General features: G+C 70.8%; 51 protein-coding genes (2 of these 51 only partly in view). 31 read left to right on the top strand and 20 right to left on the bottom strand.

Translation table 11 applies throughout. The annotated features are described in order from the left end of the window. Positions 1–256, bottom strand: partial view of a M48 family metallopeptidase gene (locus BM424_RS09765; protein ID WP_093415475.1) — the 5' portion only. Its footprint begins 1,703 nt before the window's first position; the window shows 256 of its 1,959 coding nt (coding positions 1–256); it begins with the start codon at positions 254–256; its stop codon lies beyond the left edge, outside the window. Positions 257–355: 99 nt separating this feature from the next. Next, the gene (moeA, locus tag BM424_RS09760) at positions 356–1,597 is read right to left on the bottom strand and encodes a molybdopterin molybdotransferase MoeA (protein WP_093415474.1); all 1,242 of its coding nucleotides are present in this window, start codon (positions 1,595–1,597) and stop codon (positions 356–358) included. 225 nt (positions 1,598–1,822) lie between these two features. On the opposite strand from moeA, the gene BM424_RS09755 reads away from it, so the two are divergent. From BM424_RS09755 to BM424_RS09735, 5 genes are all read left to right on the top strand, one after another. Next, a complete protein-coding gene (locus BM424_RS09755; RefSeq protein WP_093415766.1) occupies positions 1,823–2,506 on the top strand; it encodes a TIGR00266 family protein in 684 nt (227 codons plus the stop codon). 315 nt (positions 2,507–2,821) lie between these two features. After that, positions 2,822–3,025: a cold-shock protein gene (locus tag BM424_RS09750; protein WP_093268692.1), complete on the top strand. Its 204-nt coding sequence runs from the start codon at positions 2,822–2,824 to the stop codon at positions 3,023–3,025. Between the two features lie 112 nt (positions 3,026–3,137). After that, entirely contained in the window at positions 3,138–4,370 is a 1,233-nt protein-coding gene (locus BM424_RS09745; protein ID WP_425441992.1) for a serine/threonine-protein kinase, read from the top strand. 230 nt (positions 4,371–4,600) lie between these two features. Beyond that, positions 4,601–6,235 carry a chaperonin GroEL gene (gene groL, locus BM424_RS09740; protein ID WP_093415472.1) on the top strand — a complete coding sequence of 545 codons (1,635 nt, stop codon included), beginning with the start codon at positions 4,601–4,603 and terminating at the stop codon, positions 6,233–6,235. A 140-nt stretch (positions 6,236–6,375) separates the two neighbouring features. Further along, entirely contained in the window at positions 6,376–8,370 is a 1,995-nt protein-coding gene (locus BM424_RS09735; RefSeq protein WP_175548004.1) for a glycoside hydrolase family 84 protein, read from the top strand. Between the two features lie 67 nt (positions 8,371–8,437). Here the strand turns inward: BM424_RS09735 and BM424_RS09730 are convergent, their stop codons facing one another. Continuing rightward, a complete protein-coding gene (locus tag BM424_RS09730) occupies positions 8,438–9,004 on the bottom strand; it encodes a suppressor of fused domain protein (protein ID WP_093415762.1) in 567 nt (188 codons plus the stop codon). Between the two features lie 87 nt (positions 9,005–9,091). Between BM424_RS09730 and BM424_RS09725 the strand changes: the two genes are divergently transcribed. From BM424_RS09725 to BM424_RS09695, 7 genes are all read left to right on the top strand, one after another. Beyond that, positions 9,092–9,955: an AAA family ATPase gene (locus tag BM424_RS09725; protein WP_093415471.1), complete on the top strand. Its 864-nt coding sequence runs from the start codon at positions 9,092–9,094 to the stop codon at positions 9,953–9,955. Between the two features lie 177 nt (positions 9,956–10,132). Beyond that, complete coding sequence (locus BM424_RS09720) at positions 10,133–11,275, top strand: vWA domain-containing protein (protein WP_093415469.1); 1,143 nt, start codon at positions 10,133–10,135, stop codon at positions 11,273–11,275. Between the two features lie 54 nt (positions 11,276–11,329). Next, positions 11,330–12,448, top strand: a complete 1,119-nt coding sequence (locus BM424_RS09715; RefSeq protein WP_093415468.1) for an XdhC family protein — start codon at positions 11,330–11,332, stop codon at positions 12,446–12,448. Between the two features lie 125 nt (positions 12,449–12,573). Continuing rightward, on the top strand, positions 12,574–13,140 hold the full coding sequence (locus BM424_RS09710; RefSeq protein WP_093415466.1) for a (2Fe-2S)-binding protein: 567 nt from the start codon (positions 12,574–12,576) through the stop codon (positions 13,138–13,140). Beyond that, positions 13,137–15,566, top strand: coding sequence for a xanthine dehydrogenase family protein molybdopterin-binding subunit (locus tag BM424_RS09705; protein WP_093415465.1), 2,430 nt, complete (start codon positions 13,137–13,139; stop codon positions 15,564–15,566). Before BM424_RS09710 ends, BM424_RS09705 begins: the two co-directional genes overlap by 4 nt. Continuing rightward, positions 15,563–16,417, top strand: a complete 855-nt coding sequence (locus BM424_RS09700) for an FAD binding domain-containing protein (RefSeq protein WP_093415463.1) — start codon at positions 15,563–15,565, stop codon at positions 16,415–16,417. Before BM424_RS09705 ends, BM424_RS09700 begins: the two co-directional genes overlap by 4 nt. A gap of 213 nt (positions 16,418–16,630) precedes the next feature. Beyond that, positions 16,631–17,425, top strand: a complete 795-nt coding sequence (locus BM424_RS09695; RefSeq protein ID WP_093415462.1) for an SRPBCC family protein — start codon at positions 16,631–16,633, stop codon at positions 17,423–17,425. A gap of 215 nt (positions 17,426–17,640) precedes the next feature. On the opposite strand, the gene BM424_RS09690 is transcribed toward BM424_RS09695, so the two are convergent. The 3 genes from BM424_RS09690 to BM424_RS09680 form a co-directional block, all read right to left on the bottom strand. Beyond that, positions 17,641–18,621, bottom strand: coding sequence for an o-succinylbenzoate synthase (locus BM424_RS09690; RefSeq protein ID WP_093415460.1), 981 nt, complete (start codon positions 18,619–18,621; stop codon positions 17,641–17,643). Positions 18,622–18,761: 140 nt separating this feature from the next. Further along, positions 18,762–19,358: a suppressor of fused domain protein gene (locus BM424_RS09685; protein WP_093415459.1), complete on the bottom strand. Its 597-nt coding sequence runs from the start codon at positions 19,356–19,358 to the stop codon at positions 18,762–18,764. Between the two features lie 107 nt (positions 19,359–19,465). Then, entirely contained in the window at positions 19,466–21,127 is a 1,662-nt protein-coding gene (locus tag BM424_RS09680) for a DNA repair helicase XPB (protein WP_093415457.1), read from the bottom strand. 993 nt (positions 21,128–22,120) lie between these two features. Between BM424_RS09680 and BM424_RS09675 the strand changes: the two genes are divergently transcribed. Next, positions 22,121–22,765 carry an LppU/SCO3897 family protein gene (locus BM424_RS09675; RefSeq protein ID WP_093415455.1) on the top strand — a complete coding sequence of 215 codons (645 nt, stop codon included), beginning with the start codon at positions 22,121–22,123 and terminating at the stop codon, positions 22,763–22,765. A gap of 61 nt (positions 22,766–22,826) precedes the next feature. Beyond that, positions 22,827–24,422 (top strand): benzoylformate decarboxylase, encoded by a 1,596-nt coding sequence (mdlC, locus tag BM424_RS09670; RefSeq protein WP_093415760.1) that lies wholly within the window; start codon positions 22,827–22,829, stop codon positions 24,420–24,422. Between the two features lie 57 nt (positions 24,423–24,479). Here the strand turns inward: mdlC and BM424_RS09665 are convergent, their stop codons facing one another. The 5 genes from BM424_RS09665 to BM424_RS09645 all read right to left on the bottom strand — a co-directional run bounded on the left by BM424_RS09665 (position 24,480) and on the right by BM424_RS09645 (position 29,574). Then, complete coding sequence (locus BM424_RS09665; protein ID WP_093415454.1) at positions 24,480–25,301, bottom strand: ABC transporter ATP-binding protein; 822 nt, start codon at positions 25,299–25,301, stop codon at positions 24,480–24,482. Positions 25,302–25,304: 3 nt separating this feature from the next. Further along, a complete protein-coding gene (locus tag BM424_RS09660) occupies positions 25,305–26,111 on the bottom strand; it encodes an ABC transporter permease (protein WP_093415452.1) in 807 nt (268 codons plus the stop codon). 88 nt (positions 26,112–26,199) lie between these two features. Continuing rightward, positions 26,200–26,967 carry an ABC transporter permease gene (locus BM424_RS09655; RefSeq protein ID WP_093415451.1) on the bottom strand — a complete coding sequence of 256 codons (768 nt, stop codon included), beginning with the start codon at positions 26,965–26,967 and terminating at the stop codon, positions 26,200–26,202. Positions 26,968–26,974: 7 nt separating this feature from the next. Continuing rightward, positions 26,975–27,988 carry an ABC transporter substrate-binding protein gene (locus tag BM424_RS09650; protein ID WP_245775729.1) on the bottom strand — a complete coding sequence of 338 codons (1,014 nt, stop codon included), beginning with the start codon at positions 27,986–27,988 and terminating at the stop codon, positions 26,975–26,977. A gap of 572 nt (positions 27,989–28,560) precedes the next feature. Continuing rightward, complete coding sequence (locus BM424_RS09645; RefSeq protein ID WP_093415449.1) at positions 28,561–29,574, bottom strand: ABC transporter substrate-binding protein; 1,014 nt, start codon at positions 29,572–29,574, stop codon at positions 28,561–28,563. A gap of 569 nt (positions 29,575–30,143) precedes the next feature. Here BM424_RS09645 and BM424_RS09640 point away from each other — a divergent pair. From BM424_RS09640 to BM424_RS09625, 4 genes are read left to right on the top strand one after another with little or no spacing between them, the layout of a single operon-like run. Next, a complete protein-coding gene (locus BM424_RS09640) occupies positions 30,144–33,503 on the top strand; it encodes a sensor histidine kinase (RefSeq protein ID WP_245775728.1) in 3,360 nt (1,119 codons plus the stop codon). A gap of 20 nt (positions 33,504–33,523) precedes the next feature. Next, positions 33,524–33,931 (top strand): roadblock/LC7 domain-containing protein, encoded by a 408-nt coding sequence (locus BM424_RS09635; protein WP_175548002.1) that lies wholly within the window; start codon positions 33,524–33,526, stop codon positions 33,929–33,931. A gap of 31 nt (positions 33,932–33,962) precedes the next feature. Beyond that, on the top strand, positions 33,963–34,778 hold the full coding sequence (locus BM424_RS09630) for a DUF742 domain-containing protein (RefSeq protein WP_093415446.1): 816 nt from the start codon (positions 33,963–33,965) through the stop codon (positions 34,776–34,778). After that, a complete protein-coding gene (locus BM424_RS09625) occupies positions 34,759–35,358 on the top strand; it encodes a GTP-binding protein (protein ID WP_093415445.1) in 600 nt (199 codons plus the stop codon). Before BM424_RS09630 ends, BM424_RS09625 begins: the two co-directional genes overlap by 20 nt. A gap of 10 nt (positions 35,359–35,368) precedes the next feature. Here the strand turns inward: BM424_RS09625 and BM424_RS09620 are convergent, their stop codons facing one another. Beyond that, complete coding sequence (locus tag BM424_RS09620) at positions 35,369–37,621, bottom strand: helicase-associated domain-containing protein (RefSeq protein WP_093415443.1); 2,253 nt, start codon at positions 37,619–37,621, stop codon at positions 35,369–35,371. Positions 37,622–37,878: 257 nt separating this feature from the next. Between BM424_RS09620 and BM424_RS28780 the strand changes: the two genes are divergently transcribed. The 4 genes from BM424_RS28780 to BM424_RS09605 all read left to right on the top strand — a co-directional run bounded on the left by BM424_RS28780 (position 37,879) and on the right by BM424_RS09605 (position 41,396). Further along, entirely contained in the window at positions 37,879–38,055 is a 177-nt protein-coding gene (locus tag BM424_RS28780) for a hypothetical protein (protein WP_175548001.1), read from the top strand. 256 nt (positions 38,056–38,311) lie between these two features. After that, on the top strand, positions 38,312–39,766 hold the full coding sequence (locus BM424_RS09615) for an NAD-dependent malic enzyme (RefSeq protein WP_093415442.1): 1,455 nt from the start codon (positions 38,312–38,314) through the stop codon (positions 39,764–39,766). Positions 39,767–39,915: 149 nt separating this feature from the next. Further along, positions 39,916–40,398, top strand: a complete 483-nt coding sequence (gene moaC / locus BM424_RS09610) for a cyclic pyranopterin monophosphate synthase MoaC (RefSeq protein WP_093415440.1) — start codon at positions 39,916–39,918, stop codon at positions 40,396–40,398. Positions 40,399–40,469: 71 nt separating this feature from the next. After that, complete coding sequence (locus BM424_RS09605) at positions 40,470–41,396, top strand: molybdenum cofactor biosynthesis protein MoaE (RefSeq protein WP_093415439.1); 927 nt, start codon at positions 40,470–40,472, stop codon at positions 41,394–41,396. 421 nt (positions 41,397–41,817) lie between these two features. On the opposite strand, the gene BM424_RS09600 is transcribed toward BM424_RS09605, so the two are convergent. The 3 genes from BM424_RS09600 to moaA form a co-directional block, all read right to left on the bottom strand. After that, positions 41,818–42,402, bottom strand: a complete 585-nt coding sequence (locus BM424_RS09600) for a transglycosylase family protein (RefSeq protein WP_093415438.1) — start codon at positions 42,400–42,402, stop codon at positions 41,818–41,820. A gap of 725 nt (positions 42,403–43,127) precedes the next feature. Continuing rightward, positions 43,128–43,427: a MoaD/ThiS family protein gene (locus BM424_RS09595; protein WP_093415436.1), complete on the bottom strand. Its 300-nt coding sequence runs from the start codon at positions 43,425–43,427 to the stop codon at positions 43,128–43,130. A gap of 5 nt (positions 43,428–43,432) precedes the next feature. Beyond that, complete coding sequence (gene moaA / locus BM424_RS09590; RefSeq protein WP_175548000.1) at positions 43,433–44,491, bottom strand: GTP 3',8-cyclase MoaA; 1,059 nt, start codon at positions 44,489–44,491, stop codon at positions 43,433–43,435. Positions 44,492–44,652: 161 nt separating this feature from the next. Here moaA and BM424_RS09585 point away from each other — a divergent pair, with 161 nt between their 5' ends. From BM424_RS09585 to BM424_RS09565, 5 genes are read left to right on the top strand one after another with little or no spacing between them, the layout of a single operon-like run. Further along, positions 44,653–45,054 (top strand): TOBE domain-containing protein, encoded by a 402-nt coding sequence (locus BM424_RS09585; protein ID WP_093415756.1) that lies wholly within the window; start codon positions 44,653–44,655, stop codon positions 45,052–45,054. Beyond that, the gene (modA, locus tag BM424_RS09580) at positions 45,055–45,816 is read left to right on the top strand and encodes a molybdate ABC transporter substrate-binding protein (RefSeq protein WP_093415435.1); all 762 of its coding nucleotides are present in this window, start codon (positions 45,055–45,057) and stop codon (positions 45,814–45,816) included. It abuts the gene before it with no gap. Between the two features lie 20 nt (positions 45,817–45,836). Continuing rightward, complete coding sequence (locus BM424_RS09575) at positions 45,837–46,607, top strand: ABC transporter permease (protein ID WP_093415754.1); 771 nt, start codon at positions 45,837–45,839, stop codon at positions 46,605–46,607. After that, on the top strand, positions 46,604–47,683 hold the full coding sequence (locus tag BM424_RS09570) for a sulfate/molybdate ABC transporter ATP-binding protein (protein ID WP_093415433.1): 1,080 nt from the start codon (positions 46,604–46,606) through the stop codon (positions 47,681–47,683). Before BM424_RS09575 ends, BM424_RS09570 begins: the two co-directional genes overlap by 4 nt. 26 nt (positions 47,684–47,709) lie before the next feature. After that, positions 47,710–48,474 carry an HAD-IIA family hydrolase gene (locus BM424_RS09565; protein WP_175548026.1) on the top strand — a complete coding sequence of 255 codons (765 nt, stop codon included), beginning with the start codon at positions 47,710–47,712 and terminating at the stop codon, positions 48,472–48,474. 434 nt (positions 48,475–48,908) lie between these two features. Here the strand turns inward: BM424_RS09565 and BM424_RS09560 are convergent, their stop codons facing one another. Next, complete coding sequence (locus BM424_RS09560) at positions 48,909–49,871, bottom strand: R2-like ligand-binding oxidase (protein ID WP_093415430.1); 963 nt, start codon at positions 49,869–49,871, stop codon at positions 48,909–48,911. 107 nt (positions 49,872–49,978) lie between these two features. Between BM424_RS09560 and BM424_RS09555 the strand changes: the two genes are divergently transcribed. Next, entirely contained in the window at positions 49,979–50,596 is a 618-nt protein-coding gene (locus tag BM424_RS09555; protein ID WP_093415428.1) for an HAD family hydrolase, read from the top strand. Here the strand turns inward: BM424_RS09555 and BM424_RS09550 are convergent. Continuing rightward, positions 50,593–50,799, bottom strand: a complete 207-nt coding sequence (locus BM424_RS09550; RefSeq protein ID WP_139274036.1) for a hypothetical protein — start codon at positions 50,797–50,799, stop codon at positions 50,593–50,595. The two genes, BM424_RS09555 and BM424_RS09550, sit on opposite strands and share 4 nt — an antisense overlap. A 239-nt stretch (positions 50,800–51,038) precedes the next feature. Between BM424_RS09550 and BM424_RS09545 the strand changes: the two genes are divergently transcribed. Beyond that, positions 51,039–51,434 (top strand): cold-shock protein, encoded by a 396-nt coding sequence (locus BM424_RS09545; protein ID WP_093415425.1) that lies wholly within the window; start codon positions 51,039–51,041, stop codon positions 51,432–51,434. A 65-nt stretch (positions 51,435–51,499) separates the two neighbouring features. Here BM424_RS09545 and BM424_RS09540 read toward each other — a convergent pair whose 3' ends face one another. The 3 genes from BM424_RS09540 to BM424_RS09530 form a co-directional block, all read right to left on the bottom strand. Next, positions 51,500–51,976 carry a DUF2771 family protein gene (locus BM424_RS09540; RefSeq protein ID WP_093415424.1) on the bottom strand — a complete coding sequence of 159 codons (477 nt, stop codon included), beginning with the start codon at positions 51,974–51,976 and terminating at the stop codon, positions 51,500–51,502. A 9-nt stretch (positions 51,977–51,985) separates the two neighbouring features. Next, positions 51,986–53,686, bottom strand: coding sequence for an MFS transporter (locus BM424_RS09535; RefSeq protein ID WP_093415753.1), 1,701 nt, complete (start codon positions 53,684–53,686; stop codon positions 51,986–51,988). Positions 53,687–53,850: 164 nt separating this feature from the next. After that, positions 53,851–54,651: a glutaminyl-peptide cyclotransferase gene (locus BM424_RS09530; RefSeq protein WP_245775752.1), complete on the bottom strand. Its 801-nt coding sequence runs from the start codon at positions 54,649–54,651 to the stop codon at positions 53,851–53,853. Positions 54,652–54,831: 180 nt separating this feature from the next. On the opposite strand from BM424_RS09530, the gene BM424_RS09525 reads away from it, so the two are divergent. Both BM424_RS09525 and BM424_RS09520 read left to right on the top strand, forming a co-directional pair. Next, positions 54,832–55,704 (top strand): DUF3027 domain-containing protein, encoded by an 873-nt coding sequence (locus BM424_RS09525; protein ID WP_093415421.1) that lies wholly within the window; start codon positions 54,832–54,834, stop codon positions 55,702–55,704. After that, on the top strand, positions 55,701–57,671 hold the 5' portion of the coding sequence (locus tag BM424_RS09520) for a sacsin N-terminal ATP-binding-like domain-containing protein (protein WP_093415419.1). Its footprint extends 1,008 nt past the window's final position; 1,971 of the gene's 2,979 nt are visible here — the first part of the coding sequence; the start codon lies at positions 55,701–55,703; the stop codon falls past the right edge of the window. Before BM424_RS09525 ends, BM424_RS09520 begins: the two co-directional genes overlap by 4 nt.

Below are 57,671 nucleotides of genomic sequence, written 5' to 3'. Positions count from 1 at the left end.
GCCACAGGTTGGGCTGGTTCACCCGGTCCAGCGGCACGCCGCGCGGCCGGACCTTGTTGCGCAGCACCGCGCGCAGGCAGAACAGCAGGGTCGCGCCGACGACGAGGGCGGCGAAGGCGACCTTGAGCCCTCCGACGGTGTCCCGGCGGAACGTCATGCCCGCCATCATCAGCAGGCCTGCGACCAGGCCGAGGGACACGACGAAGAAACCGATGTGCAACGCCAGCGCCAAGGCGGCGCGCCAGGGGCCACGCACGTGCAAAACTCCGGAGGGGAAGCGGAAGGTCGGGCTCGCAGTCTTGGCGACCGCGCGTCGACCCGTCAACAACGGTGTGACAAGCGATATCGACTTGATCTAGTCCAGCAACACCACGTCCACAGTGGACCCGACGGGCAGGTCCGTCACCTCCTCGGGGATGGACAGCAGGCAGTCCGCCTTCGCCAGACTGCCCAGAAGGTGCGAACCGGACGCGCCCTGCAGGCCGACCTCGCCGGTCGCCGGGTCGAACACCCCGCGCCGGAACTGCCGCTTGCCCGCCGGAGCGGTCAGCGCCTCGGTGAGCACCGCCTGCCGCTCGTGCCGGGACGTCCTGGCGTGCCCGGCGGCGGCCAGCAGCGCCGGGCGCACGAACACCTCGAACGACACCATCGAGCTCACCGGGTTGCCCGGCAGCGTGACCACCGCGAACGCGTCCCGGTAGCGGCCGCAGCCCTGCGGCATCCCCGGCTGCATCGCGACCTTGGTGAACTCCACGCCGTTGCCCGACAGCGCGTCCTTGACCACCTCGTAGGCGCCCGCGCTGACCCCGCCCGAGGTCAGCAGCAGGTCGGCGGAGTCCAGGTGCTCGGCCAGCGCGGCGTGGAAGGCCTCGACGTCGTCGGGCACGAACCGCAGCACCGTCGCCTCGCCCCCGGCCTCGCGCACCGCGGCGGCGAGCATCAGGCCGTTGGACTCGTAGATCTGGCCGGGCTCCAGCTTCCCGCCCGGCGCGACCAGCTCCGAACCGGTCGACAGCACCAGCACCCGCACCGGCCGGTGCACCGGCAGCTCGGCGACGCCGACGGCCGCGGCCACGGCCAGCTGCGCCGCGCCCAGCCGCGTCCCGGCGGTGAGCACGGTGGTGCCCTCGGTGACGTCGTCGCCCGCGCGGCGCACGCTCGCGCCCGGCTGCACCGAGCCGAACAGCGCCACCGTCTTGGTGCCCGCGTCGGTGCGCTCCACCGGGATCACCGAGTCGGCGCCGGGCGGCAGCTGCGCGCCGGTCATGATCCGGTGCGCGGTGCCCGGCTGCAGCGGCGGCACGTCCACCCGGCCCGCCGGGATGTCCTCGGCGACCGGCAGCGTCACCGGCGACTCCGGGGCGGCCTCGGTCAGGTCCACCGAGCGCACCGCGTAGCCGTCCATCGCGGAGTTGCTGAACGGCGGCAACGAGATCGGCGCGACCAGGTCGGAGGCCAGCGCCAAGCCCAGGCAGTTCTCCAGCGGCCGCGTCTCGACCGGCGTGCGGGTCAGCAGCGAGGCGACCTCCGCGCGGTGATCGGCGACCGACCTCAGCTCGGGAGCGGTGTTGTTGGACACGCACGCATCATCTGTCATCGGGCGCGTCCTGTCGCCATCGGCGTGGGGTCCGCCGCGCGCGACGGGATGGCACAATGCGGCCCTTTTCCGTCAGGGGAACCGAATTCTCCTCGACCAGGCGCCCGTTTTCCGCGCTGCCGGGCCCCGTTTCCGCGCCGGCCGCGCGGACTTCCCGCGAGCGGGAGACGGGCTACATAGAATCGCCGTGCCCCGAACCGCGGGGTGCTCGAAAGGGGGTTCGCCGTGCAGGTCCGCACTCGTCACACGCCGTCGTACGGGGTCGCCCGGCTGATGCTGGCCCCGGGGGAGCCGGTGCGGGTGGAGTCCGGCGCGATGCTCGCCACCAGCTACGGCGTGGCCGCCGAATCGCGCGCGCAGGGCGGTTTCTTCAAATCGCTGGCCCGCTCGGCGCTGGGCGGCGAGTCGTTCTACGTCTCGACCTACACCGCGCCGCAGCAGGGCGGCTGGGTCGACGTGGCGCCGACGCTGCCCGGCGACCTCAACGTGCTGGAGCTCGACGGCCGGGTCGGCTGGTGCGTGACCAAGGGCAGCTGGCTGGCCTCGGCGAGCACCGTGCAGGTGGAGACGCAGTGGGGCGGGTTCCAGAACCTCTTCGGCGGCGAGGGCGGGTTCCTCACCCGGCTCAGCGGGCACGGCTCGGCGGTGGTGGCCTGCTACGGCGCGCTGGACGTGGTGACGCTGCAGCCCGGCGAGTACGTCACGATCGACACCGGCCACGTGGTGGCCTACGCCGACACGGTGCAGAGCCAGCTGCGGCAGATGAACCAGGGCGCGGTGCAGTCGCTCAAGAGCGGCGAGGGTCTGGTCTTCGACTTCGCCGGTCCCGGGCAGGTGCTGACCCAGACCCGGAATCCGCGCGGACTGGTCGGCTGGCTCAAGTCGAATGGTCTCGGACCGCGTTCCTGATCGCGTTCTGACGGGCATTCGCGAATGCCCGTCGGCCGGCCGAATGGTCTGACCTATCCGTTCGGCGTTGCTCGCGCGTTTCACCCGGAGAACGTTCGTTACCGTTTTTCGCTCCGAGTGGAAAACCATTGCGACACTCGGGGGAATTGGCTCCGTTCGATAACGCACCGTGGCTGCCGAGGCCACCCGTTCGGCCCAGCGTTTAACGGAAAAGTCGTATTGCTGAACCCGCGACGAGGCAGATTTTCAAGAGTAGTGTGGCCGATGCTCCAGCGACGCTAGCGTCGTGCATCACATTTTCTTGAGGAGGACGCCGTGGCGGTCGGCACGGTCAAATGGTTCAACTCGGAGAAGGGCTACGGATTCATCGCGACGGACGGTGGTTCCGATGTGTTCGTCCATTACTCCGCGATCAACATGTCTGGTTTCCGCACCCTTTCCGAGGGGGATCGGGTCGAATTCGAGGTCAAGGCGGGCCGTGATGGCCGCACTCAAGCCGACGGCGTTCGCAAAGTCTGACAAGAACTGCGCATCAGGTCGTCGTGCGGCCCGGTTCTCCTGAGCGGGGAACCGGGCCGCAGCACGCGGAGTCCGCGAAACCTGCCCACGTCCGGCATCTCCGGCGACTACGCTGCCGGGCGTGTCCTCGGATGATTTGACCGGTCGCAAGCTCGGCCACTACAAGATCGACGGCGTGCTCGGTCGCGGCGGGATGAGCGTGATGTACCGCGCCACCGACGTCCGGCTCGGTCGCAAGGTCGCCCTCAAGGTGATGGGGGAGCACATCACCGGCGACTCCGAGTTCCGCGAGCGCTTCGTCGACGAGGCCCGCAACACCTCGGCCATCGACCACGCCAACATCGTGCCGCTGTACGACTTCGGCGAGGTCGACGGCATGCTCTACATCGCGATGCGGCTGGTCGAGGGCACCGACCTGGCCGGGCTGATCTCCGACGGGCCGATCTCGCCGAAGCGGACCCTGGAGCTGCTCGCGCAGATCGCCGAGGCGCTGGACCTGCTGCACGAGCGCGGTCTGGTGCACCTCGACCTGAAACCGGCGAACGTGCTGGTCACCTCGCGCGAGTCGGCGCACGAGCACGTCTACCTCGCCGACTTCGGGCTGACCCGGCGCGGCGCCACCGGGCACCGCACCTCCTCCGGCGACTTCCTCGGCTCGCCGACCTTCGCCGCGCCCGAGCACCTGCGCGGCGAGCCGGTCGACGGCCGCACCGACCAGTACGCGCTGGCCTGCGTGCTCTTCGCCTGCTTGACCGGGCGCCCGCCGTTCGGCGGCTCGGTGCAGGAGGTCATCCAGGGCCACCTGGCCGCGGAACCGCCGACGCCGGGATCGCTGGTGCTGCTGCCGCCGCAGATCGACGACGTGCTGCGCCGCGGCATGGCCAAGCGCGCCGACCAGCGCTACGCCAGCTGCCAGGACCTCGTCGCCGCGGCCCGCGCCGCGCTCGGCCCGGTCGTGGGTGAGGCCCCGGCGCCGCCGCGCCTCGCCCAGCAGCCGGTCCCGCAGGTCGCCGCACCTCCGCAGCCGATGCCCCCGCAGCCGATGTCCCCGCAGTCCGGGCCGCAGCCGATGCAGCAGCAGTCCGGTCCCTACCCGCAGCCCTACGCGGCCGGGTACCAGCAGCCGGTGCGGGTGCGGCCGCCGGTGCCCGCCGGGTCCTCGGCGTTCACCAAGACCTCGTCGGGCGGTGCCGCGAAGTGGATCGTGCCGGTGCTGGTGGTCGTGGCGCTGCTGGTGATCGTGCTGCTGTTCGTGGCGATGGCCACCTCGGGCGGCGGCTCGGGCTCGACGTCGACGCCCACCTCCGACCGGTTGCCGACCTCGGTGCCGACCGCCGGCGGGTGAGTCCGGGACGGGTCGCTTGCACTCGACCCCTGTGAGTGCTAAACACGGTACTGGCACTCATCAGGGTTGAGTGCCAGGTCGGGACGGTGAGGTCGTTCCGGTGGTGCCACATGACGGCGCCGCCGCGCGATCGTCCGTCGCGGGCACCGAGCCTGGCCGAGCAGAGTCCTGCCGTCGTGCACCACCAGTGTGCACCGTCGGCGTCCAGACAGGTGGAGGACCACACCGCAATGGCCAAGATGATCGCGTTCGACGAGGACGCCCGCCGCGGTCTTGAGCGCGGCATGAACACCCTCGCCGACGCCGTCAAGGTGACGCTCGGCCCCAAGGGCCGGAATGTCGTGCTCGAGAAGAAGTGGGGCGCGCCGACCATCACCAACGACGGCGTCTCGATCGCCAAGGAGATCGAGCTCGAGGACCCGTGGGAGAAGATCGGGGCCGAGCTGGTCAAGGAGGTCGCGAAGAAGACCGACGACGTCGCGGGTGACGGCACCACCACCGCCACCGTGCTCGCCCAGGCCCTGGTTCGCGAGGGCCTGCGCAACGTCGCGGCCGGCGCCTCCCCGATCGCCCTGAAGAAGGGCATCGAGAAGGCCACCGAGGCGATCGCCGAGCAGCTGCTCAAGAACGCCAAGGAGATCGAGACCAAGGACCAGATCGCCGCCACCGCCGCGATCTCCGCCGGCGACCGCCAGATCGGCGAGCTCATCGCCGAGGCGATGGACAAGGTCGGCAAGGAAGGCGTCATCACCGTCGAGGAGAGCAACACCTTCGGGCTCGAGCTCGAGCTCACCGAGGGCATGCGCTTCGACAAGGGCCTCATCTCGATGTACTTCGTGACCGACACGGAGCGCATGGAGGCCGTCCTCGACGACCCGTACATCCTGCTGCTGAGCAGCAAGATCTCCAACGTCAAGGACCTCCTCCCGCTGCTGGAGAAGGTCATGCAGGCCAACAAGCCGCTGCTGATCATCGCCGAGGACGTCGAGGGCGAGGCCCTGTCGACCCTGGTGGTCAACAAGATCCGCGGCACCTTCAAGTCCGTCGCCGTCAAGGCCCCGGGCTTCGGCGACCGCCGCAAGGCGATGCTGCAGGACATGGCCATCCTCACCGGTGGTCAGGTCATCAGCGAAGAGGTCGGCCTGAAGCTGGACACCGCTGACCTGAGCCTGCTGGGCCAGGCCCGCAAGGTCGTGGTGACCAAGGACGAGACCACCATCGTCGAGGGTGCGGGTGACGACGAGCAGATCGCCGGCCGGGTCAACGAGATCCGCGCCGAGATCGAGCGCTCGGACTCCGACTACGACCGCGAGAAGCTGCAGGAGCGCCTGGCCAAGCTGGCCGGCGGCGTCGCCGTCATCAAGGCGGGTGCGGCCACCGAGGTCGAGCTCAAGGAGCGCAAGCACCGCATCGAGGACGCGGTCCGCAACGCCAAGGCCGCCGTCGAGGAGGGCATCGTCGCCGGTGGTGGCGTGGCCCTGCTGCAGGCCGCCCAGACCGCGTTCGACGGTCTCAAGCTCGAGGGCGACGAGGCCACCGGCGCCAACAGCGTCAAGCTGGCCGTCGAGGCCCCGCTCAAGCAGATCGCGGTCAACGCCGGTCTCGAGGGCGGCGTCGTCGCGGAGAAGGTCAAGGGCCTGACCTCCGGCCACGGCCTCAACGCCGCGACCGGCGAGTACGAGGACCTGGTCCAGGCCGGCGTCATCGACCCGGCCAAGGTCACCCGCTCGGCGCTGCAGAACGCCGCGTCGATCGCCGCGCTGTTCCTGACCACCGAAGCCGTGGTCGCGGACAAGCCGGAGAAGGGCGGGGACGCGGCCGCGGCCGCCGACCCGACCGGCGGCATGGGTGGCATGGGCTTCTGATCCCACCCCGCAGCTGATGAAGGGCCGTCCCCACCAGGGGGCGGCCCTTCGTCTTCGCGCCACCCGGGCAGGTGACCCGTTCGGGGCACACCCGGGTGTGTTGGACTGGGACGTCGACGTTGGATGGGATGGGGAGCTCGATGCGCGGTTTTGCCAGGTCGTTCGCGGTGTGCGTGGCCGGGGTGATGGCCTTGGCCGGATGCACGAACTCCGCGCCGCCGGAGCAGCCCGCGCCGCAGAGCTCCGACGCGCTGCCCGGTGAGGGCCTGCCGTCGGTCGTGCCGCAGCCCGAGAGCATCGACCGCCTCGGCGACGACGTCGCGGTCCGCGGCAAGGTCGAGATCGTCGTCGACCCGCTGGTCGACGAGCCGACCCGGGACCTCGCCAAGCAGGTCTTCGAGCTCGCCGGGGCCGACGACGTCGAGATCCGCGAGCCGGGCGCGCCCGCCGACGACGCCGCGCTGCGGGTGCGGATCGGCGAGCGCACCGCGCCGACCGTGGTCAAGGGCCTGCAGGAGGCCCGGATGGGCGCGCCGGTGCCGATGGAGAACGAGGCCTACGTGCTCGCGGTGCGGCCGGACGCCGACGCCGAGGTGTTCATCGGCGCCTCCGACCCGGCGGGCGCCTACTACGGCGTGCAGACGCTGCGGCAGCTCGCCTCGCCCGGCCGCATCGCCGGCGTCGGCGTGCTGGACCGCCCGGCGATGCCGCTGCGCGGCGCCATCGAGGGCTTCTACGGCCCGCCGTGGACGCACCAGGAGCGGATGGACCAGCTGGCGTTCTACGGCGACGTCAAGCTCAACACCTACATCTACGCGCCCAAGGACGACCCGTACCACCGGGAGAAGTGGCGCGAGCCCTACCCGGAGCGGGAGATCGGCGAGGTCCGCGAGCTGATCGGTCAGGCCCGGGCGCACCACGTGAAGTTCACCTTCGCGCTCTCGCCGGGCAACTCCATCTGCTACAGCGATCCGCGCGACTTCCAGGCGCTGCAGGCGAAGTTGCAGGCCATGTACGACGAGGGCGTCCGCGACTTCTCGCTGCCGCTGGACGACATCTCCTACACGCGCTGGAACTGCGACGGCGACGAGCGGGCCTACGGCCGCCCGTCGGAGGGCGCGGCCGGTCGCGCGCAGGCCGACCTGCTCAACCGGGTGCAGCGGGAGTTCGTCGACACCCACCGGGACGTGGCGCCGCTGCAGTTCGTGCCGACCGAGTACTCCGACGTCGAGGACTCCGAGTACAAGACGGCGATCCGCGAGGTCCTGGACCCGCGGGTGCGGGTGATGTGGACCGGCGACGGCGTGATCCCGCGCCAGATCACCGTTTCCGACGCGCAGCAGGCCGAGCGGGTGTGGGGCCGGAAGGTGTTCCTGTGGGACAACTACCCGGTCAACGACTTCAACGGGTCGCGCGGCCGGATCATGCTCGGCTCCTACGACAAGCGGGAACGCGGGCTCAGCGAGCAGCTCGCCGGTGACGTCGTGAACCCGATGAACCAGGCCGCGGCGAGCAAGGTCGTGGAGCTGGGCGCGGCCGACTTCTCCTGGAACGACGAGGACTTCGACCCGCAGCGGTCGTGGCGGCAGGCCGCCGAGTACCTGGCGGGCAAGCGGTTCGCCGGGGACGACCCGGGCCTGCAGGCCGATCCGAAGACGGCGGAGGCACTGCTGGCGTTCTTCGACCTGGAGCACATGGCTCCGGTCGCCAACGGTTCGGCCTGGCTGCCGCCGGCGCCGGAGCTCTCGCGCCGCCTCGACGCGTTCCGCGCGGCGTGGGCCGGTGGTGACCGCGGTGCGGCGGTTCGCGACCTGCGCGCCTACGCCGAGGTCGTCGCCACCGCGCCGCGGCAGATCCGGGCCGGGGCGCCGAAGGACTTCGTCACCGACACCGATCACTGGCTGGCGGCCACCGACCAGTGGGGTCAGGCGCTGCTCGCCACGGCCGACGGGCTCCAGGCCCGCGCCTCGGGCGACGAGGCGATGGCCAAGGCCCGCTTCGACGAGGCCCGCTGGGCCGTCGACGCGGCCCAGCGCATCCGCACCACCACCGCCGAGGTCCGCCCCGCGGGCCAGGTCCTCGTGGCCGACGGGGTCCTGGACACCTTCATCGCCCAGGCTCCCGGTATGCGGTGACTTGGCAGGGGACAGTTTTAGCCATAATCACCCATGATCAATGTCCGTTTTGCCCGGACAATTATGGCTAAAACCGTCCCGTGCCCACGTCCTCGCGGAAGATGTCGACGAGATCGGTCTCCGCCGCCTCCCACCGGTCGTAGAGCGCGTCCCGGCCGAAGCGGGCGACCAGCTGGGACTCCGCCCGGGTGATCGGGATGAGCGTGATCAGCTGCAGCACCGGCTCCCCGGCGTCGAGCAGCACGTCGAACTCGTCGCCGAGGTAGGGGTGCGGCGCGGCCAGCGCGCCCGCGATCGCCGTGTCGGGCAGCAGCACCCGGTCGTTCATGATCAGCGCGCCGTAGCCGACCCGCGCCCGCGACTCGGTGAGCAGCTCGGCGACCACGCCCACCAGGTGCTTGGCGTAGATCTCCTGGTCGCGGCGCAGCGTGCACAGCAGCTCCTGCGGCAGCGGCGCCCCGGCCGTGTGCTCGCGGAGTCCGCTGGTCAGCACGGTCACGTGCGCGTCGTCGTAGTGGTCGCAGTACACGAGGTTGTAGGCGCGCTCGCGCCCTCCGGCGCTGCGGCTGTCGGCGCCCCGAACCCTCCCGACGTGCTTCTCCACGTGCGCCGGGAACCCCTGGAACCTGCTCATGCACCACCTCTTGATCGGACCGACGCGCATCCTATGGGGTGATGCCGTGCGGTCGAATAGGCTCGGGGTGTGGCTGACGCTCTCGAGATGAAATCACCGGCCGAGGTCGCGGCGGCGCTGGACGAGACCGGGTACCTGCCCGACGACGGGATCGCGACCGCGGCGTTCCTGGCGATGAGCATGCGGCGCCCGCTGCTCACCGAAGGCGAACCGGGCACCGGCAAGACCGCGCTCGCCCAGGCCCTGTCGGTGGCGCTCGGCGTGAACCTGATCCGCCTGCAGTGCCACGAGGGCATCGACGCCGCCCAGGCGCTCTACGACTGGGACTTCCCCCGGCAGCTGCTGCACCTGCGGACCCTGGAGGCCGCGTCCGGTGGTGAGCTCGACGCCGACGCCGCCGAGTCCTCCCTGTACACGCCGCGATTCCTGCTGGCCAGGCCGCTGCTGCGGGCGTTGCAGGAGGCGCCGTGCGTGCTGCTGGTCGACGAGATCGACCGCGCCGACGACGAGTTCGAGGCGTTCCTGCTGGAGGTGCTGTCGGAGTACGCGGTGAGCATCCCGGAGTACGGCGAGGTGCGCGCCGCCGAGCCGCCGATCGTCATCCTCACCTCGAACCGCACGCGCGAGGTCCACGACGCCCTCAAGCGCCGCTGCCTCTACCACTGGCTGGAGCACCCGGGCCTGGAGCGCGAGGTCGCGATCCTGCGCCGTCGGCTCCCGGGCGTGGACGCACGCCTGGCCGAGCAGGTCGCGGCGGCCCTCCAGCGGATGCGCCAGATGGAACTCCTCAAACCCCCGGGCGTCGCCGAAGCCCTGGACTGGACCCAGGCCCTCCAAGCCCTCGGCGCGGACTCCCTCGACACCGAAACCGCCGCCACCACCCTCGGCGCGGTCCTCAAGTACCGCGAGGACGCGGAACGAGTCCAGTCCTCCGGAGTCCTCGCCCCCTGACCCGGACTCCCGTGCCCGTCCACCTCGGGGTGACCGGATTACTCCGGTATTCCGGTCCCCGGTTACGGCGGTTTTCGGGGACCGGAATACGGCGGTATTCGGGTCCCCGATTACGGCGGTATTCCGTGGGCGGATTACGGCGGTAATCGTGAAACCCCAGGTGAGCAGAGGAGGTGCGTGGTGGAGACCGTGACCGGGTTGGTGGGGTTCGCTCGGGCCTTGCGGCACTCGGGGATGGCCGTGGGGCCGAACCGGGTGCAGAGCTTCCTGTCGGCCGTGGAGCAGGTGGGGGTCGACGAGCGGGAGAACGTGTACTGGGCCGGGCGGTTGACGCTGTGCTCCGAGCCCGATGACGTCCCCCGCTACGACGCCGCGTTCGCGACCTGGTTCAGCACCGATCCGATGCCGGTGGAGCAGCCGGGGCAGCCGGTGGCGCGGCAGGCCAAGATCGCGGCGCTGACCGCCGAGGGCGCCGACGGCGAAGGCGAGGGGGACAACCCCCTGGCCGCGGCCGCCAGCGACGCGGAGGTGCTGCGCAACCGGGACGTCACCGAGCTCAGCGCCGCCGAGCGCGACCACCTCCGCCGGATGCTGGCGGTGCTGCGCCCCGACCCGCCGACGCGCCCGGCGCTGCGGCGCGAGCCGGGCAAGCGCGGTGCCTTGAGCCCGAGGGCGACGTTGCGGGCGATGCTGCGCTCGGGCGGCGAGCCGGTGCGCCTGCCGCGCCAGCGCCGCTCCCGGCGGGCCCGCCGGGTCGTGCTGCTCATCGACGTCTCGGGTTCGATGAGCCCGTACGCCGACGCCCTGCTGCGCTTCGCGCACGTCGTGGTCCGCCGGTCCCCGGCGAGCACCGAGGTGTTCACGCTGGGGACCCGGATGACGCGGGTGACCAGGCAGTTGCGGCAGCGCGACGCGGAGTCGGCGCTGCAGGCGGCGTCCCGAGCGGTCCCCGACTTCTCCGGAGGCACCCGGTTGGGTGACACTCTCCGGGTGTTCCTGGACAGGTGGGGCCAGCGCGGCATGGCGCGCGGCTCGGTGGTGGTGCTCTTCTCCGACGGGTGGGAGCGCGGCGACGCCTCCGACCTGGCCGAGCAGATGCGCAGGCTGCGCCGCCTGGCCCGGGGAGTGATCTGGGCGAACCCGCACGCCGGGCACGACGGATATCAACCCGTGCAATCCGGAATTGTGGCGGCCCTCCCGCACGTTGACCGAATGGTGGCCGGTCACAGTCTGAGGTCGCTGGAAGACATCTGGTCATGGGTTCGCGGACTTTCCCAGTCCGGGGAGCAGCTCCCCGGCGCACCGGCCGGTTTCGCCTGACACCGGCCCGGGTGGATGCTTGAACGGGGCCGGTGAGGCCCGTGGAGGTGTGCTGTGCGTGACGTGTTGGACGACTTGACCAAGCGCTGGGAGGCCGGCGAGTCCGTCGGGCTGGGCACCGTGGTGGCCACCTTCCGCTCCGCGCCCCGTCCGGCGGGCGCCTCGATGCTCGTCACCCAGGACGGTGAGGCCGTCGGCAGCGTGTCCGGCGGGTGCGTGGAAGGCGCCGTCTACGAGGAGGGCACCACGGTCCTGGAGGGATCGGAACCGGTGCTGCGCCGCTACGGCGTCAGCGACGACGACGCCTTCGCGGTGGGCCTGACCTGCGGCGGCATCCTCGACGTCTTCGTCGAGCGGATCGATCGCGAGACCTTCCCCGATCTCGACGAGGTCGCAGCCTCGGTGCGCGCGGAGGAGCCGGTCGCGGTCGCCACCGTCGTCGAGCACCCGGACTCGTCCCAGGTCGGCACCCACCTGCTGATCTGGCGGGAGCGGGTGCGCGGCACGCTCGGTTCCAGCCGGATCGACGACGCGGTCGTCGACGACGTGCGCGGGATGCTCGCCAGCGGGCGCAGCGGTGTCATCGAGTACGGCCCGGAGGGCCAGCGCCGCGGCGAGGGCATGCGGGTGTTCGTCAACTCCTTCGAGCCGCCGCCGCGGATGCTCGTCTTCGGCGCGATCGACTTCGCCGCCGCGATGGCCCGGATGGGCGGGTTCCTCGGCTACCGGGTCACGGTGTGCGACGCCCGCCCGGTGTTCGCCACCAACAGCCGCTTCCCGGGCGTGGACGACGTGGTCGTCGACTGGCCGCACCGGTACCTCGCCGACCAGGCCGAGCAGGGCAGGCTCGACGAGCGCACCGCCGTCATGGTGCTCACCCACGACCCGAAGTTCGACGTGCCGGTGCTCAAGGAGGCGCTGCGCCAGAACGTCGGCTACATCGGCGCGATGGGCTCACGCCGCACCCACGAGGACCGCATGCAGCGGCTCCGCGAGGAAGGCGTCACCGAGGAGGAGCTGGCCAGGGTGTCCTCGCCGATCGGCCTCGACCTCGGTGCCAGGACGCCCGAGGAGACCGCGGTGTCCATCGCCGCCGAGCTGATCGCGCTGCGCTGGGGCGGCCGCGGTGTGAGGCTTTCGGACGTGGAGGGTCCGATCCACCACCACGACTGAGCGCGCGCACCCCTCGCCGGGTCCTCTTGCTCTCGCCGGGACGGAGTAGGACCCTCTAGCCGAGTGACACCCGTCACTCGGCGGACAGTCGCGTTCCCGAACGCTCCTGGCGAGGAGGCCGTTCCATGCCCCGCATCACCGTCAACGTAGACGGCACCGAGTACACCGACGAAGTGGAACCGAGAACGCTGCTCGTGCAGTACCTGCGCGAGCGGCTCGGCAAGACGGGCACCGTCATCGGTTGCGACACCAGCAACTGCGGTGCGTGCACCGTCCACATGGACGGGCACAGCGTCAAGTCCTGCTCCGTGCTGGCCGTGCAGGCCGACGGCCACGACGTGACCACCATCGAAGGGCTGTCCCAGGACGGCAAGCTGCACCCGCTGCAGGAGGCCTTCCACGACAACCACGCCCTGCAGTGCGGCTACTGCACCCCCGGGATGATCATGCAGGCCCTGGACCTGCTGGCCGAGGTGCCCGAACCCGACGAGCAGGCCGTGCGCGAAGGCATGGAGGGAAACCTCTGCCGCTGCACCGGCTACCAGAACATCGTCCGAGCGGTGCGCGACGCCGCCCAGCGCATGGAACCCGGCGCCGGGCCCGCGGCCGAGCACACCGACGACACGCCCATGCAGCGCAGGCCCGCCGACGAGCGGACCGGTGCCGAGGCAACGGGAGGTCGCCAGTCATGACCGCTGTGGCAGAGCCGGAACTCGGTCGTTCCCGCAAGCGCAAGGAGGACGCGCGGCTGATCACCGGCCGCACGCGCTGGACCGACAACCTCGCGCCCAGCGGAACCCTGCACCTGGCGATCCTGCGCTCGCCGATGGCGCACGCCAAGATCACCTCGATCGACACCGAGGCGGCCAGGAAGTCCCCCGGCGTCGTCGCGGTCGTCACCGGGCGCGACATCGCCGACGTCCAGGGCAGCCTGCCCTGCGCGTGGCCGATCACCGAGGACATGAAGGCCCCGGCGGCCCCGGCGATGGCCGTCGACGAGGTGCGCTTCGCCGGTGAGGCGGTGGCGATGGTCGCCGCCCGCTCGGCCGCTGAGGCCCGCGACGCGATGGACGCCATCGACGTCGACTACGAGGACCTGCCGGTCGTGCTGGACATGCCCTCGGCGATCCAGGCCGGATCGCCGCTGGTCCACGAGGACCTGGGCACCAACACCAACGCCGTGTGGACCTTCGACTCCGCCGAGGCCGGCACCGGGGGCGACGTCGAGCAGGCGCTGTCGAGCGCGGAGGTGCGCGTCGAGCGGACCTTCCGGCAGCAGCGGCTGATCCCGGCGTTCATGGAGCCGCGCTCGGTCGTCGTCGACCCGACCGGTGAGCAGATCACCGTCTGGTCGGCCACCCAGGTCCCGCACATCCTGCGCGTCATGCTCGCCATGACGCTCGGCGTGCCCGAGGGCAAGATCCGCGTCATCGCCCCCGACGTCGGCGGCGGTTTCGGCGGGAAGTTGCAGGTCACGCCGGAGGAGGTGCTCGCGTTCGTGATGGCCCAGCGGCTCGGCCGCCCGGTCAAGTGGACCGAGACCCGCTCCGAGTCGATGGTCTCGGCGCACCACGGCCGCGACCAGATCCAGAAGCTGTCGATGGCGGCCACCCGCGACGGCCGGATCACCGGGCTCAAGGTCGAACTCCTCGCCGACATGGGCGCCTACCTGCGCCTGGTCACGCCCGGCGTGCCGATCCTCGGCGCGCTGATGTTCAACTCGATCTACAAGATCCCGGCGTACCACTTCAGCTGCACCAACGTGTTCACCAACAAGACGCCGACCGACGCCTACCGCGGCGCCGGACGCCCGGAGGCCACCTTCGGCATCGAGCGGATGATGGACGAGCTGGCCGCCGAGCTGGGCATGGAACCGATGGAGGTGCGGCGCAAGAACTGGATCGCCCACGAGGAGTTCCCGTACGACACCGTCGCGGGGCTGACCTACGACTCGGGCAACTACGAGGCCGCGACCGACAAGGCGATGGAGCTGTTCGGCTACACCTCGCTGCGCGAGGAGCAGGAGCGCCGCCGCCGCGAGAACGACCCCGTCCAGCTGGGCATCGGCATCTCCACGTTCACCGAGATGTGCGGCCTCGCGCCGTCCCGGGTGCTGGGTTCGCTGTCCTACGGCGCGGGCGGCTGGGAGCACGCGGCGATCCGGATGCTGCCCACCGGCAAGGTCGAGGTCGTCACGGGTTCCTCCCCGCACGGGCAGGGGCACGAGACGGCGTGGAGCCAGATCGTGGCCGAGCGGCTCGGCGTGCCGTTCGAGGACGTCGAGGTGCTGCACGGCGACACCCAGGTCTCGCCGCGCGGCATGGACACCTACGGGTCCCGGTCGCTGGCCGTGGGCGGCATGGCCGTCGTCGCGGCCGCCGACAAGGTCATCGACAAGGCCCGGCCGATCGCCGCGCACATGCTCGAGTGCGCCGAGGAGGACCTCGAGTTCACCGCGGGCAAGTTCGGCGTCCGCGGCACCGACCGGGGCGTGGGCATGGCCGAGGTCGCGCTCGCGGTGTTCGCCGCGCACGACCTGCCCGACGGGGTGGAGCCGAACCTCGACTCCGACGCCACGTTCGACCCGGAGAACTTCTCCTTCCCGCACGGCACCCACCTCTGCGCCACCGAGGTGGACACCGAGACCGGGCAGGTCAAGATCCGCAAGTACGTGTGCGTGGACGACATCGGCTCGGTGATCAACCCGCTGATCGTGGAGGGCCAGGTGCACGGCGGTCTCGCCCAGGGCATCGCGCAGGCGCTCTTCGAGGAGGCCGTCCACGACGAGACCGGCACGCTCACCACCGGCACCCTGGCCGACTACCTGGTGCCCTCGGCGGCCGACCTGCCGGAGTTCGTCACCGACCGCACCGAGACCCGCGCGACCTCGAACGCCCTGGGCGTCAAGGGCGTGGGGGAGGCGGGCACCATCGCCTCCACCCCGGCGGTGGTCAACGCGATCGTCGACGCGCTGCGCCCGATGGGCGTCAACGACGTCGAGATGCCCTGCTCGCCGCAGCGCGTGTGGCGGGCGATGACCGGCGCTCGCGCGTCCGGGAAGACCGCGCCCGAAGCGGGCGGCGGACTCGGCTCGATGAACCCCGGAGGTGTCCAGTGATCCCGGCCCAGTTCGAATACACCGCGCCCTCCACCGTCGAGGAGGCGGTGGCCGCGCTCGCCGCGGCCGGCGAGGACGCCAAGGTGCTCGGCGGCGGGCAGAGCCTGCTGCCCGTGCTGCGGATGCGGATGGCCGACCCCGGCACGATCGTCGACGTCGGCCGCATCCCGGAGATGCGGGGCGTCCGCGAGGACGGCGACCGGCTCGTCATCGGGGCCATGACCACCCACTACGAGGTGCAGCGCGATCCGCTGATCCGGCAGCACGCCCAGCTGATCGCGCTGGCCACCCGCACCGTCGCCGACCCGCAGGTGCGCCACCGGGGCACCTTCGGCGGCTCGCTGGCGCACGCCGACCCGGCCGGTGACCTGCCGGCCCCGGCGCTCGCGCTGGACTGCGAGATGGTCATCGCCGGGCCCACCGGCCGCCGGACCGTCCCGGCGTCGGAGTTCTTCGTCGACTACTTCACCACCGCCCTCGAACCCTCGGAACTGCTGGTCGAGGTGCGGATGCCGAAGTGGACCGGCTGGAACGCCCACTACGAGAAGTTCAACCGCGTCGCCCAGGCGTGGTCGATCGTCGGCGTCGCCGCCGCGGTGCGGGTCTCCGGCGGGGCGATCGCCGAGGCGCGCATCGGGCTGACCAACATGGGCGCGACCCCCATCCGGGCGATGGGCGTCGAGCAGGCGCTGGTCGGCAAGCAGGCCACCGCCGAAGCGGTGCGCGAAGCGGCCCGGCACGCCACCGAAGGCACCAGCGCGGCAGGCGATTCCAGCGCCGACGCCGACTACCGGGAGCACCTCGCCGAGGTGCTCACCGGTCGCGCCGTGCTGGCGGCGGCCGGCGGCTGATCGCGATCAACCGATCCGGGCCTGGCGGCGGTTCCGAGGAATCGTCGCCAGGCCCGAATCGTTCTTGTGGGCGGGTGGTCCGCCTCGCTGCGCCGAACGGGCTACCGGCGCGCCGTCCGGCCTGGGAGGCTGGTGGGCGGACTGCGTTATAGCTTCAGACTCAACGACGGCTCTGCGCCTGAGCCGAGCACGGTCAACCAGGAGGACCTTCCAGTGGAGATGCAGCACACGTTCAGCGTTCCGGTGCCGATCGATGCGGCGTGGAAGGCGATGACCGACCCCGAGGCGGTCGCTCCGTGCATGCCCGGCGCCACGCTGACCAAGGCCGAGGGGAACGAGTTCGCCGGATCGGTGAAGGTCAAGCTCGGCCCGGTCACCCTGCTGTACAAGGGAACCGGCGTCTTCAAGGACGTCGACGAGAAGAGCCGCAAGCTCGTCATCGACGCCAGCGGCAAGGACTCCCGCGGCGCGGGCACGGCGGCCGCGACGGTCGTGGTGAACCTGACCGAGCAGGACGGCACCACCCACGGCACGGTCGACACCGACCTCAAGGTCACCGGCAAGCCCGCCCAGCTGGGCCGGGGCCTGATCTCCGAGGTCGGCGGCAAGATCCTCAACCAGTTCGCCGACAACCTCGCCAAGAAGCTGGAGTCGGAGCAGGAGGCCCCGGCCGCCCAGGAATCGGCTTCGGCCACCGAGTCGAAGAGCACCGAGGCACCCAGCGGTTCCAGCGGCAACGGCACCGCCGCCGCTGCGGGCGCGGCCGCCGCCGGTGCCGCGGTGGGGTCGGCGTCGGCGCGCAAGGACACCAGCTGGCGGGTCACCCCGGCCGAGTCGAGCGCGTCCCCGGCCGCCGCGCCCGCCGCCAACGACGAGGCGATCGACCTGCTGGGCACCGCCGGAGCCCCGGTCCTCAAGCGGATCGCCCCGGCCGCCATCGGCCTGCTCGTCGCCTTCGTCGTCCTGCGCCGCTTCAAGAAGCGCCGCGCCCGCAAGCGCGCGGCTTGATCTAGTTCTCTGGTCGCCCTGCTCAGCGGTGCGGGTGGCGGAACCTGAGCGCCTTCGTGGACTCCGTGCGCCGCTCCTTATGTATGTCCAATACACGGCGTCACGGCGTACTCGCCACGAAGGCGCTCAGAACCCGCGGCGGTGCCGGTTGCTTGCTCGGGGTACTGAGAAAGCACCTTCGGTGCTTGCCTGACGTGGGTGGGGTACCGCGGAACTCACGCTTCCAGGAGGGCGCCGACCCGGCTCATCCGGTCGAGCCACCAGCGCTGCACGTCGGCGGGCGGGGTGGCGGCCGCGACCAGCGCCGGGTCGGGCTCCGGGGGTGCGGTGGGCACCGGCAGCGCGCCCTGCTCGGGCATCAGCGAGTCGGTGACGACGTCGCCGTCGAGCAGCGCCATCGTGCCCAGGCCGCACGCGAACGGCAGCTCCGGCAGGGCGCCGGCCAGCGCGAGCTGGGCGGACAGGCCGACGCTGGTCTCCACGGCCGAGGACACCACGCACGGCAGCCCGCAGGCCTCCGCGACCCGCAGCGCCCGGCGGACCCCGCCCAGCGGGGTGGCCTTGATGATCGCCACGTCGGCGGCCCCGGCCACCGCCACCCGCAGCGGGTCCTCGGCGCGGCGGATGCTCTCGTCGGCGGCGATGCGCACGTCGACCTTGCGCCGCACGGCGGCCAGCTCCTCGACGCTCGGGCACGGCTGCTCGGCGTACTCGAGGCCCCCGGCGGCCTTGTCGAGCTCGCGGATCCGCTCGATCGCGGTGTCGACGTCCCACGCGGCGTTCGCGTCGACCCGGATCGCCCCGCCGGGCCCGAGCGCGTCCCGCACGGCCGCGACCCGCTCCAGGTCGTCGGCGGCGGACTGCCCCGGATCGGCGACCTTGACCTTCGCGGTCCGGCAGCCGGAGGCCGCCACGATCTCCCGCGCCTTCTCACCGGACACCGCGGGCACCGTGCAGTTCACCGAAATCCGGTCCCGCACCGGCTCCGGCCAGGTCTCGGTGCACGCCTCCAGCGCGGCCCGCAACCACGGCACGGCACCGGCGTCGTCGTAGTCCTCGAACGGGCAGAACTCACCCCACCCGGCGGGACCCGACATCAGCACCCCGCGCCGCACGGTGATCCCCCGGAACCGGTTGCGCATCGGCAACGCGTACACCCGGACCGCGTCCAACGCCGCAGGATCGAAGCTCGCCATACCCCAATCCTTTCAGCCCGCACCGCCACCCGCGCCCCCGACTCGGGTCGAATACCGCAGGATTCGACCGGTCAAAAACTGCGGTATTCGACCCGACAAAACCTGCGGTATTTGTCCGCGGGGCGGGGTCCGGGAAGGAGTCAGGCGATGCTGGGGCGGCCGAGGTCGAAGACGTCGACCTCGAAGCGGGCCCACTGCTGGCGGAGGGAGGTGACCCCGTGGTCGAGGATGTAGTTGAGCTCGCCCAGGGTCACCGGCAGCAGGGTGAAGACCTGGAGCTGCTCGTTGCCCTCGGGGTCGGTGAAGCGGGTGAACTCCGACGGGAAGATCGGGTGGCCGCTGGCCAGAACGCCGTGGAACTCCGTGCCCGGGAGCAGCGGTTTCTCGTTCGGGACGATCTGGTCCGGGACCAGGAACGTGCGCTGCTGCACCAGGAGCTCGGAGGTGAGGTCGACCAGGTGGCGGGCGGCCTCGGCCTGCTCCTTGTAGACGGTGCACGCCAGTTCCTGGGCCGGTTCGGCGCCCAGCGGCTGGAACCGCAGGCCGCTGCTGATCACCGTCGTCAGATGGAGCTCCTCGAGGAAGAAGAACACCAGACCGTAGCCGCGGTTGCTGCCGTGCACGTTCGGCGGCTCGGCACCGGTGGGCGTCCCGGCGTAGCGTTCCAGGTTCTCCGCGAGGCCGACGAAGCGGTGCGCACCGCCCATCATCGCCGGTCGTTCGTGCTCGGTTTCCATCCGATCTCCAGTGTCTTGCAGCTCAGACGCTGCGTTCGTTCATCGCAACGGTAGCTGCAAAGCAGCCGAACGCGGATCCCTTTTGGATGACGACTGTCCGCGGGACATCACCCGGCGTCCGGCAGGGCCGGGCCGAGCAGGTCGTCGGCGTCGACGATCCGGTACGCGTAGCCCTGCTCGGCGAGGAAGCGCTGCCGGTGCGCGGCGTAGTCGGTGTCCAGCGTGTCCCGCGAGACCACCGAGTAGAAGTGCGCCTGCTTGCGGTCGCTCTTGGGCCGCAGCAGCCGCCCGAGCCGCTGCGCCTCCTCCTGGCGGGAGCCGAAGGTGCCGGAGACCTGCACGGCGACCGAGGCCTCCGGCAGGTCGATGGAGAAGTTCGCGACCTTGGACACCACGAGGCGGTTGATCTCGCCGCGGCGGAACGCGTCGAAGAGCTCCTCGCGCTCCTTGTTCTTCGTCGAGCCCTCCACGATCGGCGCGTCCAGCGCTTCGCCGAGCTCGTGCAGCTGGTCCAGGTAGGCGCCGATGACCAGGGCCGGTTCGCCCGGGTGCTGGTCGAGGATGGCCTTGACCACCGGGGCCTTGGTGCGCGCGGTCGCGCACAGCTTGTAGCGGTCCTCGGCCTCGGAGGTGGCGTAGCGCAGCCGCTCGTCGTCGGTGAGCGTCACCCGCACCTCGACGCACTCGGCGGGCGCGATCCAGCCCTGCGCCTCGATGTCCTTCCACGGCGCGTCGTAGCGCTTGGGGCCGATCAGCGAGAACACGTCGCCCTCGCGGCCGTCCTCGCGGACGAGCGTGGCGGTGAGGCCGAGGCGGCGGCGGGACTGCAGGTCGGCGGTCATCCGGAACACCGGGGCGGGCAGCAGGTGCACCTCGTCGTAGACGACGAGACCCCAGTCGCGGGAGTCGAACAGCTCCAGGTGCTTGTACTCGCCCTTGGAGCGGCGGGTGATCACCTGGTAGGTGGCGATGGTGACCGGGCGGATCTCCTTCTTCTCGCCGGAGTACTCGCCGATCTCCTCCTCGGTCAGCGAGGTCCGCTCGATCAGCTCGCGCTTCCACTGGCGGCCCGCGACGGTGTTGGTGACCAGGATCAACGTGGTCGCGGCGGCCTCGGCCATGGCGGCGGCGCCGACGAGGGTCTTGCCCGCGCCGCAGGGCAGCACGACGACGCCGGAGCCGCCGGCCCAGAACGACTGCACGGCCTGGCGCTGGTAGTCCCGCAGGTTCCAGCCGTCCTGCTGCAGCTCGATGGGGTGGGCTTCGCCGTCGACGTAGCCGGCGAGGTCCTCGGCGGGCCAGCCGACCTTGAGCAGCATCTGCTTGAGCCGGCCGCGCTCGCTGGGGTGCACCACGACGGTGTCGTCGTCGATGCGCGAGCCCAGCATCGGGATGATCTTCTTGTTGCGCAGCACCTCTTCGAGCACGGCGCGGTCGACGGAGCTGAGCACGAGTCCGTGCGCGGGGTCGTTGACCAGCTGCAGCCGTCCGAAGCGGCCCATGGTCTCGACGATGTCGACCAGCAGCGGCTGCGGCACGGGGAAGCGGGAGTAGCGGACCAGCCCGTCGACGACCTGCTCGGCGTCGTGCCCGGCGGCGCGGGCGTTCCACAGCGCCAGCGGCGTGATCCGGTAGGTGTGCACGTGCTCGGGCGCGCGCTCCAGCTCGGCGAAGGGTGCGATGGCGGTGCGCGCGTCCTCGGCGAGGTCGTGATCGACCTCCAGCAGCAACGTCTTGTCGGACTGGACGATGAGAGGTCCGTCGGTCAAGGTGAGCGCTCCCTCGGGATTCGGGCGGCGTTTCCGCAGGTGATCAGCGCTGTCGGCAACCACCAACCGGACTCCCGACCCAGTATTCCACTCGCTCGGCGCCGCTCCCCCCGGGTCCGACCCCCAGAACCGCCCAAAGTGACTCACATCGCCTGATCCCGACGGGTGCGCGCCTCACGGACATTGATCATGGGTGGTTCAGACTAAGGATACGGTCAAAAGGAACGCGACCAAGGCGACCCATGCTTCAGTAAACGCGACCCACTACGGGTACGTTTCGCAAGGAACGCGACCAAGACGACCCAAGCTTTGGTAAACGCGACCCACTACGGATACGTTTCGATAGGCAGTGGAAATTTCTTCTGAAATTGGCAGACCGCACAACGCGAGAAAACCCCAAGACGAAGCCAATTTCTGGAGAAATTGCCACTCCGCACGCAAGCAGCTCGACCCCGCGAAGCGCTCCCGAAGAACCCCGTGGGGGTGGTGACAGTTTTCATGAAAACTTCCCGACCCCACGGGGTCTCTCTGTGGAGGGGACTCCAGGGTCTCGAGGTGGTTGAGCTGGTGTTTTGGGGTCCCGTCGTGTAGGTGGAGTGACAGTTTTCATGAAAACTGTCCCGACCCCCTCGGGGTCGTCTTGGGAGCGCTCCGCGGGGTACTTTGAGTGCGCGCGGAGGGGCAATTTCGTCCGAAATTGGCTTCGTCTCGGGGGTTCCTCGCGTTGTGCGGTCCGCCAATTTCAAACGAAATTTCCCCTGCCTTTCGAAACGTACCCGTAGTGGGTCGCGTTTACCAAAGCTTGGGTCGCCTCGGTCGCGTCCGTTTCGAAACGTACCCGTAGTGGGTCGCCTCTACCAAAGCTTGGGTCGTCTTGGTCGCGTTCGTTTCGAAACGTGCCGTTCCTGTTCGTGCTTCGTCGTGATGCCGCGTAACCAGGTGTTTTCCCTGGCCGGGTAGGTTGCTCGTGGCGAACTCGACCACGGAGGACCAGTGACCTACCCACCGCAACCGGACCCCTACGGCGCGCAGTCCGGCCCGTACCCGGGTGGCTGGCAGCAGGGTCAGCACCCGCAGGGCGGCTACCAGCAGGGGTCGGACGCGTTCTGGCGGCAGGTCGCCGGCAGCCAGCAGCAGCCGCCGCCACCGCCGAAGAAGAACCGGACCGGCCTGATCATCGGTCTCGCGATCGGCGCCGTGGTGCTGCTGCTGGGCAGCGCCGTCGCGATCGTCCTCGCGGTGTCGGCGAGCAACCGGATCGAGGCGGGCGACTGCATGGCGCTGGCCGACGAGCGCGGCGGCAGCATGGATGTGGCCGAGTGCGGTTCCCCGGAGTCCGACTACGAGGTCGTCGACGTCCGCGAGGGCCGCAACCTGGCGGGCTGCGGCGACGACTACGTCAACTTCGCCGACGGCAACACCTACTGCATCGTCCTCGACGTCCGGGCCGGCGACTGCCTGACGCCGTTCCAGCAGGACGAGTCGGTCCTGCCGTTGAAGCTGGAGTGCTCGAAGGCCGAGGATCAGGTCACCCGGGTCACCGGCGGCCAGGACCCGGAAGCGGCCTGCGAGGACAACGAGGGCTACTACGTCTTCAGCCGGAAAACCGTCTGCTTCGGCGACGTCCAGGGCGTTTAGAGTTGAGCACCGCTAACGATTCGGGTCTGCCGCGATCGGGCGCGGCGAGGAGGGGATGGACATGGGTAGCGAGGATCGCACGGTCCGCGACATCACTCGGGGGTTGATGCGCGAGCTCGGGCTGACCACGGTGTTCGGCAACCCGGGAACGACCGAGGTCCCCTTCCTGACCGGCTGGCCGGACGACTTCCACTACGTGCTCGGGCTCCAGGAGTCCGCGGTGGTCGCCATGGCCGACGGCTACGCCCAGTCCCGCCGCGAGCCGGTGCTGGTCAACCTGCACTCGGCCGGGGGCGTCGGGCACGCGCTGGGCGCGGTGTTCACCGCCTACCGCAACCGCACGCCGATGGTCATCACCGCAGGTCAGCAGACTCGCAGCCTGCTGTTCGACGAGCCGTTCCTGGGCGCCACCGAGGCCCCGAACTTCCCGAAGCCGTACGTGAAGTGGAGCTACGAGCCCGCGCGCGCCGCGGACGTCCCGGCCGCGCTGGTGCGCGCCTACCAGATGGCCACCACCCCGCCCTTCGGCCCGGTGTTCCTGTCCATCCCGGCCGACGACTGGGACGAGCCGGGCGTGGAGGTCGCCGCCCGCCCGCGCACCCCCGGGTTCGCGCCGGACCCGGCCGCGATCACCGAGCTCGCCGAGGCGCTGCGCCGCTGCGAGCGGCCCGCGTTCGTGACCGGTCCCGCGGTCGACGCCGACGGCGTGGTGGACGAGATGGTGCGGCTGGCGGAGAAGACCAAGGCCTCCGTGTTCGCGCCGCCGATGTCGCCGCGCTGCTCCTTCCCGGAGGACCACCCGTGCTTCGCCGGGTTCCTGCAGCCCGAGCAGCGGCTGCTCAGCCAGGAGCTCCAGGACTACGACCTGGTCGTGGTGTGGGGCGCGCCCGCGTTCACCTACCACGTCTACCGGGGCGAGGCGGAGGTCGCGCTGCCGGAGCTGTTCCTGGTCCACGACGACGCCGACGTGCTGGCGCGGGCCCGCTCCGGGCGCGGCGTGATGGGCACGATGGCGCACGCGGTCCCGCAGGTCAACGCGCAGCTGGAGGACCTGGAGCGGCAGGCGCCGAAGACGATGCCGCGGCCGGAGAAGCCCGCCGCGAGCACGCCGATGACCGCCTCCTACGTCTTCGACACCCTCGTCGAGCAGCTGCCCGCCGACGCGGCGGTGGTGGAGGAGACCCCGAGCCACCGCAACGACCTGCACGAGTACTTCCCGGTGCGCTCCACCGACGGCGGGTTCTTCACCGGCTTCTCGGGCGCCCTGGGCTACGGCGTGGGCGCGGCGGTCGGTGTCGGCATGGCGAACCCGGCCCGGCGCACGGTCGCGCTGCTGGGCGACGGCTCCAGCATGTACGGCATCCAGTCGCTGTGGACGGCGGTGCGCGAGCAGGCCCCGGTCACCTTCGTGATCATGGACAACTCGCGCTACGCGGCGGTGGCGGTGCTGGGCGAGGCCGCCGGCGGCAGCAAGCTGCCGGGCGTGGACCTCGGCGGCATCGACTTCGTCGGCCTGGCCACCAGCCTCGGCTGCCCGGCCAAGCTCATCCAGACCCCGGAGGAGCTGGCCCAGGCGCTGCCGGAGGAGTTCTCCGGCAAGCAGGGCCCGAGCCTGCTGCACATCAAGGTCGACCCCGGCCAGCGCTTCCTGTACTGAGGCGACGAAAAAGGGCGGTCCCGGAGCAACCGGGACCGCCCTTCTCTCGTCGTGGCGTCACATGATCTGGGTGGTCTCCGCGGCCGAGGCCGGGGCCGGACCCGCGCTCTTGACGTCGAGGAGGCGGGCCACCTCGCTGCGCAGGTGCACGAAGGTCTCCGACTCTCGCGTGGTGATCTGGTCGCGCTCGCGGCCGAGCGGGATCTCCAGGTCCTTGACGATCGTCGCCGGGGACTTCGACAGCACGAACACCCGGTCGGCGAGGTAGATGCTCTCGTCGATGTCGTGGGTGACCAGCAGGACCGTGCTGTCGAACTGCTTGCGGACCCGCAGCAGCAGGTCCTCCAGCTCGAAGCGGGTCTGCGCGTCGACCGACGCGAACGGCTCGTCCATCAGCAGCAGCGCCGGCCGGCAGGCCAGGGCGCGGGCGATGGACACCCGCTGCTGCATGCCGCCGGAGAGCTGCCACGGGTACTTCTTCGCCGCACCCGACAGGCCGACCCACTCCAGCACCTCGTCGGCGCGCTCGCGCCGCTCGGCCCGGCCGACCCCGCGGGACTGCAGCGGGAACTCGACGTTGGCGCGCACCGACTTCCACGGGAACAGCGAGCGGCTGTAGTCCTGGAAGACCACGGCCAGGTCGCTGGGCACGCCGTCGACCGGCTCGCCGTGCAGGGTCACGTCGCCGCTGGTCGGCTTGATCAGGCCGGAGATGCCCCGCAGCATCGTCGACTTGCCGCAGCCGGACGGGCCGACGATGCACGCCAGCTCACCGGTGCGGACCTCGAAGGTGAGGTCGGCGATGGCCTGGTGCCCGTTCGCCCCGCCGTAGCGGTGACCGAGTCCGGAGACTTCCAGCATCGTGTTCGTTCGGGTCATTGGTCAGCCTCCGACAACTTGGTCCGCCGACGCCTGCGAGGGTTGCCAGCTCAGCGCACGGCGTTCCACCACGAGCAGCAGGGTGTTCAAAACGTATCCGAGGACGCCCAGCAGGACGATCCCCGCCCACATCGCGGGGAAGTCGAACTGCCGCTGGTCGAACATCAGCCGGTAGCCGATGCCGTTGGTGGAGCCGACCAGCTCCGAGACGACCATCAGCACCAGCGACAGCGACAGGCTCACCCGCAGGCCGGCGAAGATCTTGGGCGTGGCGGCGGGCAGCACCACGCCGGTGATCCACTGCGCGCGCGGGATCCGGAAGGACCGCGCGGTGTCGACCTTGACCTGGTCGACCGAGCGGACGCCGTCGACGGTGTTGAGCAGGATCGGCCACACGACGCTGAACACGATCACGGTGATCTGCATCGACGACCCGATGCCCAGCAGCACGATGAACACCGGCACCAGCACGGGGGACGGGATGGCGCGCATGAACGCCATCAGCGGCCCGACGTAGTCCAGCAGCGTCCGGGACCGGCCCAGCAGCGTGCCCAGGGCGATGCCGATGGCCGCGGCCAGCACCCAGCCCAGCGCGACCCGCCCGAGGCTGGCCAGCAGGTCACCGGTGGCCTCGCCGGTCAGGAACAGCGACTGCGGCGGACCGGAGAACCACTTCTGCCCGGCGGTGGCGAGGATCTTGCTCGGCGCCGGGAAGAACGGGTGCTGCGCGAGTTGGGTGACCAATTCCCACAGCAGCACGGCGATGATGAACACGATCCACTGGCGGAGAAATCCGCGCGTCCTCTTCATTGCGCACCCCGCAACGCGATGTTGCTTTCCGGTGAATTCGTGATCGCCATTCCCGGAGAATGGTGAAAGGCGGGAAAATGGTGGCCCGTCACACTGCCTCCCGATCGACCGCGCTCCACGCCAGGCCGCGCTTGTGCACCGTTTCCAGCGCCTCGTTGATGAGGTAGCCGACGATGCCCGCCACGATCGTCCCGGCCAGCACCAGGTCCATCCGGCCCGCGCCGGTGGAGGCGTCCAGCACGAAGCTGCCCAGGCCGGAACCGCCGCCGGCCAGGAACTCCGTGCTGACCACCAGGATCAGCGCGACCGAGGCCGACATCCGGATGCCGGTGAGCACGAACGGCGCCGCGTTGGGCAGCAGCACGGTGAACATGGTGCGCGCCCGCCCGAACCCGAAGGACCGCGCGGTGTCCACCATGACCGGGTCGACCTCGTCCAACGCGTAGATCGTGTTGAACAGGATCGGCCACACCGCCGCGTACACCGCGAGCGCGATCTTGGTCTCCGGGCCGGAGCCCACCAGCACGATGGCCAGCGGGATCAGCGCCACCGACGGGATCGGCCGGAGGAACTCGATGATCGCCCGGGTGGCCACCCGGATGCCGCGGACGCTGCCCAGCAGCAGGCCCGCGGGCACCGCGATGGCGATCGAGATCCCCAGCGCGATGGCCCAGGCCAGCACGCTCGCGATCAGGTCGAGCAGGAAGGACGGGTCGCCGAGCAGCTCGACGAACCTGGTCAGCACCACCGAGGGCGGTGGGAAGTACTGCGGGTCGACGAGCCCGGATCTGCTGAAGGCCTCCCACAACAGCAGGAAGCCCAGCAGTCCGAGCAGACCCCGGATTGTTCTGGTCATGTCCCGATCAGCTCTGCGGCGGCTGGACGATCATGCTCGCCACGTCGACGTCCTTATTGATGTAACCGAATTCCAGCATCAATCGGGGAACGCGCTGCAAGCGGGTGGCATCTGCGCGCGCGTTCAATTTCAGCAATGTGATGATGGACGCAGTTTCCTTGTCGATCTTGGCAAACTTCGGCAGCAGCGGCTCGATCTTCGAGCGGTCCTGCGCCTCGGCCACCGACGCGGTCATCGCGCGCTGGAACGCCGCGACGGTCTTCGGGTTCTGCTCGGCGAACTGGGAGTTGGACACGTAGCCGCCCAGCGGCAGGTCCTCCAGCGGGCCGGAGGTGGTGTCGAGCACCGGGACGGCGTCGGCGTCGCGGGCGGCCAGCGTAAGGAAGGGCTCGACGACCATCGCGGCGTCGACCTGGCCGGTCTTGAGCGCGTTGGGCATGTTCATGAAGCCCAGCGGCACCATCTGCACCTTGTCGAAGGGCACGTTGTTGGCCTTCATCGAGGCCTTGACCAGCAGTTCCGAGATGGTGCCCGCGCCGGAGATGGCGATCCGCTTGCCCGCCAGGTCCTGCGGGGTGCGCACGCCGGAGTTCGGCGTGGACATGATCAGGCAGCTGTTGGGCACCGCCGACATGCAGTCGGAGACGATCTTGAGGTTGGCGACGCCCTTGGCCTGCGCGGCGAAGATCGGCACGTAGCTGGAGAAGGTGATGTCCAGGTCGCCGCCGATGGCGCTGTTGAGCGCGGCGCCGCCGTCGGGGGCGGAGACGATCTCGACCTCCAGGCCCTCGCGCTGGAAGTGACCGGCCTCCACGGCCAGGTACAGCGGGGCGAGCTCGGCGGTGGGCAGCGCGCCGACGCGCAGGCGCGCCTTCTCGACCTGCCCGTTGCCGGAGGACTGCTGCTCCGAGCCGCCGAGCAGTCCGCAGCCGCTGGATCCCATCAGCGCTCCCGCAGTGGCCACGCCACCGGCGATCTTCAACAGGTCTCGGCGCGCGAGCGGGCGGTGAGTGGGACGCATCGTGTTCCTCCTGGCAAGGCGGGGTGTGGCCCGGTGGGGCCTGTCGGATGGAGCGACTTGCGTGGACCGAGGCCTGCCGAGCTGGGAGGCGGGAGGTGCGGGCGCTGCGGGTGGCGGCGCTGGCGGGGCCGGCGGACGTCCGCCGGGCGTGCACGTCCCGCGGTCCCCAGGTCACCGGCTGCATCGGTGCGTGCAGAACTCTAGATACCTGACCAGGGGCGAACAACAAGACGTAATTGCCTCGTTGTGACGAGTAGCCGAAGGTGTGGCTCTTATCACTCATTCGCGAGAGCAAAGAACACGAAGCGTGTCTTCCACATCGCGACCGGGTGAGTCTACGGGGAAAACGGGAAATACACGGATGGCGCAACACGAAAGCCGCAGACGTCGCGAATCGGACGCGACGTCTGCGGCTCGGCGGGAACTCCTGGCGAGTTCCGGACAACTTCAGAACCTCGAATTCCGGTCTGGACCAGAATTTCGGCGGAGAAGCAGGAGCGCCGGGCTCATCCCTGGGGAGGCCCGGCGCTCAGTCCTGCGGCTGAGCTCGGCGCTCAGCCCTGCGGTGCGGATCAGGCCTGCGGCGGCGGCACGATCATCTGGGCGACGTCGATGTCCTTGTCCAGGAACCCGAAGTCCTTCATCAGGCGCGGGACCCGCTGCAGGCGGGTGGCGTCGGCCCGCGAGTTGAACTTCAGCAGCGAGATGATCGCGGCCGTGTCCTTGTCGATCTTGGCGAACTCCGGCAGCAGCGGCTCGATCTTCGAGCGGTCCTGCGACTCGGCCACGGCGCGGTCCATCGCGCGCTGGAAGGCGGCCACCGTCTTGGGGTTGTCCTGCACGAACTTCGCCGTCGCGCCGTAGCCGGTCAGCGGCAGGTCCTCCAGCGGGCCGGTGTTGGTGTCGGCCACCGGGACGGCTCCGCTGCTGCGCGCGGCCTGGGTCAGGAACGGCTCGGTCAGGATCGCCGCGTCCACCCGGCCCTGCTGCAGCGCGGCCGGCATGTTGATGAACGGGATCGCGGTGAACTCGGACTTGGAGAAGTCCACGCCGTAGGCCCGCATGGTGGCCTTGACCAGCAGTTCCGAGATGGTGCGCGGGCCGGAGATGGCGATGGTCTTGCCCGCCAGGTCCTGCGGCGTGCGCACCTTGGAGTTCGGCGAGGTCATGATCGTGGTGGTGTTCGGCGCGCCGGCACCGCAGTCGGCCACGATCTTGAGGTCCGCCACGCCGCGCGCCTGAGCGGCGAAGAAGGGCACGTAGCTGGCGTAGGTGATGTCGTAGTCGCCGCCGATGGTGCTGGTCAGAGCCGCGCTGCCGTCCGAGGTCGTGACGATCTCGACGTTGAGGCCCTCCTCCTTGAAAATGCCGTTGCGCACGGCGAGGTGCAGCGGGGCGAGGTCGGTGACCGGCATGGCTCCGACCTTGATGTTCGGCTTCTCGACCTGGCCGTCGCCGCCACCCGCCGATTGCGAGCCGCCCAGCAGGCCGCAGCCGCTGGCGCCCATGAGAACGCCCGCGGTGGCGGTGCCGCCGGCGAGCTTGAGCAGACCTCTCCGCGACATAGCGCGACTGGCCAGGGTCATCGAGTCCTCCTTGCGAAACGCACGACATGGCGCGCCGCCGGCGGAACTCCCCGCCGTGGGGCGCGGACAACCCCGGTCAGGGTCCCGCAGGTGCGTCTGTGCACTGTGGACGTGGCCACGACTTTCGACTGAGCGCGCCGGTGCGGTCCGGGCTCGAACTCCGACAGCCGTGACGGGTGGGGCGCAAAAAGGACTGTAAAGGTTTGAACTATCGGGTTACAACCAGGCGTAACTAACTATGGGTCACACGTTCGGCCCAGCTGTTATCCACGGCACTCTTAAGAGTGACGGACACCCGTATTGGGGGCCTGACTTGTGACGCCGGGTTAAGTATAGTCTCGCCCGTCGAGGTGGCTGGCCTCTGCTTCGGGGGAATGCACGTTGTGACCAGGGAGTGTGATGGCAAGCCCGGCTGACAGAGTCGGGGTCTGCGGAAGCTCGATCGCCGAGACGACGTGGACCCGCTCGTGGGTAGACGACGCGGCAGCGTCGGTTCGCGGGCACATTCCCAGCACGATGATCTCCACTGTCACGGCCAGGAAGGGCAGCTAGCCGTGGCGGTTCCGCACATGTCCGCCGCAGCGCAGGAAACAGGGATGCTCAACAACGACCCCGCGACCGCAGCCGGTGCAGCCGATCCGGCTGCCGCCCGGACCAAGAAGTGGTGGCTGCGCAACTGGCGCCTCCGGTACAAGATGGCCGCCGTTCTGCTCGTGCCGACCCTGGCCGCGCTCGGCGTCGGTGGCGTGCGCATCTACGACGGCCTCAACACCCAGTCGCAGATGCAGACCATCGTCGACCAGGTGGAACTGGCGCAGCGGACCTCGAACCTCACCCACGAGCTGCAGCGCGAGCGGGACTTCGCGATCGTGCTCACCACCGCCAACGGCGGCAGCGCGGGCACCGACTACGCCAACCAGGCCGGCCGGGTCGACTCCGCCGCCCAGCAGGTGCTGGCCTTCGACTCCCAGGTCGGGAACTTCACCCCCGAGGTCCGGTTCGCCTTCCAGAGCGCCGAGCACCGGCTCGGCAGCCTCGGTGCGCTGCGCGGCACCGTCAACAGCGGCTTCACCAGCCCGCAGACGATGATCGCCTACAACTCGGTGATCGACACCCTGCTGGCCATCAACAACCAGGTCGCCAACTCCGCGGCCAACACCGACACCGCGCAGACCGCGCGCGCCGCCGATTCCCTCGGCCAGGCCAAGGAGCAGCTCGCCCGGCAGCGCTCCATCCTGCTCAGCGCCGCGCTGCGCGATGAGTTCCTGACCGGCCAGACCGACGAGATGCGCGCCGCCAACGCCCGCTACGAGGCCGCCTACAGCGAGTTCCAGGCCTCGGCCACCCAGGAGCAGCGGGCGCTGTTCGCCGAGCGGGTCGCCGGTGCGGCGATCGACCGCACCGAGCAGATGGAGCAGAGCGCGCTGATCGCCTACGACAACGATCAGCAGGACCAGAACCTCGGCGTCTCCCCGGCCGACTGGGGGCAGCAGTCCGGCGAGCGCACCGACCTCGTCCGCGAGGTCGAGTCCGACGTCCTCGACGACCTGCACTCCGACGCCGCCGCGCTGGCCGACTCGGCCACCTGGACGCTGGTCCGCGACTCCGCGCTGGTGGCGCTGCTGCTGATCATCGCGTTCGGCGTCGCGACCTTCATCGCCCGCTCGATGCTGCGGCCGCTGCGCACGCTGCGCTACAACGCGCTGGAGATCGCGCAGAAGAGCCTGCCGGAGGCGATCAACCGGGTCACCGAGAACCCGGGCGCCTCGCACCAGACCACGGTCCCGACCGTGCCCGTCTACACCGACGAGGAGATCGGGCAGGTCGCCCGTACCTTCGACGCGGTGCACCAGCAGGCGCTGCGCCTGGCCGTCGAGCAGGCCATGCTGCGCAACAACGTCAACGACCTGTTCGTCAACCTCGCCCGCCGGTCGCAGACCCTGGTGCAGCGGCAGCTGGCGCTCATCGACCGCCTGGAGCAGGACGAGCAGGACCCGGACCAGCTGTCCAGCCTCTTCGAGCTGGACCACCTCGCCACCCGCATGCGGCGGAACAACGAGAACCTGCTGATCCTCGGCGGCACCGACCTCACCCGGCGCACCATGCGCCCGGTCCCGCTCACCGAGGTCCTCGGCGCCGCCGTCTCCGAGGTCGAGCAGTACGCGCGGGTCGCCGTGGTCGACGCCCCCGAGCTGGCCCTGCAGGGCCGCGTGGTCAACGACTTCGTGCACCTGGTCGCCGAGCTGCTGGAGAACGCCACGGTGTTCTCCAACCCCGACACCGAGGTCACCGTCCGCACCGCCTACCGCCGCCAGCAGCTGGTCATCGAGATCCGCGACCGCGGCGTGGGCATCGACGCGGCCGAGATCGACGAGATCAACGAGCGGCTCGTGCGGCCGCCGGAGATCGACGTCGCGGTCTCCCGCCGGATGGGTCTGTTCGTGGTCGGCCAGCTGGCCCGCAGGCACAACATCGAGGTCGAGCTCGGCAACAACGACGGCCTGGAAGGCGGCGTCACCGCGACCGTGCGCCTGTCCGGAGACCTCGTCGTCCAGCTCACCCCGGACGGCCCGGTGCCGATGCCCGACATGCCGCGCACCCCGCAGCCGGAGGAGCGCGGCGAGGCCGGCGGCCAGCTGGGCCTGGCCGCGGCCTTCGGCGGTCGCTCGGCCACCAACGGTCAGCAGCCGAGCCTGGACGCGCCGACCTCCCGCGCCGAGCTGCCCAGCCTGAGCGGTTCCGAGCCGCCGACCGCGTTCACCTCGATGAACCAGGCGGCCCGCGACTCCGAGATCTCGATGCCGGGCATCGCGTCCTTCAACGGCCAGGGCTTCGACGGCCAGGGCTTCGACGGGAGCGACCAGCCCGACGACTTCGGCGCGGAGCCGCCGCAGTACTCCATCACGACGACATCCGGCGATTCGTTCGGTGCAACGAGCGTCCCCCGATGGGAGGATGACGATCGGGCGCCCCACGACGACGGTGTCGGGGCGGAAGCCTGGCCGGACATCGACCCCGGCTTCGACGGGCAATGCGGTGCACCGTCGGAGACCTCGTCGACCGACCTGTTCCACAGCCCGTTCGAGGCGGAGAAGACCAAGAACTTCGCCCCGTCCCGGCCGTTCGGCTCGGACGAGGACCGCAACGGTTTCGGCGGCGGCCTGAACGGGAGCGAGCACGACAGCGGCTCCCTCAACGGCGGCTCGCTGAACGGGAGCGGCCTGAACGGCAGTGGAATCGGCGCGGCCTTCGGCGGCGGCCCCGAGGGCGCCCCGGGAAACGGAAGCCGGCCCGAGCCGGCGTCGGAGTCCCGGGAGTCCGAGAACGCATCCCCGCGAGGCACTTCCGGTCCGGGCACCCCGGGCTTCGACGGCGGGTCGGCGGCTCATGCCGACGACGAGCCGAGGGAGTCCTGGGACATGGACGATGCGCCCACGCAGCGCCTGCCGATCTACGAAGCCGTGCTCTCGCAGTGGTTCCGCGAGTCCGATGTGGAGGACTCGTCCGCCGCTGCCGACCCCAAGCCCGCCGATCCGGCAGCCGCCGCGCCCTCGACCTCGTCGAGCGCCGCGTCGGAGCCGGTGGTCGATGAAGTTCCGCGCACCACCACGCCCGACCCGGGCTGGGGGCAAGCGGATGTCGGTTGGAAAGCCGCCGAGGCGCTCCTGCAGACCCCCGAGGTCCAGGAGACGACCGCGGCCGGACTTCCCAAGCGGGTGCCCAAGACCAACCTCGTGCCCGGCTCGGCAGCGCCTCGCACCCCGCAGACCCCTCGCCGCAAGCCCGCCGCCCCGCGTTCGGCTGACGCCGTCCGCGGACGCATGGCGAACTTCCAGCAGGGCGTCCACAAGGGCAGGCACGCCAAGGCCGAACCGGTTTCCACCGAACTTCCCCGCTCGAATCCGAGCCGTCCCGAGGAGCAGGAGTGAACGGGTCCGTGCAGCAACCGATGAGCAGCAACAGCTTCAGTTGGCTGATCACCGACTTCGTGCGCCGGGTGCCCGGCGTCGCGCACTCGGTGGTCGTGTCCGCGGATGGTCTGCTGCTGGCCGGTTCCCAGGGCTTGCCCCGTGATCGCGCCGAGCAGCTTTCCGCCGTCGCGTCCGGTCTGGTCAGCCTCACCCAAGGCGCCGCGCGCTGCTTCGAAGCAGGCGAGGTGACCCAGACCGTCGTCGAGATGGAGCAGGGCTACCTGTTCCTGATGTCGATCAGCGACGGGTCGTGCCTGGCCGTGCTGGCAGCGCCGAACGCCGACATCGGCCTGGTCGCCTACGAGATGACCCTGCTCGTGGAGCGGGTCGGACGTCAGCTCACGCCTGAACTGCGCGCGCAGCTGCAGGGCATGGGCCGCCGGTGATTCCGGCTGGGAGAGCTGAGGGGAGCTGACCATGAACGCCGGTTCCGAGCCCAGCTGGGACGGTGACCTGTTCCGCCTCTACAACAAGCGGCTGAGCGCGGAGTCCTGGCAGGACGACTTCGTCGACGACGCCCCGTCCGGGCAGGGGAGTGACGCCATGGGCGGGTACGACCGCGCGCTGTTCGGGGGACCGGGTGCCGACCTGTTCGGGTCGGGCGGCTACGGCGACTCCTCGGGCGGGAACACCCCGTCCCAGCCCCAGGCTCAGTCCCAGGACCCGCGCGGCCCCCAGGACAACTGGGCGCCGCAGGACAACTGGGGATCGCAGGACGGATGGGGTTCCCAGGGCGGGACCCCGGCGCCGCGTCCGCGTCCGGACAGCGGTCCGCCGTCGGTGTCGATGCCGTCCATCTCGCAGCCGATGTCACCGATTTCCCAGTCCATGCCGTCGATTTCCGGCTCGATGCCGGCGATCCCGGCGATGGACGACATGGAAGCCGAGGACAGCGGCGGTTCACTCGTTCGGCCGTACGCCCGTACCCGAGGGCGTACCCGCACCGATTATGATCTTGCTATCGAGACGTTGGTAAGCACCAGCGAACGAGGTCGCAACCAGGCGACCCAATCCCGGCCCGAGCACCGCTCGATCTCCGAGCTGTGCCTGGAGGCCCGTTCGGTCGCCGAGGTCGCCGCGCACATGCGGCTGCCGCTCGGCGTGGTGCGGGTGCTGATCGGCGACATGGCCGACACCGGGCTGGTTCTGATTCATGACAGTGGCATGGTCGTCGGTGATCGGCCGTCCATGGAGTTCTTGGAGAGGGTGCTCAGTGGGCTTCGCAGGCTCTGATCCCCGGTCGCAGCAACCGAGCAACCAGAAGACCTCGACGAAGATCGTGGTCGCCGGTGGTTTCGGTGTCGGGAAGACGACGTTCGTCGGTTCGGTCTCCGAGATCGTGCCGCTGACCACCGAAGCGGTCATGACCGAGGCCAGCGTCGGCGTCGACGACCTCACCGCCACGCCGGGCAAGGTCACCACGACCGTCGCGATGGACTTCGGCCGCGTCTCGCTCGACCAGGACCTGATCCTCTACCTGTTCGGCACGCCCGGCCAGCACCGGTTCTGGTTCATGTGGGACGACCTGGTGCGCGGCGCGATCGGCGCCGTCGTGCTGGTCGACACCCGGCGGCTGGCGGACGCGTTCGCCTCGATCGACTTCTTCGACGACCGGGGACTGCCCTACATCGTCGCGGTCAACACCTTCGACGGCGTCACGCACCACCGCATGGAGGACGTCCGCGAGGCCCTGACCATCGCGGAGACCGTCCCGATGATCACGGTCGACGCCCGGGACCGGGAATCGACCAAGAAGGCCCTGATCACGCTGGTCGAGCACGCGATGCGCCAGCGCCTGGCGACCCAGGCCTGACCCTCGCGCGTCACTCCTCGACGAGGGCGACCGAGGTGATGCGGTGCAGCGGGAAGCTGCCCAGCTCGTCGTTCGCCGCGTCGACGCCCTGCAGGATGCCGCCGCCGACGCTGACCGGGCGCACCACGTGCTGGCTGCGCATCCCGTGGGTGTCCACGAACCCCAGCCACACGCTGCGCTTCTCGGCCGCGGCGTCGCGCAGCAGCGCCAGCGTCGCCTCCGCACTCGGCCGTCCCCGCTCCGGGATCACGGCCCTGCCCAGGCGGGCCGACCCGGCGATGTCGTTGGCGCGCAGCTGCGTGACCATCGCCCCCAGCTGCTCGGCACCGGGCACCGGCGGCCCGTAGGAGGGGCGCTGCCGGGTCTTGCCGCGGGTGCGGCGACCGCTCGCCCGCAGGTCCAGCACGCTGCCGTCGGGTCCCTCCGCGACCGGCGCGAACCCGGCCGCGCGCAACCCGTCCACCAGGTCCGCCAGCGGCAGCGGGCTGATCAGCACGGTCGGCGCGATCCGCCGCAGCTCCAGCTCCTCGGCCGCCGGGGTCGCCAGCACCTCGGCCAGCACCACCGGATCGTCGCAGCGCAGGAAGGCCGACGCGGTCCCGGCGCGGAGCTTGCCGTGGCGGCGGGCCACGTCGTCGATCAGGTACGTCAGGCCCTGCGGGATCGGCGTCTTGGACCGGTTCCGGAACAGGGCGTGCAGGTCGTCGGCGGTGTACCCGGCGTCCAGCGCCCGCCGCACGCTGGCCTCGCCCACCCGGTAGACCGTGGCACCGCCCGCCGACTCCACGTCGGCGACCAGCTTCATCTCGGCCGCCAGGTCCGGCTCCAGCCGGCCCGGGGCGACGATCGTCAGGTCCGCCTGCACCAGCACGTGGTCCAGCGGCTCCGGCAGCACCTCGCCGAGCCGGTGCGCGGCCTCGGACGGGCCGTCGAACAGCAGCGCGCGACCGGCCGTGGTCATCGCGTCCAGCGCCACGATCCCCAGAGCGGTCGCCTCCGACAGCGTCCAGCGCACCAGGTCGTCGCGCAGCCGGCCCGCGTGCCGGGGCGCGCGCCAGGCCAGCACGGTGGCCACGTCGTCCGGCCGGGCACCGCAGCCGCCGGGCAGCTCGTCGAGGTAGTCGAGGATGCGGCGCCGGTCCTTCGGCGCCAGCGGGCGGCTGAGCTCGTCCGACAGCGGCCCGATCAACCGGTCCTTCTCGTCGCGGGCCCCGGTCAGCCCCGGCAGCCGGGGCAGGTCCAGCCACGCGGCGGCCAGCGCCGCCCAGCGCTGCTCGACCGGTGAGGCCAGCCAGGTGTCGGAGGAGATCGTCGGCAGCCAGCGCGGCTCGGCGTCCTCGGTGCGGTCCAGCAGCCCGGCCGCCACCGCCACCTCGACCAGCAGCGCCATGTGCTGCTCCTCGACCTCCACGGCCTTGGCGGTCCGGCGCAGGTCGCGGATGCCGACGCCGCCCGAGCGCAGCACGTCCGGCGGATCGGCCTCCCACGCGTGCAGCAGCTCCTCGACGTGCCGCAGCAGTTCCAGCGCCGCGCCGCCCGCCGTCGAGTCCACCCGCTCGCGGTCGGTCTGCACCAGCTCGGGGGCGGGTTCCTCCGGCTCGACCCGGCCCATCGGGTGGTCGCCGCGCACCGCCAGGGCCAGCTGGCGGGGCAGTTCCACGGTCTCGGTGTCGCGGCGCAGCAGCAGGCCCTTGGCCAGCAGGCGCTGGATCGGGTTGGTCGCCCGCTCCAGCGGCACGTGCGCGGAGGCGTCCTTGGTGCGGCCGATGGGGGAGCCGTCGGCGAGCGCGCCGACCAGCCGCCGCTCCTCCTCGTCCAGGTCGGCCAGCGCGGCCTTCGCCGTCACCTCGGTCAGGTCGTCGGCCGGTCGGCCCAGGCCGCCCGGGAACGTCGGCAGCACCTCGCGCGCCGTGCCCGCGATCTGCAGCGCCTCGTCGTCGCCCCACACCAGGGCCAGGTCGCGCAGCGCGGTCACCGTCCGCCGGGCCCGCTGCACGGTGACGTCGGCGCCCAGCAGCTGCGCCACCGCGTCGAGCGAGGCGGGCTGCTGATCGGCGTCGAGCAGGACCAGCGCCTCCATCACGCTCAGCGCGAAGGAATCCAGCTCCTCGCACGCGCGCGCCACCGAGGACCGCTGCGCGACCCGGGAGCCCAGCACCGACAGGTCCGCGGGCGGCGGCGTCGCGAGATCCGGGCGAGCGCGCAGCAACGCCACGAGCTGCTCATCGCTGCGATCGCGAAGCCAAGTTCCGACAGGAGGCATCACGCCCACGATACCCAGGACCCGCCCCCGGCTCCCCGCGCTCACCCCACCCGCCACCGGCGGTTTCCCGATTTCCACGGAAATCGGGCCCCTGACTTCCGTGGAAATCGGGTCACCCCGGGTCCTGAGGTGACCTGTTCCCGCGCGAGCTGGGACACCCTTGGGTGAGTTCGATCGCTCGGATCCGGCAAACTGGCAGTACCCGTAGCCGGGGCCCGTGAGCAGGGACCCGCAGCTGGAACGCACAGGAGGACGACGTGGCCGGCAAGACGAAGAAGGACCGCATCGACCCGAACTGGCCGCAGGACGACCACGCGGTCAGCGAGCTGGTGGCCGACAAGCAGGGCGCGCTGTCGCCGTTCGGGGACACCACGTTCCCGCTCAACGAGGACGTCGTCCCGTACGAGCACCCGGTCACCGTCATCAACAAGTGACCTCCGCGGCCGAACCGGCATCCCGCCGGTTCGGCTGTTTCGTCTCCCCGCCGAACGGGACCTGTCAAGGCCGACCGGCCAGTAGCGGACCGGATCTAGCTCACAGTCGGGAAAGTTTTAGGCTTTTTCGTGCTGGGTGAAGTTCCGGCCGCTTAGCGGGATCGAGGGGCTTGCGCCTCGTGCGGTTGATCTGCAACGGGCGCCGCTGGAGAACGCCACCCACGTCCATAGCCGTTCGCTCGACAGGGGTGTGCCAATGCCGGTTCCAGGTCCTGGGTACTCGATCACCGTTCGCGTCGAGGCACCGCCGTCGACGACCGCCGCCGGCGACCTGACCAGCGCGATCGGTCGCGCGGGCGGGGTCATCACCGCGTTCGACGTCGTCGAGTCGCACGCCGACCGCATCGTCGTCGACATCACCTGCAACGCGCTGTCGGCCGACCACGCCGGCGAGGTCACCGAGGTCCTCGAGGCGCTGCCCGGCGTGCGCGTCCGCAAGGTCTCCGACCGGACCTTCCTGGTCCACCTCGGCGGCAAGATCGAGGTCAACTCCCGCGTCGCGCTCGCCAACCGCGACGACCTCTCCCGCGCCTACACGCCCGGCGTCGCCCGCGTGTGCACCGCGATCGCCGAGAACCCCGACGACGCCCGCCGCCTGACCGTCAAGCGCAACGCGGTCGCCGTGGTCACCGACGGCTCGGCCGTGCTCGGCCTGGGCAACATCGGCCCGGAGGCCTCGATGCCGGTCATGGAGGGCAAGGCGGCGCTGTTCAAGAAGTTCGCCGGCGTCAACGCCTGGCCGGTGTGCCTGGACACCCAGGACACCGAGGAGATCATCCGCGCCGTCGAGCTCATCGCCCCCGTCTACGGCGGCATCAACCTGGAGGACATCGCCGCGCCGCGCTGCTTCGAGATCGAGGCCCGGCTGCGCGAGAAGCTCAACATCCCGGTCTTCCACGACGACCAGCACGGCACCGCCATCGTCGTGCTCGGCGCGCTGCGCAACGCGCTGCGCGTGGTGGAGAAGGACATCACCGACTGCCGCGTCGTGGTCTGCGGCGTCGGAGCCGCGGGCTCGGCGATCATCCGGCTGCTGCAGAACAAGAAGCCCGCCGACATCATCGCCGTCGACATCAACGGCATCGTGCACACCGGCCGCGGCGACACCGACGAGAACCTGCAGAACATCGCCGCCACCACCAACGCCGAGGGCCGCACCGGCACGCTGTCCGACGCGGTCCGCGACGCGGACGTGTTCATCGGCGTCTCGGCGCCGAACCTGCTCTCCGCCGACGACGTGGCCTCGATGAACTCCGACGCGATCGTGTTCGCGCTGGCCAACCCGGACCCGGAGATCGACCCGCTGGAGGCCCAGCAGCACGCCAGCATCGTGGCCACCGGGCGCAGCGACTACCCGAACCAGATCAACAACGTGCTGGCCTTCCCCGGCGTCTTCCGGGGTCTGCTCGACGCGCACGCGCACGAGATCACCGACGACATGATGCTCGCGGCCTCCAACGCCATCGCCGACGTCGTCGACCCGGAACGCCTCAACGCCTCCTTCATCGTCCCCAGCGTCTTCGACAACGCGGTAGCCCCCGCAGTCGCGGACGCGGTCAAGAAGGCGGCCCTGGCCACCAAACCGGCCGAACCCACCTCCCGAGGCGGCTCCTCCCTCCCCTGGAGCATGGCCGAAGACCTCGACTTCTAACCCCCGCAGGTCAAATACCGCAGGATTCGACCGGTCAAAACCTGCGGTATTCGTCGGGTCAAAAACCGCAGGATTCGTCCGGTCGAATCCTGCGGTTTTTGACGTTGCCTGCACTCGGTCGGGGGACGGGGGTCCTCTAGGCTCGGGGTATGGCGCAGGAGGAGCTCACGCACGTGGACGCGGCCGGGGCCGCGCGGATGGTCGACGTGTCCGAGAAGGACAGCACCGCTCGCAGGGCCGTGGCCAGCGGGGTGGTGCGCACGACCGCCGAGGTGATCGCGCTGCTGCGCCGCGACGGCCTGCCCAAGGGCGACGCCCTCGCCACCGCGCGGCTCGCCGGGATCATGGGCGCCAAGCGCACCCCCGACCTCATCCCGCTGTGCCACCCCATCGCGATCTCCGGCGCCAAGGTCGAGTTCGAACTCGGCGACACCGACGTCCGGATCACCGCCGCGGTCAAGACCACCGACCGCACCGGCGTCGAGATGGAGGCGCTGACCGCGGTCGCCGTCGCCGGGCTCGCGCTGCACGACATGATCAAGGCCGTCGACCCGGGCGCCGTCCTCGACCAGGTCCAGGTCGAGCGCAAGGAAGGCGGCAAGACCGGTCTCTGGGAACGCGACGCGGACTAATCCGCCGCGCAGCGCCGTTGCACCAGGGCAGCGGGGTCGCACCAGCACCGGGAACACCACGGGAGGTCACCATGACGAGGACCGCGCGAGTCGTCGCCGCGTCCAACCGCGCCGCAGCCGGCGTCTACGAGGACCGCACCGGTCCCGTGATCGTCAAGTGGCTGCGCGACCGGGGCTACGACACCCCCGACCCATTCGTGGTGCCCGACGGCGATCCGGTCGGCGACCAGCTGCGCACCGCCGTCAACGGCGGCGTCGACGTCGTCATCACCACCGGCGGCACCGGCATCAACCCCACCGACCGCACCCCCGAGGTCACCGCGGACGTCCTCGACCACCAGATCCCGGGCCTCGCCGACGCCATCCGCGACGCCGGGCTGCCCAAGGTCCCCACGGCGGTCCTCTCCCGCGGCCTCGCGGGCGTCGCCGGCCGCACGCTGATCGTGAACCTCCCGGGCTCCAGCGGTGGCGTCAAGGACGGCCTCGGCGTGCTCGACGGGGTCCTCGACCACGCCGTCGACCAGCTCCACGGCGGCGACCACCCCGGCTCCGGCACGGCTCCCGCGCACCCGGTGGCCGACGTGCTCCGCGCCGACGTGGTCGACGAGGCCATCGACGTCGAAGCGCTCGCGCGGCTCGTCGAGCACAACGCCGCCGGCGCCGTGGTGACCTTCAACGGCGTCGTCCGCGACCACGACGGCGGACGCGGCGTCCTGGAGCTCGAGTACACCGGGCACCCCATCGCACAGGACGTCATCCAGGAGGTCGCCGCCGACATCGCCGGGCGCTTCGAGGGCGTCCGGGCGATCGCCACCTCGCACCGGATCGGGATGTTGAAGATCGGGGACGTGGCGCTCGGCTGTGCCGTCGCCGCTGAGCATCGGAAGCAGGCCTTCAACGCGTGCTCCGAGCTGGTCGATGAGGTCAAGCGGAGGTTGCCGATCTGGAAGCGGCAGGTCTTCGACGACAACTCTGAGGAATGGGTTAACTGTCCTTGAGGGTTTCCTCTTGCCGTTTTCCTGTGTCGTTGCAGGTAGTTCTGGCTTTCGTTTACTGAAACTGCTCTGTGGTCTTGTTGCTTGGCGGTGCCAGAAGCGGAACCTGACACGCCTTCTGGCTCCGGGATCCGAGGCTTATGTATGCCAATACACGGCGCGTCGGCTGTCCTCCCCAGAAGACGTGTCAGAACCCGCGGCGGTGCAAGCGTCTGAGGTGGGGTAGTGAGAAAGCGCCTTCGGCGCTTGCCTGACGTGCTGCGGTTTTCGTCCCTCGCCCCTTCCCTCAACAGCAGAGAACCCCTCCACCGCGTTGGGGGCGTTGCGGTGGAGGGGTTCTGCTGGCGAAGCACGTGCTGTGTCGGGGGAGACGGCGCGTGCTTCTCTTGCCGGTCGGCGTTGGGGGATGCCTGACCGCGCAGTCTTACTTCACGTCGAGCTGCTGACCCGGGAAGATCAGGTTCGGGTCGCTGATGATGCTCGAGTTCTTGGCGGCGATGTCCTGGTAGTTCACGCCGAACTGCTGCGCGATCTTGCCCAGGGTGTCGCCGACCTTGACGGTGTAGTCCGCGCCGTCCGCCTTGACCGTGGACTTCGTGGTCGTGGTGGTCTTCTTCTTCGGCGTGGTGGTGGTCTTGGTGCTCGACTTGGTCGAGCCGCTGGTCCAGTTCATCTTCGCGCTGCAACCCGGCCAGGCGTTCTTGCCCTGCGAGGCGAGAACCTTCTCCGCGACCTCGATCTGCTGCTCGCGGGTGGCGTTGTGGGCGCTGCTGGCGTACTGAGTGCCGCCGTACGCGGCCCAGGTCGACGGGGTGAACTGGAGGCCGCCGTAGAAGCCGTTGCCGGTGTTGGCGCTCCAGTTACCGCTGCTCTCGCACTGCGCGAGGGTGTCCCAGTCCGCTGCGTTGGCGGGTGCGGCGATCGCGATCGGGGTGGCGACCACAGCGCCGGCAACGGCGATCCGGGCGAAGGTGCGCTTGGTACTCGAAGGCTTGCGGTGCTTGCCCATGTCCCTCTCTCCAGCCGCGCCTCGGGTCGAACCCTCGTCTGGCTCCTTCGGGTGGAGCCGGGTTCGTGCCCGCCGGTCTCGGGGGAGCCGGCGGCATCTCGGAGCTTTCGGGGAGCCCTGAGATGTCCCTCGTTCCTGTCCGGTTCGTTTTCGTTTTCGGGGTGAGGGCCCGCTGGACAGGCTCGGCGCCACGGGCTCTCGGGTTCCTTGCTGATCGGTTCGGGGCCGACCGAGGAGCGACACTACGTAACCAATCCGAAGATCGGAAATCTTCTAGCATGTGACGCTGGTCACAGTAACACCGGCCCAAGGGGTGGCGATCCCGATCATTTTCGCTGATCAGGACGTCGTTACCGGACCGTTTCCGGGCTGATATCGATCACCGTAAGTGAGGCTTGGGTCACCTCGCTGCTCCCACTGGGGAACGTCCGTCACGCCGTCACCAACCGTCGAGCGAGGCTGGGCCACCCCGGGTCGTGGGGGACACGGGTGGCAGAGCGCCAACGCGATCTGTGTTCGCGTTCTGACGCACCGTGAGTGGTCTAGTCGCCGGATCGGGTGGCGTTCAGGCGGACGGGCGGGGGCTCGGAGAGGCGCCCCGCGGACCAAGATCGAATGAGGGAAGAATCAACCGAGAAGTCACCCGGACGAGGCTGTACGACACGCCAGGGCATGCTGTATCCGCGCGCACCCGCACGCGCGCAGAAGAAACAGTGCGCGGGGTTTCAGCCGCCCGCGAACGGCGGCAGGACGTCCAGCGTCGCGTTCGCCGGGATCGACGTGCCGCGGTCCCGCACGGCCACGCCGTCCAGCAGGAAGCTGCACGCCGGCATCACCTTCGCCAGCTTCTCGTCGTGCTGGTTCAGCGCCGCCGCGATGGCGTCGGAAACCGTCGGCGCCGCGCCGGTCAGCAGCACCGTCTCCTCGGGGACGCCGGCCGCCGCGCGGGCGCCGGCGAAGTAGCGGACCTGGACCGAGACGGCGTCCTCCGCCGGACCGGCGCTCTGCTCCGACACCGCGGTCATCTCCGCTAACCCCCGATTGCGCTCATCGGCCTGGATGGTTGGGCGAACTCGCCGGAGTCCATCCCGTGCCCGGCGGCCTTGGCCCACATCTCGCCCTGCCACAGCCGGATCAGCTCGGCGTCGGTGGCCCCGTCGCGCATGGGTCCGCGCAGGTCCGTTTCCGTCGTCGAGAACAGGCACGAGCGTAGCTGTCCGTCGGCGGTCAACCGCGTCCGGTCGCACGCCGCGCAGAACGGCCTCGTCACCGAGGCGATCACGCCCACCGTGGCCGGGCCGCCGTCGACCAGCCAGCGCTCGGCCGGGGCCGAACCGCGCTCGGCGACGTCCGGGGTCAGGGTGAAGTCCCTGCTCAGCATCTCCAGGATCTCGTCGGCGGTGATCATCGCGCCGCGATCCCACTCGTGCTGGGCGTCCAGCGGCATCTGCTCGATGAACCGCAGCTGGTAGCCGCGCTCGATGCAGAACCGCAGTAGGTCCGGGGCCTCGTGCTCGTTGACGCCGCGCATCAGCACCGCGTTGACCTTGACCGGCTCCAGCTTCATCGTCTTGGCCGCCGCGAGCCCGTCGAGCACGTCCTGCATCCGGTCGCGCCGGGTCAGCTCCTTGAACACCGCGCGATCCAGGGTGTCCAGCGAGACGTTGACCCGGTTCAGCCCGGCCGTCACCAGCTTCTCGGCGAAACCGCCGAGGTTGATGCCGTTGGTGGTCAGCGAGGTCGTGGGCCTGCTCGGCAACGACGAGGTGGCCGCGATGACGTCGACCAGGTCCTGGCGCAGCAGCGGCTCGCCGCCGGTGAAGCGCACCGTGGTCACGCCCAGCTCCTCGACCGCGATCCGGATCAGCCGGATCATCTCGTCGGTGCCGAGCATCTCGTCGCGCTTGAGCCACGGCAGTCCCTCGGCGGGCATGCAGTAGGTGCAGCGCAGGTTGCACTTGTCGATCAGGGAGACGCGCAGGTCCGTCGCCACTCGGCCGAAGCGGTCCACCAGTTCCGGCGTGTCCGGCCGTTCGGAGGAGTCGGTCGAGCGGCGCACGAGCGGGATTCCCAAGTCCACCGCGTTCACAACTCGACCCTATCTCCTCGCACCGACGGTTTTCGATCGCGAGCGACGATTCGGGCGCGACAACAGCGCTGGTCAAGCGGGGTGTGACGGGTGTTAACGATCCGAGTTCGCGGATCGGGAGCCCCTGGTTTCGCCGCAGCTGCGGAAGTATCGTCTTGCGCGTGCCGCACTATCGGATCGCAGAAACCGCCTCGCTGCTCGGCGTCAGCGACGACACCGTTCGCCGCTGGGTCGACGGCGGGCAGTTACCCGCGGAGCGCGACTCGGCCGGCCGGCTGGTCGTCGACGGCGCCGCGCTCGCCGAGTTCACCCGCGACCAGGCCCGGACCGCACCGGACCCGTCGGCCGTGGGGCGCTCGGCGCGCAACCGCTGGGTGGGTCTGGTGACCGAGATCGTCTCGGACAAGGTGATGTCGCAGGTGGAGATCCAGTGCGGTCCGCACCGGGTGGTGTCGCTGATGAGCACCGAGGCGGTCCGCGAACTCGGGCTGGTGCCCGGGTCGCTCGCGGTGGCCGTGGTCAAGTCGACCAACGTCGTGGTGGAAACACCGGGAGAGGGCTGAATGTCGAAGCTCAAGATGATCGCGGGCGGGATGCTCGCGCTGACCCTGCTGGCGGGGTGCGGGCAGGCCACATCCGGCCAGTCCGCGCAGGCCCCGGCCCCGCAGCGGACGGTCACCGTGCTGGCGGCCGCGTCGCTGACCGAGTCCTTCGACGAGCTGGGGAAGCGGTTCACCGCCGAGCACCCCGACGTCAAGGTCCAGTTCGACTACCAGGGCTCCTCGACGCTGGCCGAGCAGATCAAGCAGGGCCGCCCGGGCGACGTGTTCGCCTCGGCCGACGAGAAGAACATGGCCAAGGTCGCCGATCTCGTCTCGCCGCCGCAGACCTTCGCCACCAACCGGCTGACGCTGGTGGTGCCTCCCGGAAACCCCGCGCACGTGACCTCGCTGCACGACCTCGCGGGCAAGAAGCTGGTCGTTTGCGCACCTCAGGTGCCGTGCGGTTCGGCGACCCAGCAGGTCGCCCGGGCCGCCGGGGTCGGGTTGCAGCCGGTCAGCGAGGAGAACGACGTCAAGCAGGTCCTGCAGAAGGTCGTGGCCGGTGAGGCCGACGCGGGCCTGGTCTACGTCACCGACGCCAAGGCGGCCGGCGACAAGGTGCAGTCGATCGACTTCCCGGAGTCCCCGCAGGTCATCAACAGCTATCCGATCGCCACCGTCAAGGACTCGCAGCAGGCGCAGGCCGCCGACGAGTTCGTGGCGTACGTGCGCGGCCCGGTCGGCCACGAGGTCCTCGGCGCGCACGGCTTCGACGTTCCGTGATCGAGCGTCGTCCGTCGCAGGTGCCCGCCGTGCTGTGGGTGCCTGCGACGCTCGCGCTGGCGCTGGTGGTGCTGCCGGTGCTCGGCCTGCTCACCCGGGTCGAACCGGCGCGGCTGCCCGCGCTGCTGCTGAGCCCGTCGGCCCTGGACGCGCTGCGGTTGTCGGTGGTCACGGGCCTGATCGCGACCGCGCTGGCCGCGCTGCTCGGGGTGCCGCTGGCGGTGGTGCTGGCCCGCTCCCGGATGCGCGGACTCCGCGTGGTGCGGGCCCTGGTGCTGCTGCCGCTGGTGCTGCCGCCGGTCGTCGGCGGTCTCGCGCTGCTCTACCTGCTGGGCCGGACCGGGCCGCTCGGCGGCGTGCTGGCGGTGGCCGGCATCCGGCTGCCCTACACCACCGCGGCGGTCGTGCTGTCGCAGACGTTCGTCGCGATGCCGTTCCTGGTGGTCGGTCTGGAAGGAGCGCTGCGCACGGCGGGCGGTCGCTACGAGCAGGTCGCGGCGACGCTCGGCGCGGGTCCCTGGCTGGCGTTCCGGCGGGTCACGCTGCCGCTGCTGCTGCCCGCTCTCGGGTCGAGCCTGGTGCTGACCTTCGCCCGCGCGCTGGGCGAGTTCGGCGCGACGATCACCTTCGCGGGCAGCCTGCAGGGCAGCACCCGAACCCTGCCGCTGGCCATCTACACCACCGCGCAGTCCGATGTGGACGCTGCGGTGGCGATGTCGTTGTTGCTGGTCGTGGTGGCCCTGCTGGTGATCGTGATCGCCCGCCCGAGGGCTGTGGAGGGACGGTTGTGAGCGGCCTGCGGGTGGACGTCGAGCTGCACCGCGCGGAGTTCTCGCTGCGCGCCGACTTCGAGGTGGCGCCCGGCGAGGTGCTGGCGGTGCTCGGGCACAACGGCGCGGGCAAGTCGACGCTGCTGTCGGTGCTGGCCGGGCAGCTGGTGCCGGACCGCGGCGTCGTCGAGCTGGACGGGACGCCGTGGCTGGACACCGAGCGGCGCGTCCACGTCGCGACCCACCGGCGCGGTGTCGGGCTGCTGGCGCAGCAGCCGCTGCTGTTCCCGAACCTCACCGCGCGCGACAACGTCGCCTTCGGCCCGCGCGCGGCGGGCGCGAGCCGGGCGCGGGCGCGGGAGATCGCCGAGCACTGGCTGACCGAGACGGGTGTCGCCGAGCTGGGCGGACGTCGTCCGGCGCGGCTGTCCGGAGGTCAGGCGCAGCGGGTCGCGCTGGCCCGCGCGCTGGCCGGCGATCCCCGGCTGCTCATGCTCGACGAGCCGCTGGCGGCGCTGGACGTCGACGCGGCCCCGGCGATGCGCGGCCTGCTGCACCAGGTGCTGCGCCGCCAGGAGACGCCGACGGTGCTGGTCACCCACGACGTGCTCGACGCCGTCGTGCTGGCCGACCGGCTGCTGGTGCTGCGCGACGGTCGGATCGTCGAGCAGGGGCCGACCAGCGAGGTCCTGTCCCGGCCGCGCGAGGCCTTCACCGCCCGCCTGGCCGGGCTGAACCTGCTCGCGGGCACCGCGAGCGACGGGGGAGTGCGGATCGGCGAGGAGATCATCAGCGGCCGGGTCGTCGAGGAGCTCGACGCGCGGGAACCGGCCGCCGCGGTGTTCGCCCCGGCGGCGGTGGCCGTGCACCGGGACCGCCCGCACGGCAGCCCGCGCAACGCGCTGCCGGTGACCGTCGCGGCCCTGGAACCGCGCGGCGACGTGGTCCGGGTGCGGGCCGAGAGCGGTCTCGCCGCCGACGTCACCCCGGCGGCCGTCGCCGAGCTCGGACTCTCCGCAGGTGAGGACGTGTGGTTCGTGATCAAGGCGACCGAGGTGGCCATACACCCCGTCCCCGGAGGATCATCAGGGGCGTGACTGAGCCATCCACCTGGACGTACCTGATGGACATGGACGGCGTGCTGGTCCACGAGGAGCACATGGTGCCCGGCGCGGACGAGTTCGTGGCCGCTCTTCGGCAGAACGGCATCCCGTTCATGGTCTTCACCAACAACTCCATCTACACCCCACGGGACCTGCGGGCCCGGCTACTGCGCAGCGGGCTGGACATCCCGGAGGAGGCGATCTGGACGTCCGCGCTGGCCACGGCGCAGTTCCTGGAGCAGCAGCGACCCGGTGGTTCGGCGTTCGTGGTCGGTGAATCGGGGCTGACCACGGCGCTGCACAACATCGGCTACGTGCTCACCGACCGCGATCCGGACTACGTGATCCTCGGCGAGACCCGCACCTACAGCTTCGAGGCCATCACCAAGGCCATCCGGCTGGTGGAGAACGGCGCGCGGTTCATCGCCACCAACCCGGACGAGAAGGGCCCCAGCCGCGAGGGGACGCTGCCGGCCACCGGCGCCGTCGCCGCGCTGATCGAGCGGGTCACCGGCCGCGCGCCGTACTACGTGGGCAAGCCGAACCCGCTGATGATGCGTTCCGCGCTGCGCCACCTGGGCGTGCACTCGGAGAACACGCTGATGATCGGCGACCGGATGGACACCGACGTCCGCTCCGGCCTGGAATCCGGCCTGCAGACGATCCTGGTCCTGTCCGGCATCTCCGACGAGGACACGGCGGAGCTGTTCCCCTACCGCCCGACGAAGGTCGTCCGCTCCATCGCCGACCTCCGAGACCACGTCACAGACCCCTTCAAAGCCTGACCCCGGTGGTGCGGGAACCACCTCGGTTTCCGCACCACCCGCTCATTCGGCTGTTGCCGGAAAACAGTCGGTGCGGACAACTCGCGGGTGCTGTATTCTGCTCGTGTTCAAGGCAATAGCCTTGAGAAGTGAACCCGGCAGCCTTCCGGACGGTAGGTGGGCCGGGTTTCGCGTTTCTGCGCGGTGTTCCCCAGGTCCTTTCTGCCGGTGATCAATGCCGGGATCCTCGGCGAAGTCCGTCTTCAATCACCGGCTGTGCTCAGTTTCCCGCTCCGCAGGCGGATTTCACCACCTGCGTCCGCCCGAAAGGATCAAAATCGTGGAAGGGTGAGAGTCCTTCGGGTCGGTGGTGGGGAGGTGACAGTTTTCATGAAAACTGTCACGACCCAGGGGTTCTGGGATGGGGACGGTTTTCATGAGAACTGTCGTTCTTCTCAGGAGCGGAGTTTGTCGAGTTCTGCTGCGTCTTCGGCGCCGAAGCGGTCTTCGAGGGCTTCGGGTTCGGAGTCGACGTCGATCTGGGCCAGGGGCATGCCGCGGGCGCTGGAGATCGCGCCGAGCCGGCGGGTCGCGCGGTCGGAGGCGTAGGCCGTGAGCTCCTCCTTGTCGAGCTCGAACGGCAGCACCTCCGGGGCGTCGGCGGGCTGCCACTGGACCTGGGCGATGGCGTGCGGCAGCAGCGTCGCCATCTGGTCCTCGACCACCGCCCAGTTGCGCTCGTCGGCGGCCACGTGCCTGCGGCAGGTGAAGGTGCCCCAGGCCATGTGCCTGCGCTCGTCGTCCCCGATGAGCTTGATGACCTGCTGCATCCCGGGCAGGATGCCGTGGCTGACGCAGATCTTGTGCCAGGCGAAGTAGCCGGTGAGCGCCAGCGTCCCCTCGACCACGTGGTTGTAGGTGACCGAGGCGCGGACCTGGTTCTCCGGGCTGGGATCGGTGTGCAGCGCCTGCAGCGTCTCCGGCAGCGCCTTGTAGAAGATCTCCCGGTAGCCGGGGTTCTCGGCGACGAACTCGTGCAAGTCCTCGGTGAGGCCGACGGCGTCCATCCAGAGCCGGAACACCTGGGTATGCTTGGCCTCCTCGAAGCAGAACTGGGTCAGGTACATCTCGTCGCCGAAGCGGCCCTCGGCGGCCATCGCGGCCATGAACGGCTGGAGGTCCTCGGTGACGGCCTCCTCACCCGCGATGAACTGCGCGCAGAGCCCGGCCACGCCGCGCTTCTCGTCGTCGGTGAGCTGCTGCCAGTCCTGGGCGTCCTGGGTGAAGTCGATGTCGGCGGGGTTCCAGAAGCGGGCGTTGCCCTTCGAGAACAGCCGCAACGGCAGCGAATCCCAGTTCAGGCCGCGTGCTTGGAGGGAGTGGAAGCTCTCGCGCTGGGCGGGGTGCGTGCTCGTCATTGAACGACTCCGGCTCGCCGTGGTGTGAGGTGCGCTACTCCCGCCAGTTTCGGTACCGGACAGTTTCGCGTCAAGGTCCTCACGTGCGCATCCGTAGGCTGGCCGCGATGGACGAGCGCAACGCACTCACGGTCGGATTCGACCTGGACATGACCCTCATCGACCCGCGGCCCGGCATGGTCCGCGCCTTCGAGGCCCTCAACGAGGAGTTCGGCACCGAGCTCGACGGGCAGCACTTCGCCTCGAACCTCGGGCCGCCGCTGGAGGACGTGCTCCGCGGCTACGGGTTCGACGAACCGATGGTCGCGCGGCTGGTCACCCACTTCCGCGCGATCTACCCGACCGTCGTGATCGGCGAGACGATCGCCCTGCCGGGCGCGGCCGAGGCCCTGGAGGCCGTGCGCGCCGCGGGCGGGCGGACGCTCGTGGTCACCGGCAAGTACGAGCCCAACGCGGCGCTGCACCTCAAGGCCCTGGGCTGGAGCGTCGACCGGCTCGCCGGCGGCGTGTTCGGCGCGGGCAAGGGGGACGTGCTGCTGGCCGAGGGCGCGAGCGTCTACGTCGGCGACCACTTCGGCGACATCGCCGGTGGGCACGCCGCCGGGGCGACCGCTGTCGGCGTGGCCACCGGGCCCTACTCGGCGCCCGAGCTGCGCGAGGCCGGAGCCGACGTGGCGCTGAACGACCTCACCGAGTTCCCGGCCTGGCTGGCCGCCCGCGGCTAGTTCCGGCGGGCGCGCACCACGGTCGCGATCACGCCGAAGATCAGCCCCGCCGGGCACAGGAGCGTCGTGAGGCTCACCCACGCCGGGAGGTCTTGAACACCGGCGGCGAAGAGCGCGAAGATCACGATGATGGCGAGCAGGCCGACGCCGAACATCGTCATCGCGATCGGAAGCACTGCGGATCTGGGTGAGCTGCTCGCCATGTGAGCAGCGTATTCACATCAGCGCCGACCGCTGCAACCGGTCTGGGTCGATAAGGATGGGTGACGTGGTCCACCTTCGCGGTACGCTTGGTGGGACGCGTCCCGGCGCGCGCACTTGCGTGGCGTTATCGGGGCGCTTTCGTCGTGACGGGGCGTTTGCCGCGTTGCGGTGGGAAAAACGGCAGGGTACGTGGCCCGCGAGCGGGTCAGCGCGCATTCGACAGGGAACGGTGAGGACAGTGCCGACCGGCAGGGTCAAGTGGTTCGACTCGGACAAGGGCTTCGGCTTCCTGACCCAGGATGGCGGGGAGGACGTGTACGTGCGTGCTTCCGCGTTGCCATCTGGTGTGGATGCGCTCAAGACCGGCCAGCGCGTCGACTTCGACATGGCGCAAGGCCGACGCGGCCCGCAGGCGTTGAAGGTGAAGTTACTGGACCCGCTGCCCTCGGTCACGGAGGCGCGCCGACGTCCCGCCGACGAGCTGCACGGCATGGTCGAGGACATGATCAAGCTCCTCGAGCTGAAGGTGCAGCCCGACCTGGCGCGAGGCCGCTACCCGGACCGCAAGACCGCCAAGCGCATCGGCGAAGTCGTCCGCGCCGTGGCCCGCGAGCTCGACCCGGGCGGGAACTGACCCGCAGGGGAAGCTCCGTGATGCGTCAGGCGAGCACCGTGCCGGCGCTCGCCTGACGCTCGGCTTCACTGCTTGACGTCGAGGACCCAGCTGCCGCCGATGCCGAAGTCGACTCCGCCGTCGGCGCCCTGGGTGAGCACCGCCGAGAACTGCTGGACCTCGACGTGCTCGATGCGGGCGCCGTCCGGCGGCAGCTGCAGCGTGTAGGCGTGCCGCGAGTTCGGCGTGAACACCGGGCTGCGCCCGTCCAGCTGCTTGCCGTCGAGCCCCTGGTAGAGGAACACCACCTGCCACGGCGCCTGGGAGACCTCGGCCGGAACGGAGATCTGCAGCGGGTCGCGGTTGGCCATCCGCAGCTCACCCACCGCCTCCTGGTTCGGGGGAGAGCACTGGTCGCCGGTCGGGTCGCAGTACTGGGCGGCGTCGACGGCCACCGAGTCCCCGTGCGAGTAGAAGGTCACCTGCGGTTGGTTGGGGGAGGCGCAGCCGGCGGCGAGCCCGGCAGCGGCGACCGCCAGCAGCGGCTTCAGTCCACGATGCACGGCCTGAGCCTACGGGCCGGGGGTCGAGCGGGCGGTGGCCGGTGCGCTCGCCGAACGCCGCAGCCGGGGTGGCAGCGGGATCGCCGGGATCAGCGTGCCGCCGCGCCCGCGCACAACCGTCTGCGTGAGCACCAGGGCCAGCAGCGCGGAGACCACCAGGAACCCGATCCAGTACACCGGTGGCAGCAATACGCCGAGCGCGCCGCCGAAGACCCAGCTGAGCTGCAAGATCGTCTCGGAGCGGCCGAACGCCGACGCCCGCGAGGCCTCCGGCATGTCCCGCTGGATCACCGCGTCCAGGCACACCTTGGCCAGCGCGGAGGCGGTCGCGCCGATCAGGCCGACGATCACCGCCAGCGGCAGCCCGGCCAGCACCGCGGCGCAGACCGCCACCGCCACCGTCGCGCCGAGGCAGCCGATGATCAGCCGGTCCGGTTTGTCGAACGTCATCCGCGAGCCCAGCGCGTTGCCGAGGAAGCTGCCGACCCCGGCGGCACCGCCGACCAGACCCAGCAGCACCAGCTGCATGAACGGCTCGTGCTGGGTGTCGTGCTTGATCACGAACGCGGCGAACAGCGTCAGGAACCCGGTGAGCACGCGGATGCCGCCGTTGCCCCACAGCGCCACCACGACGTGGTCGCTCAGCGCGACCTTGCGGGAGCGCCCCGGATCGCCGATCGACGTCTGGACCTCGCCCTCGGTGCTCTCCACCCAGCCCGGGATGCGCAGGCACAGCCAGACGCCGCCCGCGGCCATCGCGGCCATGAACCACAGCGCGCCCTCCGAGCCCCACAGCCAGGCGAAACCGGAGGCGATCGCGCCGAACACGCCCCCGGCGGCCAGGCCGAACGCGGTGAGCCGCGAGTTGGCCTTGGTCAGGGTGATCTGCCCGGGCAGCACCCGTGGCGTCATCGCCGCCTTGAGCACGCCGAAGGACTTCGACAGCACCATGCAGCCCAGCGCGGCCGGGTAGAGGAGCCAGCTGTTGAAGTTCAGCGCCATGACCGCCGCCAGCACCACGCGCACCCCGAAGGAGGCGGCCAGCGCGAGCCGCCGGCCCTGCTGGAGGCGGTCCAGGGCGGGGCCGATCACCGGGGCGATCACCGCGAACGGCGCGACCGTGATCAGCAGGTACAGGGCGACCTTGTCCTTGCTCTCGGCGGTGGCCGCCGAGAAGAACAGCGTGTTGGCCAGCGCGACCGCCATCGCCGCGTCGACCGCGTAGTTGCCCATCCACGCGTAGGTGAACTTGGCCAGCCCGGACCGGTCCGCCCCGTCGGCGTGCGCCAGCGAGAAGAACAGCCGCACCATCCGCTGCGTCAGGTCCTTGCTGCGCCACGCGGCGACCCGGGTGACCGTGAGCTTCTTCGGCGGCGGCGTCGTCCCGCGCGGGCGTTCCTCCGCCTCGGGCGCCTCCGGTTCCGCGGTGTCCTCGGAGGTCCCGGGGTGGTCCTCGGGCAGCGGCGGCAGCGGGCTCGTCCCGCCGGGCCGATCGCCGTAGCCGGGCCGGTCGCCGTGATCGGGCCGGTCGTCGTAGTCGGGGTCGTCCTGCCAGGGATACCGGCGCGGCTCGGTGTCCTGGGGCGGCTCGAAGCGCTGCCCGGATCGCTGCCGGTCGGCGTACCAACCGCGCTTCCCGCGCTGCCCGGCTCCCCAGCCCGGCCGACCGCGCGGCTCGTCCGGCCGCCGGTCACGTCCCCGCGTCCCCATGTCCGCCATCCTGCCCCACCTCCTCTCGACACGACCGGGTTGCGGGCGAACCGCCGATGGTTCGCCCTCATGGATAAAGAGGCGGGAAGCCGCCGAAAAATACAGCTGGACACGATCAGGCTACGAAAATGCGGCCTAGATCACCCCGGCGAGTGATCGCGGGCTCAGGCGGGCACGAAGCGCACCCGGAACATCGACGGCCAGTTCTTCCCGGTGATCAGGAACTCGTCGGTCCCGGGCACAGCGGCGATGCCGTTGAGCACGTCGGCCCCGGCCCGCTGCTCCGGCGGCAGCAGCCCCTCGGCGTTCACGACGGCCGTGACCTGGCCGTTCGCCGGATCGATCCGCATGATCTCGTCGCTGCCCCACACGTTCGCCCACACCTGGCCGCCCGCGCACTCCAGCTCGTTGAGCTCCTCCACCGGCGAGCCCTCGCGGGTCACCGACACCTCGCCGACCTGCGCGAACGTCTCCGGATCGCGGAAGGTCAGCCGGTCGCTGCCGTCGCTCATCACCAGCCGGTTCCCGTCGAAGCACAGGCCCCAGCCCTCGCCCGGGTACTCCACTCGGCGCAGTTCCCGCAGGGTCGCGCGATCGCGCTCGAACGCAACCCCTTCCTGCCAGGTGAGCTGCCAGATACGGTCACCCGTGACGGTGATTCCCTCACCGAAGAACTCGGCCGGCAGCCGCACCTCGTGCCGTGCCGCGCCGCTCAGCGGATCGCCGGCGCGCAGCACCGAGGAGCCGCGCAGGCCGGTGCCTTCGTAGAGGGTGCCGTCGGCGATTTCCAAGCCCTGAGTGAACGAGGAGCGGTCGTGCGGGAGCACGTTGATCACCTCGACTCGAAGGTGTGGCAGGCTTCCCGCGTGCCCAACGCCCTGATCGGTTTGCTCGCGGTCGTCCTGGCCGTCGTGCTGCGCTGGTACCTGCGCCGTGCACGCAACGCCGAGTCCGAAGGTGAGCAGCACTCCGCACAAGAGACGGCCAGTTTGAGCAAGTCGCACCCCGAAAGCTTGACACGCCCGGTCACTCCGAGTGCCACTCCGCTCCGGATCAGCGGTCCGACGGTGTCGGCGGAGACACAGCCGACTGCGCCGCAGAACCCGTACGGCACAATCGAGCATGTGACGCCTATGCCTGCTCCGATGACCAGCCCGGGCGCGGACGCTCCGTACGACGACGCGGGGCAGCCTGCCGCCGAGCCGTTGAACCCGGAGCTCGCGGCGGCCGAGGACGTCGCCCGAGCCGCGGCGGAGGACGAGGCCCGTCCCGGCGACGATCCGATCGGTTCGCCGGTGCTGACCCTGGACACCACCGAAGGCGACGTGGCCGACAGCGCGACGTCGCCGGTCGGTGCGCACGTCGGCGTCGAGCCCGAGGGCCCGAACGCGGTCACGCACTACTTCGAGTCGAACTACCCCGGATACGTCGGCTGGCGCTGGGCCGTGACGGTCGCCGGCGTCGGTCCCGGCGAGCCGGTCACGGTCAGCGAGGTCGTGCTGCTGCCCGGTCCGTCGGCGCTGACCGCGCCGGACTGGGTGCCGTGGCGCGACCGCGTCCAGCCCGGTGACCTCGGCGCGGGTGACCTGCTGCCGACCAGCCCGGACGACCCGCGGCTGGCCCCGGGCCACCTGACCACCGACGACGAGCAGTTCGGCGACGTCGCCAAGGAGGTCGGGCTCGGCCGCAAGCGGGTGCTCAGCTTCGAGGGCCGCACCGACGCCGCCGAGCGCTGGCACTCCGGTGACTTCGGCCCCCGCGCCGACACCGCCAAGCTCGCGCCCGCGGCCTGCGGGACCTGCGGTTTCTTCCTGAAGCTGGCGGGGTCGATGGGCGGCGCGTTCGGCGTGTGCGCCAACGAGTACGCCCCGGCCGACGGCCGCGTGGTCAGCGTCGAGTTCGGCTGCGGCGCGCACTCCGAGGTCGACGTGGACGTCTCGTCCACGGTTCCGGTCGCCGAGATCGTCTACGACGACGCCACGCTGGAGTTCGAGCCGCGCGGCACGGAGCGCGGGTGAGCGAGCCGGACCGCTTCGGCGCGGCCGGACTGCGGCGCGCCGTGCTGCAGTCCTGGGAGAGCTCGCCGACCCGGTTCCGGGAGGACGCCAACGCCGAGGAGGACTTGCGCCTCGGCGGCTACCGCGATCGGCTGCTGGTCGAGCTCGCCCAGAACGCCGCCGACGCCGCCGGTTCCGGTGGTGTGCTCAGCGTCGAGCTCGTCGGTGACGAGCTGCGGGTGGCCAACACCGGTTCCCCGCTGACCGCCGAGGGCGTGGCGGCGCTGGCGTCGCTGCGCGCGTCGGCCAAGCGCGAAGGCGCCTCGGTCGGGCGCTTCGGCGTCGGGTTCGCCGCGGTGCTCGCGGTGTCCGAGGCGCCCAGCGTGCTGTCGACCTCGGGTGGCGTGGCGTTCTCCGCCGAGCGCACCCGCGAGGCCGCCGCGCAGCTGCCCGGACCCGCCGAGGAGCTGTCCCGCCGCGAGGGCGCGGTGCCGGTGCTGCGGCTGCCGTGGGAGGTCGACGGCGCCCCGCCGGAGGGCTTCAGCACCGAGGTCAGGCTGCCGCTGCGCTCCGATGTGGACGCGACCGCGCTGCTGGACTCCTGCGCCGACCAGGCCCCGGGTCTGCTGCTGTCGCTGCCCGCGCTGACCGAGATCCGGATCGGCCGCCAGACCTGGCGGCGCATCGACGAGGACACCGACCGGGTCGAGGTGCGCGGACCGGTCCGCAGCGACCGCTGGCTGGTGCACCGGGCGTCGGGCGCGCTGAGCCAGTCGGTGCTGTCCGGGCTGGGCGCGGAGAGCCGTTCGGCCGCGCACTGGCAGGTCACGTGGGCCGTTCCGCTGGACGCCGAGGGCGCGCCGATCCCGCTGGCCGAGGACGTCCTGCACACCCCGACCCCGACCGAGGAGCGGCTGTCGCTGCCCGCGCGGCTGCTGGCCAGCGTCCCGGTGGAGGCCGATCGGAGGCGCGCGGCGGCCTCGCCCGCGACCGACGAGGTGCTGACCTTCGCCGCCGAGTGCTACCCGGCGCTGGTCGACAAGCTGCCCGCCGCGCACCGCACCGCGCTGGTGCCGCTGCCGGGGTTCCCGCTGTCCGATGTGGACGACAAGCTGAGGCAGGGCGTCAACGACCGGCTGCGCGTCTCGGCCTGGTTGCCCGGGGCGCGGGACAAGCCGGTCGCCCCGCTGGAGGCCCGCGCGCTGGAGCACGTCTCGCCGGAGCTGGTGGAGCTGCTCGCCGACCTCGTGCCGGGCCTGCTGGACCCGGAGCTCTCCGACGCCCGGCACCGCCGCTCGCTGCACGCGCTGGAGGTCCGCAGGCTCGGTGCCGCCGAGATCGTCGAGTCCGTCACCGGCCTGAGCCGCGAGCCCGGCTGGTGGCGTCGCCTCTACGACGCGCTGGCGCCCGCCGCCGAGGCCGATCCGCAGGCCCGCGAGGAGTTCTCGGCGCTGCCGGTGCCGCTGGCCGACGGCCGCACCGTCAACGGCGTGCGGGACGTGCTGCTCAGCCGACCGGAACGCGACCTGGACCCGGCGGCGCTGTTGTCGGCGCTGGACATCTCGGGTCTGCGCATCGCCCACCCGGAGGCCACCCACCCGCTGCTGGAGAAGCTGGGCGCGCACCCGGCCGGACCGGCCGAGCTGCTCGACGCCCCGCCGCTGGCCGAGGCCGTGCGCAGCAGCGTTTCCGACGCGCGGACCGGCGTCGACGTCGGCCCGCTGGCCGAGGCCGTGCTGCGGCTGGTCGAGGAGTCCCACCCGCGCGACTGGCTGGGCGCGCTCGCCCTGCCCGACGACGAGGGCGATTTCCGCCGCGCCGACGAGCTGCTGCTGCCGGAGGCCGCGCTGCTGTCGGTCATCGACACCGAGCACCTCGGCGAGGGCGCCCCGCTGTCGGTGCTCGACGACGAGGTGGCCCGGCGCTGGCCCACGGAGCTGCTGACCTCGATCGGCGTGCTGGACGGGTTCGGCGTGCACGTCGAGGAC

The sequence above is a fragment of the Saccharopolyspora flava genome (genome assembly GCF_900116135.1).
GTDB classification, from domain to species: Bacteria; Actinomycetota; Actinomycetes; order Mycobacteriales; family Pseudonocardiaceae; genus Saccharopolyspora; species Saccharopolyspora flava.
Note: the sequence above shows the minus strand (reverse complement) of the source record. Positions and strands in the feature narration are given on the sequence as shown.

Excerpts from the sequence above, each read along its gene's own strand:
- BM424_RS09555 (WP_093415428.1), top strand. The coding sequence starts at position 49,979 with ATGGACGAGCGCAACGCACTCACGGTCGGATTCGACCTGGACATGACC.
- BM424_RS09655 (WP_093415451.1), bottom strand. The coding sequence starts at position 26,967 with ATGACCAGAACAATCCGGGGTCTGCTCGGACTGCTGGGCTTCCTGCTG.
- groL (WP_093415472.1), top strand. The coding sequence starts at position 4,601 with ATGGCCAAGATGATCGCGTTCGACGAGGACGCCCGCCGCGGTCTTGAG.
- BM424_RS09605 (WP_093415439.1), top strand. The coding sequence starts at position 40,470 with ATGACGAGGACCGCGCGAGTCGTCGCCGCGTCCAACCGCGCCGCAGCC.
- BM424_RS09690 (WP_093415460.1), bottom strand. The coding sequence starts at position 18,621 with ATGGCGAGCTTCGATCCTGCGGCGTTGGACGCGGTCCGGGTGTACGCG.
- BM424_RS09600 (WP_093415438.1), bottom strand. The coding sequence starts at position 42,402 with ATGGGCAAGCACCGCAAGCCTTCGAGTACCAAGCGCACCTTCGCCCGG.
- BM424_RS09710 (WP_093415466.1), top strand. The coding sequence starts at position 12,574 with ATGCCCCGCATCACCGTCAACGTAGACGGCACCGAGTACACCGACGAA.
- BM424_RS09685 (WP_093415459.1), bottom strand. The coding sequence starts at position 19,358 with ATGGAAACCGAGCACGAACGACCGGCGATGATGGGCGGTGCGCACCGC.
- BM424_RS09640 (WP_245775728.1), top strand. The coding sequence starts at position 30,144 with ATGTCCGCCGCAGCGCAGGAAACAGGGATGCTCAACAACGACCCCGCG.
- BM424_RS09535 (WP_093415753.1), bottom strand. The coding sequence starts at position 53,686 with ATGGGGACGCGGGGACGTGACCGGCGGCCGGACGAGCCGCGCGGTCGG.
- BM424_RS09660 (WP_093415452.1), bottom strand. The coding sequence starts at position 26,111 with ATGAAGAGGACGCGCGGATTTCTCCGCCAGTGGATCGTGTTCATCATC.
- BM424_RS09725 (WP_093415471.1), top strand. The coding sequence starts at position 9,092 with ATGAAATCACCGGCCGAGGTCGCGGCGGCGCTGGACGAGACCGGGTAC.
- BM424_RS09645 (WP_093415449.1), bottom strand. The coding sequence starts at position 29,574 with ATGACCCTGGCCAGTCGCGCTATGTCGCGGAGAGGTCTGCTCAAGCTC.
- BM424_RS09595 (WP_093415436.1), bottom strand. The coding sequence starts at position 43,427 with ATGACCGCGGTGTCGGAGCAGAGCGCCGGTCCGGCGGAGGACGCCGTC.
- moeA (WP_093415474.1), bottom strand. The coding sequence starts at position 1,597 with ATGACAGATGATGCGTGCGTGTCCAACAACACCGCTCCCGAGCTGAGG.
- moaC (WP_093415440.1), top strand. The coding sequence starts at position 39,916 with ATGGCGCAGGAGGAGCTCACGCACGTGGACGCGGCCGGGGCCGCGCGG.
- modA (WP_093415435.1), top strand. The coding sequence starts at position 45,055 with ATGTCGAAGCTCAAGATGATCGCGGGCGGGATGCTCGCGCTGACCCTG.
- BM424_RS09635 (WP_175548002.1), top strand. The coding sequence starts at position 33,524 with ATGAGCAGCAACAGCTTCAGTTGGCTGATCACCGACTTCGTGCGCCGG.
- BM424_RS09550 (WP_139274036.1), bottom strand. The coding sequence starts at position 50,799 with ATGGCGAGCAGCTCACCCAGATCCGCAGTGCTTCCGATCGCGATGACG.
- BM424_RS09620 (WP_093415443.1), bottom strand. The coding sequence starts at position 37,621 with ATGCCTCCTGTCGGAACTTGGCTTCGCGATCGCAGCGATGAGCAGCTC.
- BM424_RS09630 (WP_093415446.1), top strand. The coding sequence starts at position 33,963 with ATGAACGCCGGTTCCGAGCCCAGCTGGGACGGTGACCTGTTCCGCCTC.
- BM424_RS09665 (WP_093415454.1), bottom strand. The coding sequence starts at position 25,301 with ATGACCCGAACGAACACGATGCTGGAAGTCTCCGGACTCGGTCACCGC.
- mdlC (WP_093415760.1), top strand. The coding sequence starts at position 22,827 with ATGGGTAGCGAGGATCGCACGGTCCGCGACATCACTCGGGGGTTGATG.
- BM424_RS09615 (WP_093415442.1), top strand. The coding sequence starts at position 38,312 with ATGCCGGTTCCAGGTCCTGGGTACTCGATCACCGTTCGCGTCGAGGCA.
- BM424_RS09735 (WP_175548004.1), top strand. The coding sequence starts at position 6,376 with ATGCGCGGTTTTGCCAGGTCGTTCGCGGTGTGCGTGGCCGGGGTGATG.
- BM424_RS09525 (WP_093415421.1), top strand. The coding sequence starts at position 54,832 with ATGACCAGCCCGGGCGCGGACGCTCCGTACGACGACGCGGGGCAGCCT.
- BM424_RS09730 (WP_093415762.1), bottom strand. The coding sequence starts at position 9,004 with ATGAGCAGGTTCCAGGGGTTCCCGGCGCACGTGGAGAAGCACGTCGGG.
- BM424_RS09705 (WP_093415465.1), top strand. The coding sequence starts at position 13,137 with ATGACCGCTGTGGCAGAGCCGGAACTCGGTCGTTCCCGCAAGCGCAAG.
- BM424_RS09650 (WP_245775729.1), bottom strand. The coding sequence starts at position 27,988 with ATGCGTCCCACTCACCGCCCGCTCGCGCGCCGAGACCTGTTGAAGATC.
- BM424_RS09560 (WP_093415430.1), bottom strand. The coding sequence starts at position 49,871 with ATGACGAGCACGCACCCCGCCCAGCGCGAGAGCTTCCACTCCCTCCAA.
- BM424_RS09565 (WP_175548026.1), top strand. The coding sequence starts at position 47,710 with ATGGACATGGACGGCGTGCTGGTCCACGAGGAGCACATGGTGCCCGGC.